Raw genomic sequence first — 57,671 nt, 5'->3', positions numbered from 1 at the left:
TAATAGCGCATGTTTCTAAAGAGGTCTTAGGACCTCTTTTTTCTTACTTAAAAAATATGTTGAATTTATCTCCTACCCTCAAAACCAAAACACCACAACTTGCCCTTATTGCAATTACGATGATTTGGGGTGCCAGTTTCATAACAGTCAAATATGGACTGAACTTCAGCACACCAGTGCTTTTCGTTGCCTTTCGATTTGCAGCAGCTGCGCTGGCTGTTGGTCTGATCTCACTTCAATATTGTAAATATTTTAGTGCCAAAGATATTTGGGCAGGATTTTGCATTGGAACAGTGATTGCAATTGGCTATGGAACGCAAACCATTGGCTTACAGACCATCACCAGTAGCGAGTCTGCCTTTTTGACAGCACTTTATGTGCCGTTGGTTCCCATCTTATTGTGGTTGCTCTTTAAAAAAAGGCCACATGTCATGACATGGATAGGGGCAGGACTCGCCTTTGTAGGTTTAGTTTTCTTAACAGGCAATGGGTTTGGTGCTATTCGGCTTGAATTTGGTCAGATCATTACCTTGATAGGATCAATTGCGATTGCGCTTGAAATTATTCTCATTAGTTACTTTGCACCTCGAGTCAATTTACGCCGAGTGACGATATTACAACTCATTTTTGCATCGTTAATTTGTTTTCTAATGGCACCATTGGTGGGTGAAACACAACTCCCTGAGTTTAACTGGATCTTCGTTGCGATTATTGGAGGATTAGGACTTGCAAGTGCAATCATTCAGTTAGTCATGAACTGGGCTCAACGCGTGGTTGATCCTTCACAGGCTGCCATTATTTATTCTGGCGAACCTGTTTGGGCGGCTTTGATTGGGAGATTAGCAGGTGAGCGTTTAGCTATGCTCTCAATTTTAGGTGGCGTGTTGGTTGTGCTCGGTGTAATTACCAGTGAGTGGAGACCAAAATTTAAGAAGAAAGAATAAGCTTATTGGGGCTCTTTTAGCTTTAACATCATACATGGTTGAAAATACTGTGCTTCAGGCATAGGCGCATAAAAGGGATGCAAGAGTTCCTTCCATTTTAAATACGCCTCTGACTGCCTAAAACCTTCCGTATGATCTTCAAGTTTGTTCCAGTAAATCAGTAAAATATAAGCATGTTCATTATTCGTATTTTTAATCAGCTGAACCGCATTTAGCCCCTTCATTGGTGAAATAATGTCTTTAGCTAATTTAAAAGCATTTTCGAATGCCTCACTCTGGTTCATTTTGATATTTAAATGAACATGCTCAATAATCATGACACCACCCCATTCATGAGTTTTAATTATTGATACATTGGCTCGTTATCATTGACCTTAATAATTCCTTTGATCGCACGATAAACAATCCAAACCCATGACAAACCAATCACTGCGATACAGAATGTTGTTGCACCCAGTGCTACACCAGCAAAGGCATTAGGATTGTCACCCGTGAAGAATAAGAACAAAAACGGCAGGAACGCGATGATATTCCAAATTAAATACCACCAAAAAGTACGAATTTGCCAAGTAAAATGACTTTCAAAAATTGAGCCCTGTACCTTTGATCGTTTCCAATAGTTAATAATTAGCGCAATAACCGCCAAAATACCTGCTGAAAAAATAGCGATGATATACAGGATATAAAGTAAAATCGTTAAGCTGCGGTTTGGATCTTGATCAGCTGTATAATTCATAAAGTCACCTTTTTAATTTTTTTGAGGCTTTATAATTTCAAACCATTAAATGGTGAAATTATCCATAAAATAATCAGTATATTAAACGCTATAGTACAGAAATAAATTTTTCGAAATGGTTGTTTTTGTGTTTTATGACGCAAGCGTTGCTGAGCAAGCCAAGCACTCGGCCATCCTCCTAATAGAGAAACCACATGTAATGTATTTTCTGGTACACGTTGACTCCCCTGTTGAGCCGCCGCTTTATCGTGTGCATATAAGCCATAGGTGATCAGGTTCATCAATAAAATGACCAACACCACCATCATACTCAATAGCCCCAATAGGACTAATGTAGCAAGCGTCAAGATATAAGCAATAATCGCTACTTGCATCGGTTGCATTTTTTGTTGAGTAACTGGTGAATGACGCGGCTTCGTTTTTACTTTTTTTGCCTGAGTCGCTTTTAAGTATGTTACTTGTTTCGCTTTAAATCGACCTTGACCATCCAATTGAACGATATACTCCAAAGCACAACCTGGAATCGGTCTTGGGCCTGGTTTGGCAAAATCTTTAATGTGAAGGAAAACGCGATCTTTGGATGAATCATTGGGTTGAATAAATCCATAGCCTTTTTCATCAAACCATTCAACTAGACGACCTTGATCACGCATATTTCCCCCAGATTTTTTAAATTTTTTAAGCTGTTACAAATTTTAATCGTTCAACCAGCATATTGCGCATTTCTAAAGGATTTTTTTGCAAAATATCTTCGCCAACACGCCCCATTTCTTTGTTCTTTTGAGCCACTAGCAAACGCATCATCCAGAAACGCCCAGCTGCCATCGCTAAATAGAGTTCTAGACATGATTTTTCATCACTGGTCATTTCACGTACACTTTGATAAGCCTCCAAGAATGCTAAGGCCTTTTCCTCATTCAAATGAACACTTGGATATTCCGTACAGAAATCATTCATCGTAATGGCGATATCAAACAAAAGTTCATCTTTATTCAACTCATAAAAATCGAGTATCCCTTTTAAAGTAGCCCCTTCAAATAAAGTGTTATCTCTAAATAGGTCAGAATGGATAAAACCTCGTGGACGATCAGGGTACATTGCGGTAAGAGCGTCATATAAACCTAACAAACTATTTAATAATACTTGATCGGCTGGATTTAACGTAGGTCGAAGCTGCTGAGCCACACTTAACCAATAATCATGATTACGATACTCTGCGCGCTCTAAGGGAAAGTTATCGAGAGCCACATGTATTTGAGCCTGTGCAATAGCAATGGACTGAACCTGTTCAAGTGATGAAGGCATAGGATGCTTGCCACGCATTCTAGGCGCAATTTGTGCAGGTTTATTTTTTAAGATCTGAATCGAACGTCCTGAATGTTTCAAAGGTACAGGCACAGGCAGACCTGCATGACCCAGATGCTCAAGTACAGGGACGAGTTCACCTGCGCCTTGCTTATCCATATCTTCAAAAATTGTTAAAACAAATTCGGTTTGATCTGCACAAACTAGAAAATAGTTCGTATTTTGAATACCTCCTTGAATCGGAATCAGGTCAATCACCTCTAATCCATAAGGCGTAGCAAAATCCTGAACTTCCTTTAAAGTCAAAGTGGTATAAACCGACATAAAAAAACCTGCGAAAAAACTTACATTATTTTGATAGAATACCTGCTCCGACTACCAAGGTGTAGCACCAAAGTCTGTAAGTTTCATAATCGGCTGTTATTTTTGGAAAAAATTATGCTTGCTAAACGTATTATTCCTTGCCTCGACGTAGATAACGGTCGAGTTGTAAAAGGTGTTCAATTCCTTGATATTCGTGATGCAGGCGACCCAGTTGAAGTAGCACGTCGTTATAACGAACAAGGTGCAGATGAGATTACTTTTCTCGATATCACTGCAACATCTAATGGGCGTGACACCACTTACCGTACGGTTGAGCGTATGGCTGAAACTGTATTTGTACCACTGACCGTAGGTGGCGGTGTTCGTAAAGTTGAAGATATTCGTTTATTGCTTAACGCTGGTGCAGACAAAGTCAGTATTAACTCAGCTGCTGTCTTTAATCCTGAATTCGTTCAAGAAGCCTCTCAACGTTTTGGTGCACAATGTATTGTAGTTGCGATTGATGCAAAAAAAACGGGTGAAAATAAGTGGGAGATTTTCACACATGGTGGTCGCAAACCAACGGGTATCGATGCGATTGAATGGTCTGTGAAAATGGCAGAATACGGCGCAGGCGAATTGCTCATTACGTCAATGGATGCAGATGGTACAAAAGCTGGTTATGACTTAGCATTGATGCGTCAGATTAATGATCGTGTAACGATTCCAACGATTGCTTCAGGTGGTGTGGGTAATCTTCAACATCTAGCAGACGGAATTTTACAAGGGGGTGCTGATGCAGTGCTTGCAGCCTCTATCTTCCACTTTGGTCAACACACTATCCCGGAAGCAAAACAATATTTAGCTGAACAAGGCATTGAAATGCGTCTTTAATCATGCCCCATAAAAAAGAGGCAAATGCCTCTTTTTTTGCAAAAAAAAGAGCCCGAAGGCCCTAAAAACCAAGAAAAAACAGCGCTTGGTTCGTTATGCAAAGCGATAAACTGGAGAGTTCTACCATCAGATTTTCATTCTCCGATTTATTCATCTCATATCATAAATGACAGATCTGCACGAAATCTTGACAAAAGCTACATATTTTATTGACCAAACATGACAAATCAGACGTCAATTCAGCCAATTCCATATCTAATCTGACTTACTCCACTATAGCCAAAGCTTTTTTTGAAATATCGGAGCGCGCTGCTTTCTGCTCAACCCACTTTGCGGGGAAATATTGTTCAACGATATGATTGACTCGTTTTGAAATAAAAGACGGTAACTGCACCCCTAAAGGGTTATCTTCCTTCAAATCTGGCGTTGAAATGACGCGTGTCCCTAAAATGTAATCAAACCAAGGCTTAGTGACACACCAATTTGCATCTTGATTGGCGTTCATATGGTGGTCATAGTGCCAAGGAATTTTCTTTTTTGCCCAATGAGGTTCGAGGTGAGCTCTGCGATGCGTGTAGTAGTAGTTACAAGCACTATAAAGCACGGATAAACTCATGCCTTTCGAGATTGGATAAAATGCTGTTCCAAATACAGCAGCAACAATCCCCAATGATACGATTTCATTTTTTGTTCGCCAATTTGATATTCCCTCTACATAACCCTCATCATGGAAATCTTGTGTTCTAACTTCACGGTGATGTGCCCAATGAGATTCCATATTTTTAGGCACAGGACTAAACCTCGCTTTACCCGGACGGTGTACACCATGTAGAACATATTTATGCGCGACCCATTCAAATCCATTGGCAATGATTAAGCCTGCAACAAAACCTTTAATCATGTTCAAAATCCCTGTTTCTTTTCTTTCAATATATCTAACTCAAGCTCTCAACCATTGACGCAAGATAAAATTTTCATTGACAAATCACGACATATTTTTCAATGTCGTATGGTAGAAAAAGCGCTTGTATGGCACTGTAAAAACAGGCTTAATAACTCATCGTGATTTCAATTGATAAAACAAGAAAAGTATTAATCACATGCAGCAGATAAAGGACTATTCAGGCTCGGTTCATGGTGGACTTGGACATCTCTTACATAATTATTGTGAAGAGAACGGTCTCCCTATTTCTGCAAAATTGGCAAGTATTCAGCAAGCCGAACGCTTTGACTTTAGCATTTGGCGTGAAATATTAAATGAAATTTATGAAGTACACCCACAACCTGCGTTAGGGTTAGAAATTGCTCAATGGGTCAAACCACAACATTTAGGCATTATCGCGTATATCGCTTTATCATGCGATAACCTAGCAGAAGCACTCACCCGTTATCATGAATATCATCGTTTAATTTATGATGGTACACCTCTCGCCGTCGATCTGGAGCAAGGCGTATTTAGCGTACGTTGGGAAGATTTGCCGATGCATTTGTCGACACAAATCACGGATGAAATTGCGATGGCATTATTGGTTGAATTTCTAAAACGTTATGCGGGTATTGAGCATTTACATATTCAAGAAATTCACTTTCGCTTTCCAGCACCAAAAAATGTTGCGATTTATGAGCGTTTTTTTCAGAGCAAAGTAAAATTCTCTCAGCCTCATGTCAAGCTTACTTTTCCAAGCCAGCTCCTACAAGCACCGATTAAACAAGCTGATCAAACTTTACAAAAACTCCTGATGCAGCAAGCTCAAGATTTGTTAAGTCGACTCCCCAATAACACACAAATCGATGAGCGGTTACAGCAAGCCATTCTGATTGGAATCCAAAGACACAATTATCAAATTCAAACTGTCGCAGAACAAGTGGGAATGTCAGTCAGACAACTTCAGCGCCATTTACAAAATCAAGGTGATACCTATCAGCAGCGCGTTCAAGAAGTCCGCAAACTTCTAGCGATTCAATATTTACAAGATCCTTATCTCAGCTTACATGAGATTTCGTTATTGCTCAGTTATTCAGAACAAAGTGCATTCCAACGCGCATTTCGTCAGTGGATGAAGATGACGCCCCAGCAGTGGCGTATTCAACATCATATTCGCAGTTCATGATTGTCAATCTAAGCCATCATTCTAAAGATGATTAATGAATCACAAGAATGGATTTTCTATTTCATTCTCAGCCGTCGTTTCTATTTTTTCTGCTAAATTTTTTTGATCTTCTAAATAGATGACCATTGCATCTAAATATTGTTTTAACGCTTTCGCAGCGGCTAAACCGGCTTGATCTTTGGTGATTTGTAAGTTGCCATAAATACTCACACGATCAAGATCATTTTCAAGCGTCAGATCATGTATCGAATGTGACTCAGTCCCATTTTCAAAAGGCTTAAACATGGCAAATCTCTTTATGTTTATAAATATCAATCCCTGAAGATAAATGAATCTTCAGGGCAAATTCGAGCTTTTTTATTTAAGGATTTGTAATAAATATTGCAACAACGCTTGAACCAACTCTTTCACGATTGCATCTTGTGCTTGTTCATCGATCTTAGCCTCTTGATTCGTTACGGTTGTATTGACAGGTACGCTTTGACTACTAAACTCTTTTTGCAGCGCTTTGAGTTGATCTGTTGAGATATCAACTGCACATTGGCTTTCGGCATCCCAGTGCGAATACTCTATCGCTTGTTGAGCTTTGACCTGATTGGCTTTTAATGGCAATTTATAAGTATTACGCTTTTGCTCAGATGTAAGTTGAGGAAACAGATTCATGCCAAGCACTTCTTCTAACTGGCATACACTGACCACTTGCATCTGTAGTGAATTATTATTTGGAGCGTAATATGCGCCAATAGCACCTGTTTTAGGTATATATACGGCTTTAAACACCGCTGTTGGAACAATAACACCGCGTCCAATGGTTTTCAGTTTTTTGCCACTATATACAGGCCCGGTAATCACATACACATCATGTTTCTGCTTCGTAACGATTGCACGTGTCGCTTCCTCAATTTCTCGCCAGATTTGTTGATTATTCTGCGGAGCTTGAGGAACCATATTGGCTAAAGAAAAACTGTCGTACTGTGCAGCTTTATTTGGCATATCAGCATTTGGAGCCATATGACCACGGTCATATCCCGACCCACGATAATCTGATAATAATGCTCGATGCTTTTCTGCTACACGAGTCTCCTCATGGAAACTGTCTTCTCTTTTTATTTTTTGGCTCAGCCGATCTGGATTCAGATATTCAGCTACCCATAATGGTGTTTTTGAGACACCAGAATACATAGTGGTGAATCCATTAAAGCATAATGGGTAGCGATCTTTATTTAAGCTCTCTTTGATTAAATAAGGTGGCTCTTGGCGATAAAATTGATTTAGACAAGCTGTATTATTAACCGAACCTGAAAATGGCAGATATGAAGACAACTTTTCTTGACCGAAAGCAATTGCAAAGCTTCCTGCTGCAACAATACCTAATACAGCTTTTACCACAATATTATTCAAACTCAGATTACCTATTCATTCCGTGTTCAACTTCTGGCCCAATGCGTGGGCTTTATTCAAAACCGGCCACAGCTTAACAAGCTATGAATTTGAAGTACATCAAGTGAATTTTCAAGTGAATAAAGGATCTTCGCATTCCGTTCAAATATCACTCAAAATAAGTAACAAATTGTTGTTTTTATAGAATAGTTTTTTAATACTCTTTAAGGTTTTACGTGTATTTGATTGAATTACATCAATTACTTGTGAGATGGTATAAAAGTTATTTAGTAAATTAAAAGAATTGAAAGTGAGGACACTATGAAATTAGCACATACTTCTTTGACAGCATTAGTAATGGGTTTATCTTTGGCAAGTGCAAGTGCATTTGCTGAGCCACCAGTTCAAGCTGGCGAAACTTTGGAAAGCCTTTCTAAAGCTAAAGTCGTAACAACAGTGAATGGTCAGCCTGGTACTTTACAAGAAGTATTAGCTAATGGTCAGATGAAAGTTATTTCTGAAGGTGCTACAACACAAGCGCCTGCTGATGCGAAAGCGCCTATTGGAAACTTACCACCTGCTGAAGCAGAAGAAACTGCTCCTCAAGCACAAACTGCAGTTCCAGCTCAACCTGAAGTAAATGCAACTGAAGAAGCGCCTGTAGAAGCACCAGCGGCTGAGTAAGGTATTAGGCTTAATAAAAAACCGCCTTTGAGGCGGTTTTTTATATCCAAAATTTTAGCAAACGCTTACTCAGATTTCGATCTGGCTTCCCATTTCGACCACGCGATTTGGTGGAATTAAATAGAAATCACTCACAGGACTGGTATTCCGCTGCATTGATATAAATAATTTTTCACGCCATGGCGCCATTCCTTCTCCCACGGTATGAATCAGACGATCACGTGAAATAAAGAAACTAATTTGCATCATATCAAATTCAAAATTTAACTGCTCATATGCCGCTTTCAGCGCGACTGGAATGTTGGGTTGGTCTTTAAACCCATAATATACAAAAATCCTAAAGAATCGATTATCCATCTTTTCTACACGAATTCTCTCAATATCAGGTACATAAGGTACATCTTTAGTAATGACCGTAATCATCATATTACGTTCGTGTAGAACCTTATTATGCTTAATATTGTGCAACATCGCATGTGGAACGATATTAGGTGTTCCTGTGAGGAAAATTGCATCCCCAGGAACGATCAGAGTTTCATCACTCATCTTGACACTTTGAATAAAGAGATCAATAGGTAACGCATCAGACTCAAGCTTATTAAGTACGATTTGACGGCCATCTTTCCACGTCATTAAAACGGTAAATACAATTCCACCAATCAAGATTGGCACCCATCCACCACCAACAATTTTTAAAGAAGTCGAAGCAACAAAAATGAGGTCGATGATCAATAAAGGCACAGCAAAAAGGGCTACTTTCCAAACAGGCCAGCGCCAAACGCCATAAGCTAAAATCGAAATTAAAATCGTACCGCACAGCATTGTCATGGTCACTGCTACACCGTAGGCACTGGCAAGATTCGCGCTATTTTCAAATAATAAAATGAGAATAATGACTGAAATAAATAATACCCAGTTGATGAACGGGACATAGATTTGTCCTTGTTCAACATCAGATGTATGTTGCACGGTTAAACGCGGTAAATAGCGCAATTGAATCGCTTGATTGACCATTGAGAATACGCCCGTAATCACCGCTTGAGACGCAATCACGGCAGCAGCGGTTGCAAGACCAATCATTGGAAATAAAGCCCAATCAGGGACTAACAGATAAAATGGGTTCTCAATTGCATTTGGATCTCGTAAAAGTAAAGCACCTTGACCCGCATAGTTAAAAACTAGACTTGGCAATACAATCACAAACCAAGCAAGCTTAATAGGCATACGACCAAAATGCCCCATATCTGCATATAGTGCTTCACCCCCCGTCATCGTTAAAATGACGGCACCCATCGTGAGGAATGCAACAAAAGGTTGGTTGATGATAAAGCCAAACGCCCAATGCGGACTGATCATTGCCAACACGAACGGTGTTTGCATAACACTCCATAAGCCTAATAGTCCAATTGATGCAAACCACAATAATGTGATTGGTCCAAAGAACTTACCCATGGTCGCCGTGCCGTGGCGCTGAATTAAAAACAGTGCTGTTAAAATACCGATGGCCAATGGTAATAACCATTGATTAAACATCGGAGTCGCAATACTTAAACCTTCAATCGCGGATAAAATAGAAATTGCTGGGGTAATAATGCCATCACCAAAAAACAGTGATGCACCGATAAAGCCCAAGGCAATGAGATAAATTTTGCGCTGATCTGCAATACGAGTTGAACGTAGATTTAAGGCAAGAAGCGACATAATACCGCCTTCACCATTGTTATCTGCCTTCATAATGACTGAGACATATTTAAAGCTGATGGTGAGCATCATGCACCAGAAAATGAGCGACAAAATGCCCAGAACGGTTGCCTCAGTAATTGCAATATGAGCCGTAAGGAAGCATTGACGCAATGCATACAGAGGACTGGTTCCAATGTCACCAAACACCACCCCTAATGCTGCCAATGTTACCGCAGGAAGTGCGGCTTTTTTTGCAGTGCTTTGCATATTTTAGTCTTCATGCATTCGACAGAATTTTTCGGCAATCATATCACTGGCTAAAAACTTTTTCTTTAAATCAATTGTTTCAACTTGGCATCTGCTTTTTTTTTAGTTATCATCGCACGCCTTGGTGAAGTGTCCGAGTGGCTGAAGGAGCACGCCTGGAAAGTGTGTATACGTTAATAGCGTATCGAGGGTTCGAATCCCTCTTTCACCGCCAGAATTTAAAAAACCGAATCTCATGATTCGGTTTTTTTTCGCCTAAAACTTCGCTTTTGGCACGTATCTCGCTTCATTTTACTGTCATCAACATCATGTTAAGTTAATGAAAACAATACTTAAGGAGCTGAACAACCTAACAACGTTATTCAAATAGATGATTTTTGCACACCTATAAAATAGAGAACCTGCTATTCCGGAGATAATATGAATAACAGCGCCAACTATGTAAAACAAATTAAAAACGCAAAACGTGGTGGCTACACACCCACTATCGCTAAAGATGTGAATAAACACAAAATTCAAAAAGCGCTAAGATTAATTGAGCAATGGAGAAAATTAGCACAAGAGTTAAAACCTCAAATGCAATTTGATATGGCTTATACTCTTGAAGAGTGTGCACAAGACCTTGATCGTATTCTAAAAAACAAATAGCTGATCCTATAAAATTCTCTCAAGATGCCTGTACACGCTACGACGGGCATCACTATAAAATGAGGAGAAAAGAAGATCAAAAATAAAGCAAAAACAATTCATCCTGCTCAATTTTAATTAATCGATTAATTTTTGACTTGCGTTTTAGTGAAAAAACGCTATTATTCTCTCCACGTTGCCGGCATAGCTCAGTTGGTAGAGCAACTGACTTGTAATCAGTAGGTCCACAGTTCGAATCCGTGTGCCGGCACCATTTTATACTTAGCCTCGCTTTTTAGTGAGGCTTTGTTGTTTTTGATGATTTATTTTTTACTTGCACTCACTTGTACATATCGTACGATTCCCTCTTGATAAAGTTTCGCACACAACTTTGCTGTCATCTTAATTTTTGCCAAATCTAAAACGTGATACGAATGAGCTTGGATGTTCTTTTTAAAAATATCACTCTGAATATACGTTGCAAATCCTGCAAATACCTCGCGACTCAAATCTTGAATATGTATATCTCTAAAACCCGTTTGCACTAAGATTGATTGTGTTTCATCGAATGAGTGCAAATGGTTCAGTTGAACGTCAGCTGCTTTTAATAATAATTTAACTTTCAATTGCGCTAGAGGACTCAAAGTATAGAACTTTGAATTCAAAGCAAGATAATGAAATGCTAAGCGTCCTTTTGAATTCAAAATACCATCTACAGAACGAAGAAATAAATTCAAATTACTGTGATAAGCAGCATCGATGCAAATTGCCGCATCAAATTTAAATTCAAATGATCTAGATTCTAAATTTAAAAATGTTCCCTGCGAGATCCGATTGACATGAGGTAAAAACTTACGCGTATGATTTACATAATATTGTTGTAATTCAATTCCTTCCAAGTATTCGATTTGAAATTTTTCTTTCCATAAAATTAAGCTAGCACCTTGCCCACAACCTAAATCAATTAATTTATCTTTTGAATTTAAATCGATAGATTGAGCAAGGGTTATTGCGAGTAACTCGCAGGCTTGTGGATAATTCAGCTGGTCAGTTTGCCATAGACCTAAATTACTCCAAGCACAATTACGGTGATCCCCCAATAAAACTGCATTGATCGCGTATTTATGTTGAGGTGCTTTCATCCATGCTTGGAGCTTCTTCATTCAATCCCTTAATATCCTAACTCTGGTGCAACCTGTACCTTAGGCTTTAAACCTAAAAATGGTAACGGCGCATCAAGTAATTTTGCTATATCCATTGCTGAAGTCACCGCTGACTCCAAAATTGGTAATCCATCACATGACCAAGAGCCACAATAAAATACTTTACGACCTTGTTGTTGGTGACGAGCACTCAACTCATGCGTTAGTGGTAGAGTATGACGGTCTACAACAGCTCTAGTGAGTTTCACTTTATGTATTACTTTTTTAGGATCAATCTCAATTACTGGATTCCAAGTTTGAAAAACAGGAGATTTACCCACTAATGTTGGCTCAATCGAATTCAGCCAAACAGTGAAATGCTGTTTAGTAAATTTACGATCCATCATATAACTCAATACGCACCAATCTTTACGCTTCACAGGCATTACCACTGAATCAGTATGAATGACCAATTCACCATCAACAAACTTAAATTGTTTGAGAAGTGCAATATCATCCGCAAACTGTTCAGCATCTAAAAACTCATGAACTTTTGTTGTTGGTGTCGCGACAATCACGCGATCAAATAAGTCAGATTCACCTGCTTCATTTTCCACATAGACTAAATCACCCTGCTCTTGTACACGAGTAATAGGCTGCCCACTTCTTAAATCGATATCTTCCAGCAATTTATCAACGAAAGCTGGCGTCCCACCTTGAATTCGAAGAAGTGCATCTCCATCCGTCAGTTGGCGTAAGAAAATCAACAATGGTTTCGCTGGCCATTCACCAATGGTTTTGGCATCACATGTACAAATGGTAAATAGGACAGGCATGACTGCCCCATTCCAAAATACTTCTTCTATTTGGTTATATTTAACGAACTCATCTAAAGTGATATCTTGATTTTTAGATTTAAAAAACTGCTTCAATGCAGATCTAAGTTGTAACATCCCTTTCACTAAACGGATGCCATATTGCTTTAATCCTTTTCGATTGTTAATGATTGGAAAGTTGCCTATGCGTGAACGTGATGTTGTCAGCCAAGTTTCGATTTTATCTTCAAATAACCAGCTACATGACATATATGTACGTACTGGAAAAGTGTTGAGACCCAAATGTGTGGCAAGACTCAATGTATTTTTCCAGAGCATTGGATTCATGACACGTAATGGCGAATCAATAATCCCACCTTCATACTCAAGACTATAACTATCCATACCACGCCCTGGAAGCGCCTCGAAAACTGTGATCTGGTGACCAGCATCCTTGAGAATTCTCGCAGTTGCCAACCCTGCCATACCACTTCCAATCACTGCAATTTTCAAAATTATGATCCAAGCATTAAAAATTTTTTTAATTATGCGATAGAACACTTCGAAACTTGCTATTAAAAACTTCCAGATTTTATTTGTTTTTGATTAATTTTTAATCAAATAAATTTACGTAAAATTCTTGCTACACTATTTGTCATACGCTAAATATTTAATACACTTGTATTTTTTAAGAAATCAAAAAATATGTTTAAAAACAAAATAGATATTTTCACCAATAATTTAATTTTTTAGTTTACAGCTTAAAAAAAATGCATTATCATTGTTTTGAAAATGAGAACTACATCACATTAATAAGAAGCACAAATAAAATGTGATCTAGAAAATAAATATAAATTACAGCGTATAAGGACCTCTGTTGTGTGGGATAGAGGTCCTTTATTTTTTTAAAATGATGATCACAAAAAAAGCGGAAATGATATTTCCGCTTTTGTCGTTCCAATTAACGTGCAATTTCACCAAATTTACCATTATTGAAATCATGAAAAGCTTGAATGATTTCTTCTTTGGTGTTCATGACGAATGGTCCATGCCCTTGAATTGGCTCATTTAGTGGCTCACCTGTAAGCACTAAAAATTGTGTATCTTTATATGCTTGCAATTGAATTGCTGCCTCACCATCACGAGCAAACATCACAATTGAACTGTCTAGAACTTTTTGAGTCCCATTAATTACGAGTTCACCATTCAACACTACAACCAATACATTGTGATCTACAGGAACATGTATGAATGTTTCATACTCAGCTTTAAGCTGACCATCCCACACATTTATTGGAGTAAATGTTTCAGCAGGACCATAATGACCACCAAACTCACCCGCAATTACACGGATGTGACCAGCATCATCATCCATGGTAATTGTTGGAATATCATGAGATGTGATCGCTTGATAACGTGGTTGAGTCATTTTATCTTTGGCTGGTAGATTGACCCAAAGCTGTGCCATTTCAAGAATTCCACCTTTTTGAGCAAATTCAGGAGAATGAAACTCTTCGTGAACCAATCCAGCCCCAGCAGTCATCCATTGCACATCTCCTGCCTCGATAACACCACCACCACCACTGGAATCCTTATGTGCCAAACCACCTTGGTAGGCGATAGTCACTGTTTCAAATCCGCGATGAGGATGTGAACCAACACCTAACTGACGTGTCGTTGGCTCAAAGTGATGTGGTGCACCATAATCTAATAACAAAAAAGGACTAAGTGCTTGACCTAACCGATCATAAGAAAATAAGTTACGCACTGGCAGACCATCACCAACCCAATGTGTATGTTGGTTACGATAAACCCCAATTACTCTTTTCATCTTTTACTCCTATATTCGATAGGATGAACATGCGCTCATTTTAGACTTTGCACAGAAAATAAAAAGAGCTTTACTGCCACACAGATTCCTATTTTTATGATTATAATAATCTAAATTAATTCATATATGTGACTATTCACTGAAATTTGAAATTCATGATTACAATATTCCTATTAATAAGACTAATTATCCTAAAAATGGTCACAAATTTATCTCATTTTCAGTCTAATATAACTGGTGACTGAATACGAGTTCATTGATACGTATTCACACTTACTAACATCATAGAGGCTAATAATAATGGGCAAACCTTACGTTCGTTTAGATAAAGATAATGCAGTAGTGCTTTTAGTCGATCACCAAACAGGTCTTCTTTCTCTTGTACGTGATATCGATCCTGATAAGTTTAAAAACAATGTTTTAGCACTCGCAGCAGCAGCAAAATACTTTAACTTGCCGACAATTTTAACAACAAGTTTTGAAGATGGTCCTAATGGTCCACTCGTTCCAGAATTAGTTGAAATGTTCCCTGATGCTCCATATATCGCGCGTCCAGGTCAAATCAATGCTTGGGATAACGAAGATTTTGTAAATGCTGTTAAAGCGACAGGTAAAAAACAACTGATCATCGCTGGTGTTGTGACTGAAGTATGTGTTGCATTCCCTACACTTTCAGCTCTTGCTGAAGACTTTGATGTATTCGTGATTACTGATGCATCTGGTACATTCAACCAAATTACGCGCGATGCTGCATGGAACCGCATGTCTCAAGCAGGTGCTCAACTTATGACATGGTTTGGTGCTGCAGGTGAGTTACATCGTGACTGGCGTAATGATATCGAAGGTTTAGGTGCTTTATTCGGTGAGCATATTCCTGACTATAAAAACTTAATGGTTAGCTATGTAAAGAACACCACTAAAAAATAATATTTAATAAAAGCGACCTTTGGGTCGCTTTTTTTTACCATATTCAAAACCCAAGATGATTTCTTGAACGGCTTAGTTTAACCTATGCTTAAACTTTATCGGATCAGGCGTCGAGGTGAAAATTGCATTCATTTGATGACTATTACTATTTTTATTTGGTCGTTAAATACGGCGGTTTCAGTGCTGCTAGTGACGCGTCAAATATAACTAAATCAAAGCTTAGTCGACGTATTTTAGAACTCGAAGCAAAATTTAATGTCACACTCATTCAACGTTCTACTCGCCATTTCAAAGTAACGCCTTTAGGTCAAGAATTTTTTCAAGAATGTGAAAAAGTAATCAACCAAGTTGATTGCGCTCATAATGTTTTACTTAAACAGAAAAGTGAACCTCAGGGTCTAGTTAAAATTAGTTGCCCACCCGTAATGATGCGTTATCAAATTCGCTCTTTACTCAATGATTTTTTGAAGCGCTATCCAAAAGTTCAAGTCGAGATGGAATTAACCAGCCGACGCGTAGATGTATTGCACGATGATATTGACTTGGCGATCAGAACTAATTTTTCTGCCAATGAAGACTCCACCATCGTGGTTCGTGATGTCATCAAAACCACGCATTGTTTAGTGGCAACCCCTGAGCTTTTACAGGGTCGCGTTTTAGAATATCCAACTGAAATCAATGATTTTCCAACAATTGTTTTAGGAACTCAAAAAACACACTATCAATGGAATTTGCACCGAATTGAAGGGCATGATCTCATTGAAATTCCATTACAACCACGTATTAAAAGTAATGATTTGGCTGGTGTGTATTATTCAGTGATGGATGGATTAGGTATTGCAGATCTACCTTATCTTACAGTGCAAAAGGATTTGGCAGCAGGACGGCTTATACACATCTTACCTGACTGGTGCTCAAATATAGGGACTGTGCAACTCGTTTATGCATCACGTAAAGGACAACGACTCGTGATGGAAAAACTCATCGACCACTTGGTTGAAGGTTTACGACAAGCAGCACAAAATCAAGAAGGTTATGCCTCTTAATAAAAAACCAGCACATCGTGCTGGTTCTTTACTTTTCAACTTAATTTAGATCTTACCTACAAGATCGATTGATGGTGCAAGTGTAGCATCACCTTCTTTCCATTTCGCAGGACATACTTCGCCTGGGTGGGCATGAACATATTGAGCCGCTTTCACTTTGCGAAGAAGTTCTTGAGCATCACGACCAATACCACCTGCATTAATCTCTACAATTTGAATTTTTCCTTCAGGATCAATTACAAATGTACCACGATCTGCCAAACCTTCAGATTCAATCAATACATCAAAGTTTTTAGACAATGTCCACGTTGGGTCACCAATAAGTGGATACTGAATTTTACCAATCACATCTGAAGTATCATGCCAAGCTTTATGTGTGAAATGAGTATCTGTAGATACACCATAAATTTCTACACCTAACTTTTGGAATTCAGCATAGTTATCAGCAAGATCGCCTAATTCTGTTGGACATACAAATGTAAAATCTGCAGGATAGAAAAAGACAACAGACCATTTACCTTTAAAATCTTGCTCAGAAACTTCAATGAACTCACCATTTTGATAAGCAGTTGCATTGAATGGTTTGACTTCAGTATTGATTAAACTCATGTGTTTTCCTCTATTTCTTTGTGAGAGTGTTGCTTCGTTGAAATAGAGAATACAAAAGATGACTGGATTGGTAAAACCGAAAGTATTTATAAAAACAATCGAATTTCCAGATTTAAAAGTTAATATATTTCTTTAAGAGAATAAATTAAATATAAAACACTGATTTTTTTTTAAAACTTATTTAATTGGTTTCAAATTTTTGAAAATAATACTTTTCTTTTTTCATCCCAAAGAGAAAGATCATTCACTCTGTATGACCATAAACGATTCGAGTAATATCCATTGGGTTTAACCTCACACTATGAAAGCTCACTGTTCGAGGCTTACGATTCACCATCTTTCCCAAGATCATTAATCAAACGCTGATCTATTTCTATAATCATTATAAGAAACGATTGAAAATCTTGCTGCTCTAGCTCATTAAACTTCCTCTTCTGCACTCACCTGATGATAAGATCGATTAAAATAGACAAGACTTTCCTCTTGCGAGCTTTGTTGAATGGCTACAACTCGGCAAATAAAAATACTGTGTGTGCCCACTCGTTGAATTTGCTCAATCTCACAATCAAAACTGACTAAAGCGTCCTTTAAAACCGGGCAACCTGTTTTCAATTTACCCCATTGGGCTAATCCAAAACGTTGTTCTGCACTCAATTGACTCGATGCAAAAGCATTTGAAAGAGACTCATGTTGAGAACTGAGCACATTGACAGATAAAACTTTGTTCTCAATAAAATACTGATGAGATCGGGATGATTGATTCATACACACCAAAAGCGTAGCAGGTGAATCAGTAACGCTACATACAGCAGAAGCCGTGAAACCATGCTGTCCTGTTTCACCAGCTGTTGTAATAATATTGACTGCAGTGGTTAATAAAGACATTGCGTTTCTGTAGTCTGAAGCTTCAACCATTTTTCTCTTCTCAAATATAAATTGCTAAACTCGTGCGAACCTAGGATATAGGTGATTGCACAGATGATCCATCTTGAATGTAGAAAATAAACTCAGCTAAAGCACTAACTTCTTAGTTTAAGATCGCTGAACCCATACTTAAGGCTTCAAGTTTGTCACGTCCCACGTGACGAGACAGTGGTATCATTCCACAGTTGGTTGAAGGGTATAGCTTATCAGCATCGACAAATTGCAAAACTTTACGCAAAGTGTTCACCATTTCGTCAAGTGTTTCAATTTGATTGGTTGCCACATCGATTACACCGATCATGACTTTCTTTCACGAATCAGTTCAATAAGATCCATGGATATATGTGAGTTTTGCACTCTAAAGAAATGATGCCCCAACTTAGATTTTTGTAGTATCGGGAGTGACGTTTCAAAAGGAAACCGTTCATTACTCAAAGTTTGTTTCCCATTTTTATTATCTTTCATAGAATTACTTTTACAAATATGTATGGCGGTTTCACATTTCAAATTTTCAAGCGCTAGCTCAAGAATAGCAATTCTCTAGACAAATCAAAATTAGCTTTGTATCAAATTACTCAAGGCCATAAATAGAAACCAATCAAGTAGCGATCTAACGTCGCTCGAATTACGAGTCTAAAAGCTCTATGATGAACTGTGCTCAGATTATTCACGGTATATTTACTTAAGACCAATCAAAATAATTCGATCAATAAACCTATCATGACTACCTAAAAAAAAAGAGCCTAGATAGTGAATCTAGGCTTCTCTTATTTTTATGCTGGGATACTTGCTACTATATCCTCTCGAGACCAGAGTCTGTGATTTTGTATCGCTTTCTTAAATTTATCTTGATGATCTTTAAAGGTTTTACTACTAAAAATAGCATCATCTTGTTCGATACCAAAGTATTCGAGAAGGTTTTCTTTATCTCCAAGCAAATAAATTGGTTTAAGATGTTTAAACGTTTCAAGAACATAGTGTTTTGCAACTCCATCAGCCTTAAATGCTTCTAGATTATCGCCATCAATAACAACAATTGCGTCATATGTAACTGACGGCTCACCATTTTGTCGACCATCTACTGCTATTTCTTTTCCATCTTTAGATTTAACTGGAGCTGCACTTGGAGCTAAAACTTCTGCAACCGCATTTTCACTTTCAGCCCATGCTTTCACGGCATCTACAGAAGTTGCATTTGCACCATTATGCACAAGTACTGCAATTTTACGTTGTTTAATATCTGATGCTGGGAAAGCCTCAATGCTAAGTTTTTCTGAAATTTTAACTTTACTCTGTTTTTTAATCGCTGGCTTATCAGACAGTTTTAAACCTAACTCATTTGCAACGTATGTCGCGAGATCCTTATCGATATTTACTAGAATTCGATCAACCACGCGTTGACGAATTTCTTCATCTTGAACTTTAGAGAGTTCAAATGCATAAGCATCTTTAATATGCTGTTGTTCATGCTTCTTCAAACTCATATAGTGAAGTGTCGCTTGTGAGAAATGATCTGCAAAGCTTTCAGGTCGAATACGTAATTTACTTGCTTCCACATGTTCAGGATAAGAACTAAATCCCCCTTCTTGCTGCCCAATTTCTCGTGGCCAATTATCATCCACTGAATTTGGTTCATAATTTGCTTTTCCCTTGTAAACTTCATGGTTAGCAAATCCACCACGTCTATTGGTATGAAAAGGGCATACAGGTTTATTAATTGGAATTTGGTTAAAGTTAGCTGTACCTAAACGATGTAGATGGGTGTCTGTATAGCTAAATAATCTTCCTTGAAGTAAAGGATCATTACTAAAATCTATACCAGATACAATATTCGCTGGGCTAAAAGCAACTTGCTCCGTTTCGGCAAAGAAATCATCTGTATTACGGTTCAATATAAATTTGCCTAATGGAGTTACAGGTACTAATTCCTCTGGTACAAGCTTAGTTGGATCTAAAACATCAAAATCCCATTCAGAAGCTTCTTCTTCCGTGAAAATTTGAGCTCCTAGCTCCCATTCAGGATAATTTCCATTTTCGATTGCATCCCATAGATCTCGTCGATGGAAATCAGGATCTTTGCCATTCAGTTTTAATGCTTCGTCCCATACGACTTGAGCAACCCCTTGCTTTGGAGTCCAATGAAATTTGACTAAATGAGCTTTGCCTTGCGCATTGATAAGTCTGAATGTATGTACACCGAAACCTTGGATAGAACGCAAATTACGAGGAATAGCACGATCTGACATCACCCAAGTTGTCATATGTGCTGTTTCGGTATTTAAAGAAATGAAATCCCAGAAGGTATCATGTGCTGATTGTCCAGTCGGGACTTCATTCGGATCTTCTGGCTTGACAGCATGGACAAAATCAGGAAATTTAATAGCATCTTGTATAAAGAAAACAGGAATATTGTTTCCTACTAAGTCATAATTTCCTTCTTGCGTATAAAACTTAATAGAAAAACCTCGAACATCACGAACAACATCTGCTGAGCCTCGTCCACCTTGAACTGTAGATATCCGCGCAAAAATAGGGGTAGGATTGCTGGTATCAGTCAGAAATTTGGCTTTAGTCCATTTTTCATTGCCTTTATAAGGTTCAAAATATCCATGAGCACCAAATCCTCGAGCATGGACAACACGTTCTGGTATACGCTCACGATCAAAGTGAATTAGTTTGTCGCGCAATAGAAAATCTTCTAACAGTGTAGGACCACGCTCCCCTACTTTAAGACTATTCTGATTATCAACTACAGGAACCCCTAGTGAAGTCGTAAGTGTTTTACCTTTAGGGTCGACATAGCTATCCTGTTCAAACTGTTGAATTTTTGCATTGATACTGATCTTCTTCTTACTCATGTTATTTTCCTTATACATAGTTGTTAAGATAATAAGTTGTGCTTTATAAATTGAACTTACACAGGTCACTATTTGTACAGTAATTTATCTTAGTATGTTAAAAAGATATTCTCATTATAGTTTTACTTAAAAATAACAATGTTAAAAAATGAGTTATCCAACTTTTATTCACATAATTTTCGGATATTTTTTATAAAATCATCATTGGTATGTATGGGGTAAATCTTAATCGTGATCTATATAATTCTGTTACTAGTATTATGATTCTATTTCCATAAAAGTCTAATTTTTCGCATTAGACTTTTATGAAAAATATTTTTAAATCATAATCTTATATAGATTATTAAATCCCAAGAAAAAAGATCGGCCATCTAAGTTTATTTCAAATACTTCACCTGATTCGACTTCAACTTGTTTAGAAACTTCTACAAGAATTTGCCCTCTCATCGTATTTTGAACTTTATGAAATGGGATAATGTTAATTCGAATGGTTTCACCATTCACTGCTTTTGCTGTAGTCCAGCCATTAGAGATATTCATTTTCACTTACTCATTCATGAGCTCATGTAAAATTAAAAATAATATTAAATATTTAAATCGAGAGTATGGATTCTGATATCGAAGAGGCTCAAGCCTATAATTCAAATTACAATTTTACATTAGCATGTATTTAATTATAAAAAGCCCACAATGAGATTGTGGACTTCCAAGATCGGCATGGTGCGAGTTCATGCTCTGCGTTAACTGTTTAGACATCATAGATATTAAAATCTATAAATTGAGAATACGCAATTCTAAGTTCTATCTAAACACTTCCGTTTCGCTTACGGATTCGATCAACAACGATTATACCATAAAAAATACTTTATGGTTTAATTTTAATATTTAAATGAGCTGGTAAATTTTACCAGTATTTAAACTATGAAAATTTAAATCAAAACTAGGTCTTATATTTTCATTATCAACAGTGATAAATTTAATATTTATTTGAGATAAGTTCGAAGCATGCTGCGAAGTATTAAATGTACCTATCACTGCATATTTAACTTCAAACTGATCTTTCACCTCAATTAATGAGGTGTTCATGAAATAGCTACAATATCACTTGCTTGTAAGCCACGCTGACCTTGTTGTACAACAAATTGAACTCGCTGTCCTTCGACTAGATTCTTGAAACCATTTGCTCGAATTTCACTAAAATGAGCAAATACATCTTGACCATTATCTACAGCGATAAATCCGAAACCCTTAGTTTCGTTGAACCACTTAACTGTACCAGTTGTTAAATTAGACATCATTTATTTCCTATATTATGTAATGAATAATTAGAAAATAATTTTGAAGATAGACTTTTAATAGAATGAAAGATGTAATTAATATCAGATCAAAATAAAATTAGTAAACAATAAAATTATAATTCTAGAAAACCAATATAACACATATTTAATTGATTTATTGATTTAATTTTCTTTAATAAAAAAACCTAACTACAGATCGACCGCAATTAGGTTGTAAACTTTTAAATTAGTTTTTAATTGGTAGCGGGAGCTGGATTTGAACCAACGACCTTCGGGTTATGAGCCCGACGAGCTACCAGACTGCTCCATCCCGCATCAACAAGTGCATTTGTACGCTAATTTGAGATATATAGCAATCTAAATAATTTATTTTTATCAAAAACTATAAAATCATTATCGTTACTAGATAAATTATTCAGATAATTCTGTTTTAAATTTTTGATGTAAAGACCTATACAAATTGAGTTTAAATTTTTCATTATTTAGTAATAATGTCGACTCTTCAGCCCAAGTAGCCTTTCCCACATCTAAACCAGAATGATTCAATGCCCAATCAGATATATACCCATAGATAAAAGAGTTATCAGCAAAGACCCATTTTACGATCTTATTTTGTTCATTCAGAAACACCTTATATGTAGGTAATGAACCAAAAAAACTAAATTTAGTGTATATATATTTGTAATGTTCGTTCATAGAATTATTTAAAAAAAAAAGATGAACCATAATAGCAGTTTTATGTGTTTTAACTCATAAAAAAAACATCGCTTGTAAAATCAATTCGAGGTTGATTTTAAAATACGGATTCACTTTTTTCATAAAAAAATTAATGATCACATGAAGGTCTTCTCGATCACTTTTTCAAGAATAATTTTAGAATTAATGTTGGCTATACCTTTAATTTTGTTTAACTTATTAATAATAAACTGGGAAAACCCATTTAAATCTTTGGTGGCCACAAAGAGAACGTAATTCGAATCCCCTGTAATGATAAAAGCATTGATCACTTCATCAAAATTACGAATCTGGCTCAGAAAATGCTGATGATCTGATTCGGTCAGCTGATTGAGTTTAATTTCGACAATCGCCTCAACCTGAATACCCAATTTTTCATAATTAATTTTTGCTTGGTATTTTTCGATGACTCCATTGTTTTCTAAAATTTTGACACGTCGATGGCATGCTGAAGCAGAAAGATTCACTAAATCTGCCAATTCCTGATGACTTAGTCGTGCATTTTGTTGTAATAGTCTTAAAATTTTATGATCAATGAGGTCTAAATTCATTCCTAAATATCATCCTGATTTTTTATATTTAATTCGAATACTATCCAGTTTTCATGCAATTTCAAGCATAATTATCGGATAAATACTAAAAATTACCGTGATAAAATCGAATGAAATAACACGGACCGAGTTAGGATAAAAATGATTACCTTAGATCAATGCAAAGCATGGGATGCTGAAGACGAACTGAAACATTTAAAAAATGAATTTGCTTTACCTGAGAATACTATCTATCTAGATGGAAATTCCCTTGGTGCACGCCCTAAATCTGCTTTAACACGTGCTCAAGAAGTGGTGAGCCAAGAGTGGGGGGAAGATCTCATCAATAGCTGGAACAAAGCGGATTGGTGGGGATTATCGACTCGGTTAGGTGATAAGGTGGCTCAGCTCATTGGGGCAAATCCAGGCGAAACGGTGATCTCTGATTCAACCACACTCAACTTATTTAAAGCACTCTCTGCTGCTGTCAAAATCCAAGCTGAAATCGCTCCTGAACGTAAAGTGATTATTGCGGAAAAGGACGTCTTCCCGACTGACCTCTATATTATTGAAGGTTATATTGACCTTGTTCAAAAAGGCTACCAACTGGTTTTAATCGAACATCCTGATGAATTAGAAACCACTCTGAAAGCCCATCAAACGGCAGTTGTGGTGTTGTCACATATCAATTACCGCTCAGGATATTTCTATGACATGGAACAGGTCAACCAAACGATTCATCAATATAACGCTTTGGTCATCTGGGATTTATGTCACTCTGCAGGTGCTGTGCCAATCGATTTAAACAAGACCCAAAGTGATTTTGCCGTAAGTTGCACATATAAATACCTTAATGGTGGACCAGGTTCTCCTGCTCTCATCTGGGTAAATGCAAAACACCAAAATAAATTTTGGCAACCTCTTTCAGGATGGTGGGGTCATCAACGTCCTTTCGATATGGCTGATCACTACGAGCCAGCTCAAGGCATTCGTCGTTTTTTATGTGGCACACAAAGTATTTTGTCCATGAGTTTGATCGAATGTGGTTTAGATGTGTTCTTAAAAACTGACATGCAAAAGATCCGAGAAAAATCTCTAAATTTAACGGATCTCTTTATTCAATTGGTTGAACAGGAATGTGCTGAATTTGGTTTTGAGTTAATTACACCAATCGATCATTTACAGCGCGGTAGTCATGTGAGTTATTGCCATGAACACGGTTATGCCATTGTCCAAGCGCTTGTTGCACGTGGTGTGATTGGAGATTACCGAGAGCCAGCCGTGCTCAGATTTGGGGTCACACCTTTGTACCTAAGCCATGAAGACATATGGCATGCTGTTCAACATCTTAAACAAGTGATGCTGAATGAAGAATGGAAAAATGAAAAATATTCGGTGCGAGGTCAAGTAACTTAATTCAGTTACTCACTTTATATCACCATGGCCAGGAGGGCTTATGAGTAACTTCGATAAAATTCAAACACGCGAAGCAGGATTACATAAAAAATTAACCGCTAAACAAATGGGCATGATTGCAATAGGCGGTGCCATTGGCACTGGTCTATTCATGGGTAGTAAATTTGCCATTAGTTTTGCAGGACCTGCTGTCATTCTAAGCTATGCGATCGGCGGATTAATTGCTTTTGCACTAATGGCTTGCTTGGCAGAAATGACTGTACAACACCCCACTTCAGGCTCGTTTGGTGCTTACGCTGAACATTATATAAATCCACTTTCTGGTTTCTTAGTTCGTTATAGCTACTGGGCATGTATCGTGTTGGCTGTAGGCACAGAAATTACCGCCGTGGCTGACTATATGAAACTTTGGTTTCCTCATGTCGGTTCAGGTATTTGGATCGTGTTTTTTTCAACCGTACTTCTCGCAGTAAATGCTTATAGTGTCAAAGCATTTGGCTTAGTTGAATATTGGTTTTCGACGATCAAAGTGTTTGCCATCATTGTGTTTATTCTGTTGGCAATAGGTATTTTGACGCAAGATCCAAATCCTCATCAAGCGCTAACTCACAATCTCACTGCACATGATGGCTTTATGCCAAATGGATTTAAAGGTGTTTGGATTGGTGTCATTATTTCTATTTTTAGTTATCTCAGTATCGAAATGATCGCGGTTGCTGCAGGTGAAGCCAATGATCCTGAAAAAGCAGTTAAATACGCTTTCAAAAGCACTGCGATTCGCTTATTTCTATTTTATTTACTATCGCTGAGTTTAATTGTCACTCTCGTTCCATGGACTCAATTGATAGCACCAGGTGCAACCAGTCCTTTCGTGTCTGTTATGCAAATTGTCGGCATTCCTTTTGCTGATCATATTTTAAACTTCATTGTGATTGTGGCAGCACTGTCCGCAATGAACAGCATGTTATATATCTCAACGCGTATGTTATTCAGTTTGTCACGTTCAGGAGATGCACCGAAACTGTTTGGTAAAATTCGTAAAAATGGGGTGCCCATCAATGCCTTGCTACTTTCGGCAACAGGTATTGCCGTGGCGAGTATTGTATATAGCATTAATCCCGAATCAGCATTTCCAATCATGATTGCACTGTCCATGTTTGGAGCTTTATTTACTTGGGGGGCGATCTTTGCCACACACTACTTCTTCAGAAAGAACTTGGCAAAAAATAATATCCACCTCAAATACAGCATTCCTGGTAGTCGTTATATTTCCTTTATTGGTTTGTTTGCCATTCTTGCAATCACGCTTACCACATGGTTTACACAAGAATTTAAATCAACTCTCCAGTTTGGCGTGCCTTTTATCGTGATGTTAATCATTTTCTATCAAATGAAGAAATCATCCTTAAAGCATCAATTAACTGAAAATGAACAAGCCTAGTAAAGGAGCTGCAAATCATGCTCTATGACAACTCGCAAACTGTGACGGATGAAAATCAGATCTTGTCTGATTTTCAAAAAATGAGCCAAGCGACTTATATGCAACACCATCATATTGCCGATTTACAGTACGACTTTCAGCGAAGATCTACACTGGATTTTTTCCCCACACCTGTTGCCACCAATACTACTGTTATTTTTATACATGGTGGTTATTGGCAATGGTGTGAAAAAAGGGATTTTGCCTTTGTTGCTGAATTTGTTTTAAAGCAAAATGCTCAATGTGTGTTGGTTGAATATGATTTAGCGCCTCAAAGTAGTTTAAATCTGATTAATCTACAAATTCGCAAAGCGCTCGATTATATCCACAAACAAACTTGGATCAGCTCCAATGTCATTGTGGTTGGGCATTCTGCCGGTGCCCATTTGGCTGCTTTAAATTTAGATCACCCCCTGATTGGGTCAGCGGTATTACTCAGTGGTATCTATGACCTAAAACCGATTCAAGAAACGCATTTAAACAAGGCGCTAAATTTATCTGAGCTAGACATTAAAAACTTAAGTCCAGTTGAACATTCTACACACTTTGCGAAGCCCTGTACGATTGCGTATGGACTCGATGAGTTACCAGAACTGAAATGGCAGAGCCAAAAATATTATCAAATTCGACAGCAACTAGAGCCTGAATTCACGCATCTCTTGAGTTTTGTAGACACTAACCACTACTCCATTTTGGAACGATATTTTCAATCGACAAAGACCACCTAATTTCTACTCAGCTTTAATCAGCAGAATCACCAGCTTAATTTATATTTAGTCACACGGATGTTACTATGTCAAAACCATGCTTTTACAAGCTATTGCTTTCCTGCACCTTTATTTTTTCAAATCTTACATTTGCCGAGATAACACTCATTGATGAACAGCAAATTGTGAGTGAATCCGATCGTTTAAAACTCACCACGTCTGGTAGTATTCGCCTACAAGCCTTAAATTTCGATCATTACGATCAATCTAACGAAAATCAGAAATATCGCAGAGATGGCTATAGCTCAAATAGCCGTATTTATGCCAATGCTGATTATGCATGGAATGAACGTTTGCATTTAATTGCAGGCTATCAAAACTATATCAATCTTCCCAAGATGCTGGATTGGGACGGTCATTACCGTTCCTCTGATGAAAACATCACCACCGAACAGGCGTATATTGGTCTGCGAGATTCAGAATACGGTACCGTTAAATTTGGAAAAATCTATAGTATTTATTACGACATTGTAGGTGCCAAAACTGACCTATGGAATTACTCAACCTTGGCTCAGCCCCAAACGTGGAGCCCTGTCGCTTATACAGATGGTACGCAAGCAGCTCATAAAACTTTACGTTATGAGTTCAAAATGGATAAAGCAAACTTATATGCCAGCTATTTGTTCAAGGATAGTACGACGGTCGCAGATACGGATGTGCAATATCAACGTAAAAATGGTGCCGAATTGGCAGTTGATGTGCATTTAAATAAAAATTTAAGTTGGGCGACCTCATGGAAGTACAACGATGCTAGTCTGAATAATCAACAAGATAAACATGATTTAAAGCAAGAAATTTGGGCAAGTTCATTATTTTATTTTGATGGAAAATGGATGCTTAGCTTTGGCGCTGGTTGGTATAAAAATCTAGTTCCAAATTTTGATGCTTACAGTGAATCGAGCGATTTTCAACTTCAATCATTGCTGAATACTGAGGCTTATGGCGTTGAATTTTATGCGGGACAGCACTTCAAGATTGAAGAATACGGTATCAAATTCATTCAGCCCTATATCATGGGAAATCAACTTGAATATACCAGTGGCTCAGAGTTTAAACGCCGTGATCTCGGTGTTGGTATAGCAGCTAGATTTAACCATGGTTTTGGATTTGATTATGAACGTTTATATACACATGATACGTTCCAAACCCCAGATATGCATTTATTCCGTTTACGTTATGAATGGTAAATTCTAATTTTAGGTTAACTATCCTTCAAAGCCTTGTTATTTAAAAAGGCTTTGAAGGATCACTCATGGATTCGCATCAAATCTCAATAAGTTGTAGCGTTATACAAAGTCTTTTATAAATTTTATTTAATGCATAACATTTCAATTAGCTTAATATTTTTAGGAAGTTGCATTGACATGGGTTCAAAATAAATCGTACCGAATGAGTTATTATCATCTGCGGCTTTACCTTGCGGCGTAAAACGCTGGCTTTTGACATAGGCTCTGGCTTTATTTTGACAATCAATTTGATGAACGGCTTGTATGTAGCCCTTGGGTTTGATGTTTAATGAGGGTACGCCATGCTCATAAACATATTTATAATAAATTTCAAAAATATGCGAGGCTTGATCGAGTGATTTAATGGTCGTTTTATCAATATAAGACCAGCCCCCATCATCCCGATCAAACATGGTCCATTGTGGTGATTGTGCTAAGCTCATGCTGCTACACAGCACACAAGTTAAAAATATAATCCCGTGTTTCATTCAACTATCCCTAATTCAACTATGAACAAACGTTTTACTATATCACCATAAAAACAAAAAACCCTTTGTTATACAAAGGGTTTTTAACTATTTAATTCATTGTTAAATAATAAAAAACATTAAAATTTAACAAAAACTACTCTCAGGTATGTGTCAAAATGGAAATCCATATATATAAAAATATAAACAATATAATTCAAATATTTATAATATATTTAAATATTTTTGTAAAGTTAATTATCATTTAATGAATCTTGATTCCATCTTCTTAGCTCCTTCTAACTTTTATCTTTACAAAAGTAACTTAAGTGAAAATATCTAAAATTATCTAAATTTATCTTTTTTATATCCAAAAATGTGTTCTGTATAACCCCTATTATTTTGATTACTAGATAACCACTTTGAAAGGAGAAAATAGAATGTCTAGAACACCGAATGATGATCGTTCAGATAGCATGAATCCAAATAATGATGCCTATTGGGATTCTCTAGATAACCATTCAGATCAATTAAATCCAAACAATGATCGCTACCAAGGATAAAGCATTATGCAAATAGGAGATTTCGATCTCCTATTTGTTTTAGGGACAGCTATGTATTACTCAAAAGATAAGGACATCAATGCATATGTAAAGCGACTGCTGAAACATAAGAGCTTTCGTATCATTAGCGGTAAAAAACACGATCAACTGTGTATATTCGAACAGCGGAAGTTAGCTATACCTTCCACTCCGAGTAAACAGAGAAGCTATATTGAATTTAAAAAAACTATTAAGCGCATTCTAAGAGAACTAGGAATAGTAAATTATGAAGCAATACTGTGATGATCCATTCTTAGATAAGCTATTACATAAAACTAAGAGACATAAAAAAGGGAGTTAATACTCTCTTTTTTAAATTATTAATAGACGAAAGGGCAGCAAAACTTTCGTTGGCTACCCTTTCTTACCCACCCCTACCCCTTAATTCATAGACTTAGTTTTCGGGACTTTCGTTTCCTATTCTGTTACCAGAATCTAAATCTATGCCAAAATGGATTTTACCATCGCGTTACAGGAGCGAACTGGCTGACCTGTAAGGCTCGGGCGGTAAAATCAAGTGAATCAATTACGATTCGTTGTAAGGCTTTAGGCGCCTACAGCCTTGAGGTTTACTTTAAATTACCAAGTTGCAGGAAGTACTTCAACCTCTTTTACTTGATAACCATTCATGACTAGCGAATTTAATAATAGATAATCAATCGTAAAATAATTTACTAAGTATTCTTCATTTACTAAAGATTCATCACGATAATTACGTACAAATTGAATCAACTCATTCATATCTAAAACCTCTGTAATTTCAGATAAAAAATTTGCATTCACATCATGATGGGCTGGATGATTCTTATTAGGTGTAAAAGTAATTAATCGCTGAATTACACATCTAAACTTGTTATCACCTTGGTCATGAATAGAGAGAATAGCTTGTGCATCTTTTCGCTTTATTCTGCCTTGATAGTCTCGTTGAGGATTTATAAATTTTTCACGTAAGATTACCTTACCCTCAACTAGAACAAACTTGATGGGAAAAGGGTTTTCAATACCATTTTCTTCTTCGAGTTTCATCTCTTGCTCTGACTTACCAACTTGATAAAGTTGAGATGTAACTTTTCTAAGTTGATGACCATATAAATCAAGAAGAGGTTTTACTTGATCTTCATAAGCCAATTTGCCTCCATTCTTCCAATCACTTACTTGTGATTGACTACTCAACCGACACATCTTTTGTATGCCAATTTGGGTATGCCCATTATTCAAAGCAATCTTGATTAACTGCTTTGTTAATTTGAACTTTTTACGAGGAGCTTTAGGTTTTTGCTGTAATTGTTCACTCATTGTGACAACCGAATCTAATTTAATCAATAAGTTAAATATAAGCGAAAAGTGATCTTAAACAAGTGATAGAACTAAGATAATTCTAGATAAATTCAGATACTTCCAATCAAAAAAACACTCTCTATTTAACGCAGTGAACAGCATAGGCTTTGTAGAAGTAATTGATTACCAGTTGGATCAACTCACTTTCATACATCATTCATTAAAATCTCAATTCTTTCATTAATATAAGCTATATTTAAAAAGTTCCCTACAGCATACTGACCAAGAAAATTAAAGAATACTTTGAATAAATATTCTGAAAACCATATTGAGTCAATTACTTCAACAATCAATTTAGCTAGACGATCTTCTCTAAATTCTCCATCAATGCTTTGCATACATTTATTGAGGCAGGCAAAAATTAGGTTGTTTAATGAATTTACATTTATCAAATTATTTTTACTTAAATATTTGACAAGTGTTAGTTTTAAAATACTTGATAAAACAATCAAGGCTTGTTCACGATTATTAAAACTTAATGGCGTTTCATTTAATAAATTCTTTAACAGAACCCAGTCATCTGAATCAGTTGATCTTGCAAGCTCAATCAAGTCACTGTAACTATAAACCGTAAAAAGCCCAAAGTTCGACCATTGAACTATAGAAGTTTTGCGACCATCAAAATCTAAATAATTTCCTAGAAAACTTAAAAAATCATGTAGCTTTACAACTTTCACATCATTTTGCTTAACAAATAATGTTCTTAATGTCGAATCTAAACATAACCAAGGAATATCATTTGCAATTGAAAGTCTTAAAGTAGATAAAACTGAAGGGCTCAAAATATCTCTTATTTCATTGGCAAAATCAGGCAAATCAATAATATTTGGAGAAATTACTCTAGAATGACTAAGTAGATAGTTTAGTTGATCAATAAAAGATGCGTAACTAGTTGAAATAGTATTCGCATCTGTTTTTATTAAGGATCCTTCTGAAAAAGCTATAGATAAAAATTGCTCATCAGTAACCTTATTTATCCATGAAGAAATAACATCAAAAGTTTCCTTGGTAAGAAAAACTTTAATTCCTGCTTTGATTAGTGCTTTATGGTTATCATTGAAACATAAATAAGTGAACGAATAGGCATCTAATACAAGTGCATCACAAGCTACTGTATTACCAATAGGATTAGATAAACAGAAATTGGCTTTCTTATTCTGCAATATTTTTAAAACAGTCTCAAACTCATCATTATTTTTAAATAAGCTACCTTTTATATACATTGATAGATCAGGATTAGAAATCAACTCTTCTGTAGTATCATCTACAGAAAAGCGTTTTAAAATTTCTTTCATATCCTCTACAACAAAGCTATCCCTAACCTTAAATGGATAAAAAGTAAAATCTGAAGAATTATGTCTATTATCATTCGTTATTTGTAATGCTATCTGGAAAATAGTTACATAAATTGGTTGTTTCTCAATTAATTTTATCTTTTGATAATTTACAATACGTTCCTCATCAATATCCATTTCAAGCAAAGAAATACCTAAATTACAATTGGCATTAACAAAATGTGAGCAATCAAAAAAGTCATCGGAAACAATCAGTTTTTGCTTTCGTTCACCTTCATCTTCATAAATTACACCCGCATGAATATTTTCATATACTAAATCACTTACAAGCTCTTTTTTATTAGTAATTAGGGAAAAATGTATATTACACAAATAAGGAGCAACAAAATTAGGCTCCATCAAAAACAATTTCGTTATTAACTTTTCTGCATAAACAGAATCGATTTCTGTGTAAACCAAATATATAAATCTAAAAATATTTTTAGCTCTTGGTGTTAAAATTTTTTTAGGAATATCATCTAGTATTTTTCTTGTTTGATCAACACTTTCATGTTTTAAGCTTAAAAGTAAATAATCCAACCAAATATTTAAACTGTCCTTATAATAACCAACAATTGCAATATAATCATTTTTTGAATTTTCATAATCACCTATAACACCATAATATCTTGCTCTTAATATTAAAAAATCAGAACTAATACTATCAGAATCAATATTTTGTATATGAGACTTTAAAGTGTCATATTTTTCTAAATTCATTAGAGAATAAAGATAATACAAATAAACTCTGGATTGAGAAGAATTTTTAGAAACAACTTTTTCCAATAATCTATTCGTATTTAAAAATTGCTGTTTTTTAAATACGAATAAATTCTCACAAAGAGTAATTATATAGAATGGGTGTATGCTTCTAAATTTCCTTTCTTTATAATCTAAAAACTTAGAAAATTCTTCTTCAAACTCATTAACATTTTTTTTATCTTTAAAAACAAAGGATTTTAAAACCAAAGTTAATAAATCTTTATCAAATTTATTCTCATCTTCAACTTCCCCACATTGAGAAATCCATTTTATTAAGACCTTAAAATTAGTTTTATTTAAAGCTACTGCATTTAGACAAAGAATAGCCTCTTCCAACTTTAAGGGTTTTAAATCATTTATTTTACTCAATACATCCTGATTAATTTCTACATTTTTTTCTGAGTAATTTTCTAGAGCATCAGCAACTTCACTACTTATTGGCCTAATAACATTAATGAATTTTAAAGCCACATCCAAAATTTTACAGATTGAAAAATTTGATTTAATAACAAGGTTAATTAATAGTCTCAGTGCATTCTGACTAATCTCACTCTCATCTTTAATTAATTCAAGAAATGAAAAAGCAATTGAAAAAAATTCTTCAACAATGTTCTCTTCTAAATATTCTAATGGTCTATCCAGCTTATCCAATAGCTTGTCATATAAAATTACCAACTTAAGAATTTTTAAATTTTTATCATCATCTTTAATTTTTTCTAATACTATTAGAGCCTCCTCTTTCTTTTCTACTCTAGCTAATCCTCTAGCCAAAAATAATAGTCCTAGTTCATCCAAAACTAGTGTTTTTTTAGAAAATGTTTCTTTTAACTCGTCTTCATCAGCGAAATAACGAAGCTTGATGTTCTCTAAATAAACAGACCGATCTTCTGAAAAATTATTATATATCTCTAATGCTTCACTTTCAGAAGTTAAATAAGTCATTTCTACCAAAATTGATTTATAAAGATCTAAGAAATCTGGCGAACCTAAACGTATTGCCCTTTTTATAGTATTTAAATCACCTTCAATACTTAGACTTCTTTTGGAGTTTAGGTAGATAGTCAATACTTCCAAAAGTTCGACAACACCTGCTGATTTTGAAGGTATATGAATATTTGATTCTAGCTTGCTTCCCGCCTTATCAAATGATCCTATATTAATTAAATAATATAAGTTATAAGCAACTTTGACAAAATCAACCGCCTGCATGGACTGATTGATAATCTTATCACCTAATATATTATCACCCGATCCATTATGTGTTTGTGTGATAGATTCTGTCATAGTAGCCCCTAGATTCTAACTATTTGTCTGATTTATAAGTTACATGTTTATCACCTGCAACATTGTCACCTGATCCTGAATGAATCTGGGTAACCTGCGTTAAAGACTGATCAATTTTTATTGCCTTTAATAAAGACATTAAGTCCTGATTTTGCTCAATTCTTCTTGCTATTCCTATCTCATTAAGCTCATCAATATTATCGATTTGGTTAATTTCATCTACTACCTTTTGTGCAGTAGTATCATCAATCAACCAACCTTTTACTTTCGTCTTAAAATTGTCTAACGTTAGTTTTGAAGCTGTTTTAACAATGTCATATACAACTCCTGACAGAATCGTAGCTGTCAAAAATGCTTCCATATTTCTTTTCCTTTTTTATTAAGCTTATGAGTTATCTTTAATATGGTTTTTTATTTTTTTTTCAAGCTATTAAGGAAGTAAATTTTTAGGTGTAACATCTAAAGCTTTTGCCAACTCATAAATTTTCTCTAAAGTAATATTTACTTCTCCTCTTTCAATACGTCCCATATAACTACGATCTATGTTACATAGTAACGCAAGCCTTTCTTGAGATAGCTTTTTTAGTTTTCTCTGTTCTCGAACCTTCAAACCAAAAGAAACTGTAAGTTCTGACATATTTTGAATCAACTGCTCAAAAAACAGAACTATCACTATTTGAGGACTATATATCCACGGTTTATAATCCTCTTTTATTGTAAATTTGAAGCGTATTTCACCATGCAACTTATTAAAATGCCTTTATTCGAGGTACTTCTCCCTGTCATCGAATCAAATTCAATTAATGACTGGACTGCTAATGATTTTTGGAAGCAAATGAAATTGTCTAAAAAAGAACGTCATCGCTTTAATCGTCAACGTATGTACCGGATATTACGCAAACTTGTTGAATTAGGTTTTTTAGAGAAAGAGTTAAACCAGCACAATCCTAGATTTTCTCGTTTTAAAGAAACATCTAAAACCAATGAAATCAGATTCTTAAATAAAGAAGAATCTGATGTTTCTAAGATCAAATTAGAAGAATCAAAAGTCAGTTCTGAAATTATGTTTTTAGAAAAACAAATTGATAAATACAGAAAACTAGAACTAAGTTTTCCGAATATCGTAAACAAAATATGTGATGCGAAAAAGGTATGCTCATCCCAACTTCTTGAGTTAAAAGCGTATCGCTCTGCTCTTCAGAGCGTTATCGCATCTTAGATAAATATCAAATTCGTCCCGAGAAGGGGATTTCTTTATCAAATTCTTTCAGAGTCTTTTCAGTAGTTGTATGACTTGGTAAGGCTGTTTCAGGATGAACAGGCTTATCAACATCACTCACTTGAATACCTTTTTGACGAATATGATAGGCAATTTGCTGCCATCTCTTTTTCCATTTCAATTCCTTCTCTTGGAAAAAACTAATTTGTATTTTTAATGATTCTATTTCTGTTTTTAACTCATCAACAGTTTTATCTAAGACTTCTTTTGAAGTGACCTCACCGTTGGATAAAGACTGTTTAGCAACATCATAAGCAGCTTTTATTTGAGGCTTAGCTTGCATGGACTGACGAGAGAATTTGAATCTATCCTCTAAAATAGCCCAAGTTAATTTAGATCCAAAATGACCCAACGCCCATTTGTTTAACTCACGAATAATTCTTTGCTCATCAACTTCTGTCATACGCTGAAACTTACTAGACATTTGAAAGTTCCTCTAAATAAGCTTTTGGGTCAAATTCAATTACACCATTATCTTCTAACTGCTTTGACAAAACATTAATTTTTTTATTGTTGTGCAACTCCCAATCTAGACTTTTCTTCACCCGATTGGATTGCTTTTGTTGTTGGACTGCTTCTTGAGCTTGTACAGTAATAGCAAGAATACGCTTTTGCTCCTCTAGACGACGCTTATCATCTTTAACCCATACATAATCCTTACAGTCAGCAGAACACTGTAAATGGCGCTCACAGGGCAATTGTGAGAAGTTATGAATACATAATCCAGTCCCAACATCGTGTACCGCTTGAACCCTAGCCGCTAATACAGCATCTTGGATATTGATTGGAAGATTAAAAATCTGCTCAGCTAACCTGCCTCCAGCTTCACCATTCTTTAACTGTTCCCTAATCATGAGAGCTTTCTTTTGAGGACTTGTATGCTGATAAGCCTTTGTATCCTTAGGATCTGATCGTCCAAACCATTCTGTTTGTAATAAATCTGACAGCCCACCCTCATCAAGCATCGTATTCAATGTATGTCTAAAATCATGTGTAGTAAATTCAGGGAAATCTTTCACTCCAACATATTTGAAAACCAATTCATCTATATATCTTAAGAAAGTAGTCAACATAGAATGTGTACATTCTACAGGCAACCAATAAGCTTCTCTTTTACCGCCTGACATTGTGTAATAACGCAGAAACATTAGATCATGTAAAAAATACTGTTTTCCAAACTGATCAATGTGAAATGGTGATAATTTTTTGGGGTTAAAATTATATTCACAGTATTTTTTTAGCCCTTGATGAGTCGTATAACAAAGAGGAGATTGTGGTTTCTGACCAGCTATTGTTAGCTTATTATAATCAGGAAAAACCATTCCTTCTTTACTTAGTCTATTATTTGAATCTAAAATATTAGGATTGATTCCTAATTGTATTAAATCTGCTTTATATAGCTTTTCTGGACATTTAAATAAAAACCGTAGATCTACTGTCTGAGTTCTATTCATCTCAAAAGCACTTTCTCTGCATTCTTTTGTAAGAGCCTTGATCTCTAAAATGACATCTTTTAAAATTGGTAATGTATGTGAGGGTAAATATAATTTCCTACTAGGAGTGAAAGTATTTCCTTTAGATGATTTTCTTGGAAAATATTCTAAATATTCCACTCCATCTTTATCATTTTGAATTTTCTGATCAATCAATAAAGAAAGTTCTGAAAATCTACGTCCAGTACAAGCGAAAAAAGTTAATAATAAAATATAGAAACGATATTTATGATTTTTTGGTACATTTTGGTACAGCTGACCAAGTACTTGAAAAACCAATGGTGCTAACACTCTGTCTTTTGTAATCAAAACATCTGGATTATCTAACCGTTCAGTACCAACAGTATTCGCAGAGTCAGGTCTCTTTTGTTTTGAATATTTATAATTTAAAATGTTCTTACATAAACCATTTGCATCTAGATGCCCTGCAAATTCCGCAACTAATTTATGGAAATTATAAGCAGATGACTCTAAATAATCTTTAGAAATTTGGTCACATGCACGCTCTAAATCTTCTCTAGTGATATTATAAATAGATGCGTTACGCTGATTAACAAAATAGGCAATATAACCAATAACGCATATAAATCCTCTCTGATTAGATAAGTTTTGTTGTTTAGAATGCAACCTTAATAAAAATAAAGCTTTTGCTAATAAACTCCACTCACTTCCAAGGGATTCACCTCCTAATTTTGGTGAATAACTGAAGTTCATAGTGACCGAGAAGCTATTTCTTCCACTTTGTTGTAATAAACGTCCTCCAGTTATTTGCCAAACCTCTTCCTCCCACTCAATAAGCTCAAACCCTTCTAGCTTTAATAACTTTGCCTTAGCAATGAGGCTATTAAAGTTCGCCTGTCTATCAGCATGTAAGCTTGTTATGAAAGGTATGATTTTTGATTTTCTTAAAACTTTTTCATTTCTCATACGTAATCCTTATTACAAGATTCTGCCACTTGCGCTACCGCAAGAATGACTTCATCCATTTGAATTCCTAAACGAGAATTTTCATATTTTTCTAAACGCTCATTCCTACTATTAATTAAACTTTCAAGAACGTATTCATGGTCTGCATGTTTATATGGTTGAAATTTTGGACATAAATAACATGAAAAAGGAGGGTCTAAATGACAAATTGAAGCTTCACCGCATACACCAATATCTTTTATCTCATCTTCAATTTGATTACCTGTAAATACCAAGTGCTTTTCAAGATTATCACCATTAATAGCATCCTTTGAAGAATCAATAATTTGTCCAGAAAAATAACTAAGATATTGAGCGAATCCCTTAGCAATAGCTTTATCTAGCTGAATGACAATTTTTCCAGCAAGCTCGAAATATACTTGCACATGCTGTGTATCTGTATGGTCCAAAATCCTAGCAAGAGCAGCTTTACTAATTCCTTCTGCTGCTAAACCAGTTGCAAGGGTATACCGAAGCCTTCTGGCAGAAACATACATTAACTCTTTAGTTAGTGGAGAAATAATATTGTGTCTAATTACAAAGCCTTTGATTAATGAAGTAATCATTGCTGAAGAAAAATTATACGCATTCTCAAAGTCGCCAGAGAATAACGCCGCCTTATTTCCTTCTGTATTGATAAAAATTGGCTTAGGATTTGGAATTCTTTTTTTCTCGTGATAAAGAATCACGTTTGCTTCATCATTAGCTTTAATTAAATCATGAATATAATCAGCGAAAGTAGAATCAATAAATTCTTCTATAAAGTCATCTCTAGGACTTACTAATCTTTTTTTAATCCGTGGTATTCTTAACACATATACTGGATCATCTGAACCTTCAGTTAAATTCACAAAATCCGAATGCCTTAAAAACGTTAAATTAGCAGGATTTCGACCATAAGCAATAGAAAGTGCTACAGCAGCTTTTTCTTGTAAATGTCTAAAATTTTTACTCTGATCTGCCTTCAAAGCTTTTATTAATAGCGGAAGTTCCAGACTATGATTTAAAGGTCCAGAATAAGGATCTTCCATCCGCACAGCTTCTCCTTTAGGATTACCAGGAATAGATATAGTTTCTAAAATTTGTGCATATACTGTTGAAAAACCTAGCTCTGGATAATGTTCAGCTCCATATAAATACCACTGTATTGGTCTATATAGAGTCCAAAGCTTCTGTTCTTTACGACCCAAATTAATCGCATTTTCAACTATTGAAATTAGAGTCTCTTCAATATCTTGAGCAATATTTATAGCCTCTACATTATTTCGGAAAAACTTTACCCAAATATCCTGAAAATGCTGCAAACCTGCATGAGTAGATACTTTTTCAATCTTTTCTATGATGAAAGCTTTTAATACCCATTTAAAATTTTCATTTGGAATTTTTGAAAAATCTAATTTAGAACTAGAAGTATCAATAGCATATGGCAAGTTCCATAAATCACTTGCTGTATTTACCTTTTTTCCTTCACGACTAATAATAAAATCAGGAATCTCCCTCCAACCATTTTCATTAGCAAATAAATTCTGTTGCACAGTTTTAGATTCCGAAAATTTCACGTTGATATTGTCCTAAATACTTATTAGCTTCTAATTCAGTTTCTTTGAATGTATAGACATCTTGTGAAGACAATGAACTATCTCCCCTCAAATATGCTAATGCTTTTTTTCTATTGTCTTCTTCAACACCCGCTTCTCTTAACAACCGCTCCATTGAAGAGGAAAACGTATGCCTCAATGCCTTGGGACTTAAAGTAGATGGTAGTGACTGATAATGCTTTTTTCTAAGAATCTGAAAATATTGAGTTATAGAGGGAAGAGAAAGGGGGGTACCTGATTCATTGAGAATTAGATAATCCCATTCAATATTAGTTTGATTTTGTTGATCTAGCATTTCTCGCCACTTAGTAATATAAAGATCAATTTCTATTGCTAAATTACGATCAATAATATCTAAAACTCTCCCATTTCTCTTAATTTGAGGCCTTGGTCTTCTCATATCATTAACATCAGGTGCTCTACGCTTTACTGTAATCGAAGAAATACCACCAATTTGTACATCTTCCACTCTTAAACTCAATAATTCTCCAGGTCGAAGACCAAAACTAATCATCAACATAACGATGATATAGTTTCTGTGCTCAATTGGATTATCACTACCAAGTTTAGGTTTAGTCAGTCTAAGAAGTTCAGACTTTTCTTGATTAGTTAACCCTTTATTTAGACTTTTATTTGAAGGTGGCGAGTTTATAAAACAGCGATCAAGTAAGGAGATAAGCCTTGTCTTGTATGTGATGTAGTATTGATAATTATTTGATGTGAAAGGTAGAGTCCCTATATACATTTCAATATACCAATTTAAAAACTGCTTAATCGTGATGAGTCTTTGATTAAACGTATCTGGCTTAACTGCAATCTTGATTGTTTTATGTCTTTTTTCATGATCTTTTCTTAAAAACTCTACAAGACTTCCTGTAATTTCAGCTTCAGTAAAAGGTTTCTTTTGGATTAGCCTTTCATATAAGTCAATCTTATGAATCTGAAACCATTGATATAGTAATTTTATTTCTCTTAAGTTCCTGATCAACGTATTAGGGCTTGCGTGCCTTTTGGAAAGAATAAACTCATTTGGTAAAGGTATTGGCATACCATCATCATCTAAGAGTATAGGTAACAACTCTCCAGAGTCATGCACAATTATCTCTACATCCATCTCATAAAATTCCAAACCTAATACATTATTTCTAACACAATAATTTAACAAAATAAATTATATATGCACTTTTAATTTAACATTTTCCACAGTTTAAAAAAAGCTCCTCTTATTTACAAAATAAAAGAAGCTATTTTTCTGTTTAAGTAATTAATTTAAAATAAATTTAAACCAACATAACCTCAAACAACTTAACAAATTACTTAGATATATGATCTAGAACGGTAAATCATCATCTAAATCAGATGGTGCTGTCGCCATTGGCTTCGGCGCTGGTTGATTTTGTGGCTTTTGGAAGCCTTGGTTAACGTTGTTATTACCATAACTAGCTTGGTTACCATAACCGCTACCTTGATTATTATTGTTATAACCACCTTGGTTGCCATAACCACCGCCTTGGTTGTTATTAAAACGTGGTTGATTATAACCTTCACCACCATTTTCACTTTGCTGACGATTATTAGAATCTAACATCTGCATTTGTTCGCCACGGATTTCTGTCGTGTAACGCTCTTGACCATTTTGGTCTGTCCACTGACGGGTACGTAAAGAGCCTTCAATATAAACTTTTGAACCTTTACGTAAATATTGCTGTGCAATTTCACCTAAACGATTATGTAAGACGATACGGTGCCATTCTGTTTGTTCTTTGCGTTCACCTGAGTTTTTATCTGTCCAAGATTCACTTGTTGCAATTGAAAACTGCGTTAATGAACCACCATTGGGAAATGTTTTTGTCTCAGGATCTTTACCTAAAGTACCAACTAAAATAACTTTATTCACGCCGCGCATGTGCTCTAATCTTCCTATTCGATTCTATGTTTTACTTTATAAGAGTTATGATTAAATGGCTACCTCTTTACCCAACAAGTGCGTTAAATGTTGTCGCGCAGTGTCATCTAACTGCTGCTTATCAACTTTGACATAGACCACTTGTTGATCAGTCATCACCACGACCTCTTCAATACCACGAATTGCCAGTAACTGAGAAGTCCATTCATCTGTTTCTTGGACTTTGGGCAAACTCAAAATCAGTGATGATAAATAACGTGGCTGCTTTAATCCAAAACTAATCAACAGCCAAAGAATGGCAATTCCTGTCAGTACCCCCCAGCCTAGAGCAGTGTTATTTAACATCAGCAATTGCCCACCCAGTATACCACCAAAAAAAGCACCTAAGAATTGACCACTGGCATTCACACCCATTGCTGTCGCTTTGGATTGGATAGGTGCTGCCTTCGATAACCAAGATGGCAGTAGTGCTTCCATCACATTAAAGGCAATAAAGAAAAGACCTAAACCAAGCAACAAAATGTATTTCGATTCAAATCCAAAAATCATCACGATCAAACCGGCGATGATCCCAGCAATCGCAGTCAGAAAAATACCTCGCATTTTTCGATATTTTTCAGCAAGAATGATACTAGGAAAAGCAAAAAATAAACTGATTACCAATAAGGGAAGATAGATCAAACCATGCTCAGCTAAAGGAATATCTGCAAAGTCAATCAATTGAGAAGGCACATAGATGAACATCGCCGTCAGCAATAAATGCAAAGCAAACACAGAAACATGTAAGCGATTTAAATCGCCCATTTTCAAAACTTGTTTTAGCTGAGTGAGATAACCTTGCTGAAAATTTTTATGATGACGTGTTGTTTTGGGAACAAGAAATAGCATTGCAATGGCAAGTAATCCCATGAGTGTGGTCACCCAGAATAAGCCTGAAATACCCACCACGCTGGTCAACCATGGCCCTAAACTAAATGCAATAACGAAAGAGAGACCAATACTCATCCCCATCATTGCCATCGCCTTCATACGATTTTCTTCACGCGTAACATCTGCCAATAACGCCATGACGACAGCAGAGACAGCTCCACCCCCAGCTATTGCACGCCCTATAATCACACCATAGATTGTGTCTGACATTGCGGCGATTGCACCACCCAAGGCAAACAGCAATAAACCCAATACGATCAGCGGCTTTCGGCTATAACGGTCTGCAATCAAACTAAAAGGAATTTGTAGTATTGCCTGAGTCAAACCATACACACCTACGGCCAAACCAATCAAAGCAGGTGTTGCATATTCATAAGCCTGTCCCGCAACAGAAAAGACCGGGACAATCATAAACAGACCTAACATTCGCAATGCAAAAATGCTGCTCAATGCAAATGTGGAACGGCGTTCTAAGGCATTCATCATAAAATTTAGGTTATCGCGTGATTTCTATGTCTACTTTGATTATAGAATATTCGGCTGATGAACAGGCATGAATTTTATTTGAAATAAAGATCAACACCATCTGTTTTCCCTAGAACAAAGGCCTTAAGCAAAAAAAGCACAGCTTGTGCTGTGCTTTTTTCGATGTGTTCATCTAGCCTTGTAGCGCTTGACGTTTCTTATATTGAATAGATGCAATCACTGCCCAAACAATAAATGCTACACCAATCAGACCTGTTACCACTTCAGGAACATGTACGCCCGTACCACTCGCAATCATAATGAAAGCTAATGCACCAATTGCATAGTGCGCACCATGTTCTAAATAGATGTAAGCATCTAATGTGCCTTTCTCAACGAGATAGATGGTAATCGAACGAACAAAGATAGCACCAATCGCAAGACCTAACATAATCACCACAACATCTGAGGTAATCGCAAAAGCACCAATCACACCATCAAAACTAAATGATGCATCCAATACTTCTAAATACAAGAACCCGCCGATACCTGCTTTGACTACGCCTGTTGGCACACCATTACTATCGTGACCAATTGCATTACCATTTTCATCAATTTCAGGCTCACCACCCAGCAAATGGCTCAGTACTTGTACCCCAATATAAATGACGATGCCCCAAATACCCGCCATAGTCACGACTAAGCGTTTAGCTTCATCAACATTAGCAGCCATGATCAGTAAAGCCACTAAAGCAACAAATACAGATAGTGCAGGTACAGATGCCAATTTCGCTAAACGACGCTCAATCCATTTGAACCAATGCGTGTCTTTACCATCATCCAAGAAAAAGTTAAGGAATACCATCAATAAGAATGCACCACCAAATGCTGCAATTTCAGGATGATGATTCATCAGTCGTGCCGAATATTCTTTAGGGTCATTTAATGCCAAATTGACAACTTCCATCATGCCCATATCCGCTGTGACCGCGACGATCACAATTGGGAAGATTAAACGCATACCAAATACTGCAATGAGAATACCCACAGTCAGGAAAAGCATTTTCCAAAAGTGATCCCAATGACGAAGCACTGAAGCATTGACGACAGCATTATCAAAAGAAAGTGAAACCTCCATCACAGCTAAAATTGCAGTGATGGTCAGTACGGTGAGCATGGTCTTGAGGCCAGCTTCTGGACCATGGGTATAACCCCAATAGGCAGACAGCGCAAGACACACGATCGTGAATACGATAGAGAAACCAAAATGTTTCCACATAATCTAGCGACCTTATAAAAAATGAGGTGAATCAATAAAAATTTTACAAAACATAAACTTAGGATTTTTATATGACGAATATTAAGTGAAGTCTGTGCTTAGTGATTTGTAAAAATTCTATAAATTGAATGTCTGATCTCTAGCGCTAAAAGACACTCAATTAAACTGTGCTAATTATGACGAGTTTTCAAAATTTATCCAAAGTTCTTCGTATGATTTTTTTGTTGAAGATGATGTATCGCTCAAGCTAGTTTTGTAACGACAAATTGATATGATCTTAGCTGATACCTAGAGATGATTTTATTCAGGATGGATTTATGCGTTTTTCAGAAGCCGTTTGGCAACGAAACTACGATTTATATCAAAAAACATTAGCACTCCCTTTTAACCAAGAACTGGCGCTTGGAACACTCGATCGAGAAGCTTTCTGCCATTACGTCATTCAGGATGCGCATTACCTGGTTGCCTATGGTCGAGCATTGGCTATTTGTGGTGCTAAAGCATATGACTCCGATGCCATTATTCAATTTACGCAAGGTGCTAATGAAGCAATTGTGGTTGAGCGTGAACTGCACAATGGTTTTATGCACGAATTTGGCATCACTAAAGCTGATTTTGAAAATACACCTTTGACTGCTGCTTGCCATCATTACACCTCATTTCTGACAGCTACTGCATGGTCAGAGAGTTATCCTGTCGTTTTAGCTTCATTACTGCCGTGCTATTGGATTTATGCGGAAGTGGGCAAAGACATTCTTAAACGTAATATTGCAAATAATCCTTATCAAGCGTGGATTGACACTTATGCTGGCGAGCATTTCAACGAAGAAGTACGCAAAGTCATTGAAATTATTGACCGTGTTGCGGCAGAAAGCGATCAACATACCATTGAAAAAATGCATCAAGCTTACACACGGGGAGCTGAACTCGAATATTTATTCTGGGATAGTGCCTATCATCAACGTCAATGGTTAAGCCTAGATCACTCATGATGCTATCACCTGCATAACCAAATTAAAGGTCGGTGATCTAAACTGCATTGCCGACTTTCAGGCTCATTTCGATTTAAAAGGATTTAAGACTGGATTTTAAAGCAAACTTCAAGCACAATTATTATTGATAATAATTCTCATTATCATAAATAAAATTTACTTGAGGTTTTCTATGCAACATTCACTGGGAACAGAAGCAATCCGTGCATATTTCACTTTACAATGCTGTTGGTTAAATAATGAAGAAGTTTATTTAGAAAAAGGCTGTACACACTGTGGATCTGCTGCCACATATCTCATTTATTTTACCAATCATCATATTCAAAATTTAATGCTCGACTTCATTGCTCAATACTCTTGTTCAAGCTCTATACGTTTTGATTTTCTAGATTTACAACATTTCGAAGCGGAATATAACGATTTTCTTCAACACTTAGAAAAAGAAGTGAATTTTTACGCACGTCAACATCATGCTATTGAAAGACATATATGTTTTGAACAGGTGGACTCTATTTTCGAACGTCACTATTCACGTGCTTGCTGATCAATATTCACCCGAAATTCACTTATACTTAACATCCTATGGCTCATCATGACATCAAATTTGCGAATTGATTCTGTCTTGTTCATCTATTTAAAATCAGATTGCAGGAGCTCTCAAAGCACTTTACATTGGACTTTTGCTGTTCAATGAAATTTTACCGACATAATTTGTCGTGTTTTATTCTTCATTTGTGCTTGAACAAAATTAAATCGCTATCATATATCACCTTCACTCAGCATATTTTCGAGATGTTTTATGAGCCAAAGTCATATCCGTATTCGAGGCGCACGCACCCATAACTTAAAAAATGTGAACCTTGATATTCCACGCGATAAATTCGTGGTGATTACGGGACTTTCAGGTTCAGGTAAATCTTCACTGGCTTTCGACACCTTATATGCAGAAGGTCAACGTCGCTATGTGGAATCTTTATCTGCCTATGCACGCCAATTCCTGTCACAAATGGAAAAACCTGAAGTCGATTCGATTGAAGGTTTAAGCCCAGCTATTGCCATCGAGCAGAAATCAACCAGTCATAACCCACGTTCAACGGTCGGTACGATTACTGAAATTTATGACTATTTACGTTTGTTGTATGCTCGAGTGGGTACACCCTACTGCCCTGAGCATGACTTGCCGATGGTGGCACAAACCGTCTCGGAAATGGTTGATGCGGTTAAAGCACTTGAAGAAGGTACTGCTTTATTGTTACTTGCTCCTGTTGTACGTGAGCGCAAAGGTGAATACACCAATTTATTTGAGCAATTACAAAGCCAAGGTTTCGTCCGTGCACGTGTAGACGGTGAAATTATGGAAATTGATCCACCGCCTGAACTGGATAAGAAGAAAAAACACACCATTGAAGTCGTGGTCGATCGTTTTAAAGTCCGCGATGACCTAGGCAACCGTATTGCAGAAAGTTTTGAAACCGCACTGCGTTTAGGTGGCGATATTGCGATTTTGTCATGGATGAAAGGCGAACAATCTGATCGTGTGTTTTCAGCAAAACACTCATGTCCTGAATGTGACCGTGCCGTTGCCGAATTAGAACCTCGTCTGTTTTCTTTTAACAACCCATTTGGTGCTTGCCCAGTCTGTGATGGTTTAGGGACACGCAGCCATTTTAGTTCTGACAAACTCATTCCAAACCCTGAAGTCAGCATTAGCCAAGGGGCAATTCGTGGTTGGGATCGTCAGCGTCCATACTATTACAGCATGATTGAAAAAGTCGCTGCACATTTCGACTTTTCTCTTGATACGCCGTGGAATGAACTTGATGCGGAAACCAAAAAGAAATTCCTTTACGGTACAGGCAAAGAAAAAATTGATTTAAGCTATATCGATGAACGTGGTCGCCGTCATAACCGTGTGATGGCTTTCGAAGGGGTTTTACCACATTTAGAACGTCGTTACCGTGAAACTGAATCAAACTATGTACGTGATGATTTAGCTCAGTATTTATCGAATGCTGCATGTGACGCTTGTGGCGGTTCACGTCTCAATGAAATTTCACGTCATGTGCGTGTCAAAGACAAAACCATTGCCGAAATCACCAAAATGTCGATTGGCGATGCCGAAAGCTACTATCAAGATCTCAATCTTGAAGGCGCCAAAGGTGAAATTGCCGATAAGATTTTTAAAGAAATTCGTGAGCGTTTGCACTTCCTCGTTTCTGTAGGCTTGAATTATTTAAGCCTTTCCCGTTCTGCCGAAACCTTATCAGGCGGTGAAGCACAGCGTATTCGTTTGGCATCACAGATTGGTGCAGGTCTTATGGGCGTGATGTACGTGCTGGATGAGCCATCGATTGGTTTGCATCAACGTGATAATGACCGTTTGCTTGAGACTTTGGTTCGTTTACGTGATCTCGGTAACACTGTCTTAGTGGTAGAGCATGATGAAGATGCCATTCGCGCAGCCGATCATATTATTGATATTGGTCCTGGTGCAGGTGTGCATGGTGGTCATGTCATTGCCGAGGGGACTTATGATGAATTGGCAGCCAATGAGGATTCTCTGACCGGCAAATACCTTTCAGGTAAGTTAAAAATTGAGGTGCCGAAAACGCGTGTACAACCACCTAAACCTGATGAGCAAATTAAGCTGATGGGTGCATGTGGTCACAACTTAAAGAATGTTGATCTCACCATTCCTTTAGGTGTTATGACCTGTGTGACGGGTGTATCGGGTTCAGGTAAATCGACTTTAATCAACCGTACCTTGTTACCGCTCGCTGCAACACAATTGAATGGTGCAACGACACTGACTGCGGAAAAATTTGACTCGATTGATGGTTTACAATTCCTCGATAAAGTCGTAGATATTGACCAAAGCCCAATTGGACGTACACCGCGCTCAAACCCTGCAACTTATACAGGTTTATTCACGCCTATTCGTGAATTGTTTGCACAAACCCCAGAAGCCAAAGCACGTGGGTATGCCGCAGGTCGTTTCTCGTTTAACGTGAAAGGTGGTCGCTGTGAAGCCTGTGAAGGCGACGGCATGATTAAAGTGGCGATGCATTTCTTACCGGATATGTATGTGCCATGCGATGCCTGCCACGGCAAGCGTTATAACCGTGAAACATTGGAAGTCGGCTATAAAGGTAAAAACATTTCTGACGTGTTAGAGATGACCGTTGAAGATGCAATGCATTTCTTTGATGCGATTCCTGTCATTCATCGTCGTTTAGAAACTTTACATCAAGTTGGTTTGGGCTATATTCGTTTAGGTCAGTCGGCAACCACGCTTTCAGGTGGTGAAGCACAGCGTGTGAAACTTGCACGTGAGTTGGCGAAGCGTGATACAGGTAAAACACTGTATGTGCTTGATGAGCCAACCACAGGTTTACATTTCCACGATATTGCGAAACTTTTGGATATTCTTCATGAGCTACGCAATAAAGGTAATACCATTGTGGTGATTGAGCATAATTTAGATGTCATTAAAACTGCCGACTGGATTGTGGACTTAGGTCCTGAAGGTGGTGCCGGTGGCGGTATGATTATTGCTGAAGGTACACCTGAAGAGGTGGCAAATAATAAGGTTTCGCATACAGCGAGATTCTTAAAGCCAATGTTGAAATAATCTCCCCTAACGCCTCTTTAACAAAGAGGGGGAGGATTTTTAAATAATAAATTTTTATGCTAAAACGGTGATTAATTCACCGTTTTTTTTATTAGGGGAAACAATGCTGTTTTCAGAAAGATATGGTTATAAAAGTGTTCGAGAAACTATTCAAAAAGAGAGTATTGATGAAAGTTTAAGAAATAAATTATGGTCTTTACTTTATGAGCATATTTTTTCTCAAGATTTATCTTATGACAATATTGCTAAACATTTTTCCCCTTTAAGAGTAGAACTATGCAAAAACTTCTTTAAAATTCCGATTGATGAAATACTTCCACCTATACAATTTAATGCTTTCATAAAGAAACACTTATTTGCAGGTGAATGGTTTAAATTTTATGATTTAATAGAATTCATCATAAAAAATCAAAATAATTCTATCTATGTTGATTACAAAACTGTTTTTGATATCAGAAAATTTATAAAAGAAATTAACGTAGTTCTAGAATCCGAGCAGTCAGTATATAGATTAGTTGCCAATCAAATTACCGAAATCACATCAGAAGAAGAAATCCAATCTATCGAAGAAGCCTTAGAAAATTCAAATCCATTTTCAGGTGTTCAACAACATTTAAATCAAGCTCTAACACTTATGTCCGACCGCCAAAATCCTGACTACAGAAACTCGATTAAAGAATCGATTAGTGCGGTCGAATCTATTTGCAAGACTGTTACAAAAGACGATAAAGCCACTTTAGGAAAAGCACTTAAAATTATTGAAGATCAGTTCGGTTTACACCCTGCACTTAAAGGAAGTTTAAGCCAACTTTATGGCTATACATCCGATAGCGATGGTATTCGCCATGCAATATTAGAAGAATCTAATCTAAGTTATATCGATGCAAAATTTATGCTCGTTGCGTGCACCAATTTCATTAACTATTTGATTGAGAAAACCAAAGATCAAAACTGAAATTTAATGACATGACAAGCGACCTGGATGTCGCCCGTTTGATTAAGATATAAGGATGCATCCTCAATCAAACAAAAGCATTTTGCCTACTTTTTTCTTTCAAAAGTAGGAAACTACTACGCAAATTTAATAAAAAATCTAACTGACAATTGAGGACGTGATTACAGCCAATATTCACATAATCTTAGCTTGAAACCGTATTGCGTCCCTGCGCTTTCGCTCTAAATAATGCTTGGTCTGCCTTAGCAAATAATGCTTTCCAAGAATCAGCACCTACCGCAACCCCCACACTGATCGAAACCGTAAATGATTGACCTTGCTCATCTGTAAATTGTAAATCACCAATACCCTTACGCATCTTTTCTGCAGCACGTAACCCATGTTCAAGGTCTAAATTTTCAATCAACACCAAAAATTCATCACCACCAAAGCGTACAACCAAATCCGTAGAACGAACATTATGACTTAAACAATTTGCCACCTGCTGAATGACTTGATCCCCTGCCACATGACCATATTGATCATTAACCTGTTTAAAATAATCAATATCTACAATCATCAAACACGTTTGCGTAAACTTATTGGGCTGAGCTTCCATAAGTTTGGTATAGGCTTCTAAAGCAAAACGATTTGAAACACCTGTTAATTTATCAGTATTGGCAATATTCTTTAATTCAAATTCAAACTCATCACGTTGATGCAACATTTTCTGAAGTTTTTGCATCGCTTCATGTAATGAATGTACTTGCTTCTGCTGATCTTCTATAAAATGACTATCGACCAAAGCATTGGCATACGACAATTCAACTAATTTATCTCTCACCATAATAAGCGGCGAAATAACTTTACGTTGAACATAAATCATCGTAAATAAAGCAGCCAATAGTGAAATTAAAGAGACAATCAATGTGAGTATAAAGTTGAGTTGATTCGCGTCTTTTTCTGACTTTGCGATTTCAACGCTCTTATTGAGCAAATAGTCTTGTAAATCGATAACTGTTAAGAATTTACCAGATACAGCTACACTTAATTCAGTCCCTGATAAAAAATAAGGTTGTCCCTTTCGGCTTTCATCAATTAATCGCATGATGATAGGTAAACCTTGATCAATAAACTGAGTTTTCACTTCTTTGTGTAAGCGAGCGAATTCAGCTGTACGATGGCGTTCGGGTTGGATGGTATTCACTAAATCCCACAAATAGCGAACTTGTTTTTGCGTTTGTAATGCGCGTGCAATATTGTCACTTGGTAACGGCTGCTGAAATGTCACATGTGCAGTTACATTTGAAGCAACACGTCCAGCCTGATCTCGCAAATCAGCCAACACCAAAATCATGGTGTAATAATGCCCCATCGAACTATCTTTACTTTTAGACTGCATTACCAGTTTCTTCAGTAAATCATGACTGCTATCCCACGCATTAAACATTGTAAGAATAGCTTGATCTAAAGCTTCAGGCGTACGCTCTGCAAATGGCAACGAAATATAGTGATCGACTTGTTTACGACCTTCCGCTAATTTTGGATTTAGGTATTGAGCGACGTACTCTTCTAACCCATCATATCCAGACTGATCTAATCGATGAATCGAGACCTTAATTTGTTCATCTACTCCCGCGCGATACTCAATAAGCGCTTGTTTATTTTTTTCAAACTCTTCTTGTGAACTCGACATTGCCATGTTCGCAGGGCCACGCTCGCGTGAAATACGATTCGCTAGAGCAGCAACGGCACGAAGATTTTCTATTTCAATCAATGCTGTTTGTGATTTCTGATATTCGCGATAATGGCTAATGACCAATGGGATTGAAATACAGAGGATAGATAAGACGATAATCATCACGAACACAAATAGGCGGCGACCAATTTGCTCGGAATGTGATTTTAACATCCAAACTACCTCTAAAATAAAAGACCGTATAAAGCGGTGAGATTTATAAAATTTCTTTGAACTTAGTTATATTTTACAATATAACCATGCTTAAAAAGCACTTAAAGCACAAGTTTTTATTTAAGAAACAATGTGATAAATATCACACTATTGTAATGCCGTAAATTTTTTTTGTTCAATATTTAAATTATTTTTCCACCAATATACAAGTGACATATTTGGCAGTATTTACTTTTTTGAATTAAAATCAGATGATTATTTTGATCACTTAATCAGCATCGAAAAAATAGATCATGCGCATAATTTTTAATCATTATACAAACCTCATCCTTTAAACCATAATGCTTACATTGCAAAGACACTGATTCATATCAGATTTGCTTAATGAATTTTGTTCTACCCTCGGATGTTTCTCCCACATACAGAACATCCTTTTTCAGCCCAGCCATCCCAATCGGCTGGGTTTTTTTTATCTTTTATATGACTTTTAACGTAAATAATGAAATAAACCAAGTCGATCTAAAATATCTAAAGTGATTTCCTTCCGTTGCTGAATTTTATCACCATTTTTCATTTCTAAATTTAATACAAAGGCAGTGACTTGACCGCTGGCTTGTTCTACAAAACCCACATACCAGCCCACCTGAGGCTCAATATCCATTCCCCAACCACTTTTGGCATATAGCTTATTCGCACCACGTGATTCGACATACATCATGTCTCTTACATCTTGTTGTACATCTCTACGAAACGGCAATGACAACTGTGCCAATCTATAAACAAATTTAACTTGTTGATCAGGTGTAATCTCTAGAGGACCTTTTAACCAAAATTGATCTATCTGATCCCCGACTTTTGCATTTCCATACTGAATTCGAATTAATTCCTGCTGCATCAATGTTAGTCCAATACGGTGTGCTAAGGCTTGATACACAGGTACAACAGATTCTTGTAAGGCCTCACCAAGCGTAAAATCACGTTGCCAACTATCAAATGAACGCTTATTTCCATCCCATTTAAACACTTCATACCGAGTTGATTTATGATGTTCTAATCCAATCAAAGCATTCAATATTTTAAAAGTGGATGCAGGGATAAAATTTTCTTTTGCTCTTGTTCGATCAGAACCGTAAGTTTTAACGTGTTTGCCATCATAGGTGATAAATACACCTTGAATATTTTGCTGATTAAATAGGGTCTCAATATGATGCTGATTCTTTGATTCACTGCTATTCAGCATTGAATCATCTTTTAAATCGTATGCTTTTGTTCTCGGATTAATATGATCTAAGGCCTGGCAGGCAGATAGAAAAACAGACGTTAAAACAAGTGCAACAACGTAGATTCCTTTCAATTCAATGTTCCAATTTGACCAATGCATTTAATTCAATTTTGACAGATTATTTCTAATTTTTTTGTCTATTTTTAACACTTTTTTTAAAAATATTATTTACATGTGCAATATGCTGGTGCATAATGCCCCACATTAGGGCGAGATAGAAATATACCTCAGCAGAATTTCTGTATTTCCCCCAAGTTTTGGCGAAAAAACCTAGTTTTCATAGAAAACTAGGTTTTTTTTTGCTCAGTATTGATAAAGAATACACCTGATTATGCACTATAATAGTGCAAATAAATATAAGTTAAAAAAAACCCAGCCTTGGGGAAAGCTGGGCATATAAGAGAAATAACCACTATAATATTTAGTAAATCTAAAAGGCAAAACTCAATTTATTTAAATATAAAAAAAAACTTAGTTAAGGAGCATGTAATTATGTGAAAATTAACTTAAATTGCAAACATCGTAACCCTTTGAAATTCCGAATCAACCTAACACTTTACTACCAAGTAGGTGAAAAAAGTCACATTATTTATTTTCAAATGATTTAAAATTAAACGAAAATCTTAAATTTCATGTAAATTAACATTTTCTTTATACGTTTTATCCGATTCTAATAATCTTTTTTTTGTATAATTTCGATGCAATTTTTTAAGCTTAATCGACGTTGAAAATCTCCTTATCACATTGTTATTTTTGAATAAAATGTTCAAAAATTCATGTTCTTAATCTTCTTGTATCAAGACATAACACACAAAATAAATTTAGACCAGCAGACTATTACCTTAAAGATCATTGACTTAATACATTGTTACAATACAATATTTACTGCATATTCATTCGACATTTATTTGGTAACTATTATGAAAAAAATTAGTTTAGCCACTGCTTTATTAGTAGCAATGACTGGGGCACACGCATATCAAGTTGAAGTACAAGGCGCTGCTGAATACTTTGATGACTCATTGAACAATGATAACTATACTGGTTCTGTTCAAGGTACTTACTACTTCAAGAATGTAGACTCAACTAAAGGTCCTTTAGCTGAAGCGGCTTTCTTAAATCAAGCATCTAATGTTTCTGTTGCTTATAACTTCGGTGAATATTCTGCTGATATTAAAGCTGCTAATCAGAAAGTTGAAGCTCAGCAACATAACTATGGTGCAAAAGCTGAAGCTTATATCCCAACTAAACTTATTCCTTTATATGCAAGCGCGTCATATAGCCACTCAAAAACTGATGCTAAAAATGAATTCACTGCAACCAATCCATCTAACCACCCACAAGTTGCTAAATTAGCAGATGGTAACGGCGATCGTTATGCATTAGAACTTGGTGCAATGTTACTTCCAAACTTCTTGGTTGCTGTAGGTTATACAAGCGTTGCTGATCAATACTCTTTTGATGTCTTTAAAGCAATCAACAACGGTAGCGTATTCTCAGCACTTGAAACAGGTACTATTGCTGAAGATCAAGATGCGATCACAGCACGTACTAAATATGTAGGCGGTATCACTGATACAAATATGTCTATTGGCTTTGAAGCTGGTTTAGTATACGGTGAAGATACACTTTACCAATTAAAATCTGACCTTTACTTCAATCCACAGTTAAGCGCAGGCGTATCTTATACTGAATCAAGCTTTAATGACACTCCAAGCTCAGCTATCGGTGCTAACGTAAACTACTTCATCACTCCAGCTGTAGCTGTTGGTGCAAGTTATGTAAATGCTAACGCTGAAAATGGTTCTAGCCGTGATACTGAAACTGTTGGCTTAAATGCTAAATTCCGTTTCTAATAAGTTATTAGATACAGAATCAAAAAAGGACGCATAATGCGTCCTTTTTTTATCAGTCACTAGTTACTCAGGGCTACGAATTACACTTAAAAAATGTAAATGTCTTTCGTATTGATCAATAACATCTTGAATTAAGTCTTCTTGTGTCCAGTCCATTACATCATAGGCCTGTCCACCCTCTCTTAAAAACACTTCCGCCTGATAATAATCCTGCTCAGTCACCATTGTATCTGGCATAAAGCTCGGTGGCGTTGTTCTTTGTGACATCACTTGATATACAAAATTCAACTCGTCATGATGATCTACCCTCAACTCTACCCCTTCAGCCAATCGATTTACACTAACCTTAAACTGTCTTCTCTTGAACTCTTTCTGCACTTGCTCTAATGCTTGAGATACTTGAGATTCAATAAATACATCAACCTCTTCCTTAGAATGAGGATAGTGCATAATCAATCCTAAGCGTTTTTGCCAACTCCGTGGTTGATGAATTGCTCGAGGTGTAATTCTCGCCTCTTGCAGAGCATTCATTTTAATTAAATCTACTTTTAAGGCTTTGAGTAATCCCCAACAAATAAAAAGCATAATGACGGAGAATGGCAACGCACTCATGATGGTCGCAGATTGTAAAGCACCAAGCCCACCGACCAATAATAATACAATTGCCAATACCGCCATAAGCACAGTCCAAAAGAGTCGTTGCCATGTCGGTGAACCTTCACCTTTAGCCGTCAAATAGTCTGTAACTAATGCACCTGAATCCGCTGAAGTGACAAAGAATAAAATAACCAGCGATGTTGCTACTACACTCATGATTGAAGCGAGTGGTAAGCTATTTAAAAATTCGAATAATGCAACGGAAGAATCCTTCTGTACTGCTAGCATCAGTGCTTCATTGCCTTCTTGCATAATACTGAAGAGCGCAGCATTCCCCATAAAGCCCATCCAAATGAGTGTAAATCCAGTAGGAATCAACATAACCCCAACAATAAACTCTCGAATGGTTCTTCCATGTGACACACGTGCGATAAACATCCCGACAAATGGTGACCACGAGATCCACCATGCCCAATACATAATCGTCCAACCACCAATCCAACCATTCGGTTGATAAGCATATAAATTAAATGTCATGGTAAAGAGATTAGAAACATACTGACCCATGTTCTGAATTGTGGTTTGCAAAAGATAAATGGTAGAACTCGCGAAGAATACAAAGAGCAATAAACTTAATGCCAATACCAAATTCAACTCAGACAACCGTTTAATTCCTTTTTCTAAACCTAGAAAAACGGACAGTGATGCCAATGTACTGACGATAATAATCAGTATCACTTGTGTACTTGCTGATTGAGGAACATCAAATAAATAATTCAAGCCTGAGTTAATTTGCGTTACACCAAAACCCAATGTTGTCGCCACACCAAATACTGTTCCAATCGTGGCAAATGTGTCTACGGCATCCCCCATTGGACCATGAATTTTTTTTCCAATGATCGGATAAAGCGCGGAACGTACTTTTAAAGGCAATTGATGTCGATAAGCAAAATAGGCCAAGGACAATCCAATCAATGCATAGATTCCCCATGCATGAAGTCCCCAGTGGAAGAAAGTCACTCGCATCGCTTGCTGCGCTGCCATAACCGTTTCTCCATCACCGACTGGCGGAGAGACATAATGCATTACAGGTTCTGCTACCCCAAAAAACATCAGGCCAATCCCCATACCTGCGGTAAAGAGCATGGCAAACCAAGAGCCATTACTGTAACTCGGTTGGCTATGATCTGGACCGAGCCTGATTTTGCCGTAGTCAGAAATTGCGATATAAGCCAGCACGATCAGAAATATGGCAACTGCTAAAACATAGAACCAACTAAAAGAATCCGTAATCCATTGGTTCAGTTGCTGAGTAACTAATTCAAAACCATTAGGAGATAACACCACAGTGGCCAAAAATACAAAAATGATGAGTACCGTGCTGATAAAAACACGTGGATTTACATTTGAATACCATGGAGGATGCTGAGAAGACATAATTCCCCTATATATTTATTTTTCGGTGAAACGCTTCAAACTGGATAAAACGCTATATGAATTGAGATCATTTATCCTCAACCTCATATAAAGCCGGGTTAGTTTCATCAAAAACAGAATAGAAAATCGACTCAATATCGAGGGTTGGAGATTATTTTTTGATCTAAGTACTTATTATTCATGATTTTGCAGATGAATGCCGTTAGCAAGATGTAACGTTCTGTTTTAATCATCCTGATGCTTTGGCAAATGAGCAATGTATTGCAGTGCAACTAAGCGCGAAACAATCAAAGCCAGATACATGACTCCACTAAACATTTGAATCATGGCAATCAGTCTCGCCAGCGGACTCAAGGGCATAATATCTGAAAGACCTGTTGCCGACTGAATACTAAAACTGAGAAACAACAAATCTAACCAACTATGTTGAACAGATTGTTCAGGCGTTATGCTAAAACTCAGTGGGTCATATAGCTGGCAGATGCTATATAAAAATGCGAAGCTCCATGCAATTAAAGTAAAAACAGCTGCTGCCGCAAATAATTCATCTTTGGTCAAATAGCGGTCTTCGAACATATATCGAACCAAACCATAAGCCGCTGTCGTATACGCGATAACTTCAAATACATGCGCTGTAATTTGAATATAGGCTTGATGATATCCAATCAGAATCAAGAAAGAAAAAATGAGAGCTCCTAATACCCCAAATAAACCTACAGCACTAAAAATTGGGGTCATTTTGATGACTTTAGCAATAATAAGAAGGACTAAAGCGCCGAGAATCCAAGT

General features: G+C 36.5%; 52 protein-coding genes, 3 tRNA genes and 1 pseudogene (2 of these 56 cut by a window edge). 21 read left to right on the top strand and 35 right to left on the bottom strand.

The window, feature by feature from the left end:
- Both hisA and AC1M9L_RS08575 read left to right on the top strand, forming a co-directional pair.
- A protein-coding gene (gene hisA / locus AC1M9L_RS08580; protein WP_035267561.1) for a 1-(5-phosphoribosyl)-5-[(5-phosphoribosylamino)methylideneamino]imidazole-4-carboxamide isomerase crosses the window boundary here: on the top strand, nt 1-3 show its 3' portion. It extends 729 nt beyond the left edge of the window; the window shows 3 of its 732 coding nt (coding positions 730-732); its start codon lies beyond the left edge, outside the window; its stop codon occupies nt 1-3.
- A gap of 53 nt (nt 4-56) precedes the next feature.
- Nucleotides 57-944 (top strand): DMT family transporter, encoded by an 888-nt coding sequence (locus AC1M9L_RS08575; protein WP_481591884.1) that lies wholly within the window; start codon nt 57-59, stop codon nt 942-944.
- Nucleotides 945-946: 2 nt separating this feature from the next.
- Here AC1M9L_RS08575 and AC1M9L_RS08570 read toward each other — a convergent pair whose 3' ends face one another.
- From AC1M9L_RS08570 to AC1M9L_RS08555, 4 genes are read right to left on the bottom strand one after another with little or no spacing between them, the layout of a single operon-like run.
- Nucleotides 947-1,261, bottom strand: a complete 315-nt coding sequence (locus AC1M9L_RS08570) for an antibiotic biosynthesis monooxygenase family protein (RefSeq protein ID WP_035267565.1) — start codon at nt 1,259-1,261, stop codon at nt 947-949.
- A gap of 26 nt (nt 1,262-1,287) precedes the next feature.
- On the bottom strand, nt 1,288-1,680 hold the full coding sequence (locus AC1M9L_RS08565) for a DUF4870 family protein (protein WP_035267567.1): 393 nt from the start codon (nt 1,678-1,680) through the stop codon (nt 1,288-1,290).
- 29 nt (nt 1,681-1,709) lie between these two features.
- Nucleotides 1,710-2,333 carry a DUF1294 domain-containing protein gene (locus AC1M9L_RS08560; protein ID WP_035267569.1) on the bottom strand — a complete coding sequence of 208 codons (624 nt, stop codon included), beginning with the start codon at nt 2,331-2,333 and terminating at the stop codon, nt 1,710-1,712.
- A 25-nt stretch (nt 2,334-2,358) separates the two neighbouring features.
- Nucleotides 2,359-3,309: a homoserine kinase gene (locus AC1M9L_RS08555; RefSeq protein WP_481591883.1), complete on the bottom strand. Its 951-nt coding sequence runs from the start codon at nt 3,307-3,309 to the stop codon at nt 2,359-2,361.
- 114 nt (nt 3,310-3,423) lie between these two features.
- Here AC1M9L_RS08555 and hisF point away from each other — a divergent pair, with 114 nt between their 5' ends.
- Nucleotides 3,424-4,182: an imidazole glycerol phosphate synthase subunit HisF gene (gene hisF, locus AC1M9L_RS08550; protein WP_035267573.1), complete on the top strand. Its 759-nt coding sequence runs from the start codon at nt 3,424-3,426 to the stop codon at nt 4,180-4,182.
- A gap of 265 nt (nt 4,183-4,447) precedes the next feature.
- On the opposite strand, the gene AC1M9L_RS08545 is transcribed toward hisF, so the two are convergent.
- The gene (locus AC1M9L_RS08545) at nt 4,448-5,083 is read right to left on the bottom strand and encodes a sterol desaturase family protein (protein WP_180028773.1); all 636 of its coding nucleotides are present in this window, start codon (nt 5,081-5,083) and stop codon (nt 4,448-4,450) included.
- Between the two features lie 199 nt (nt 5,084-5,282).
- On the opposite strand from AC1M9L_RS08545, the gene AC1M9L_RS08540 reads away from it, so the two are divergent.
- Nucleotides 5,283-6,293: an AraC family transcriptional regulator gene (locus AC1M9L_RS08540; RefSeq protein WP_481591882.1), complete on the top strand. Its 1,011-nt coding sequence runs from the start codon at nt 5,283-5,285 to the stop codon at nt 6,291-6,293.
- 39 nt (nt 6,294-6,332) lie between these two features.
- On the opposite strand, the gene AC1M9L_RS08535 is transcribed toward AC1M9L_RS08540, so the two are convergent.
- Together AC1M9L_RS08535 and AC1M9L_RS08530 are read right to left on the bottom strand one after the other, a co-directional pair.
- Nucleotides 6,333-6,578 (bottom strand): hypothetical protein, encoded by a 246-nt coding sequence (locus AC1M9L_RS08535; protein ID WP_179999072.1) that lies wholly within the window; start codon nt 6,576-6,578, stop codon nt 6,333-6,335.
- Nucleotides 6,579-6,650: 72 nt separating this feature from the next.
- Complete coding sequence (locus AC1M9L_RS08530; RefSeq protein ID WP_481591881.1) at nt 6,651-7,694, bottom strand: DNA/RNA non-specific endonuclease; 1,044 nt, start codon at nt 7,692-7,694, stop codon at nt 6,651-6,653.
- A 300-nt stretch (nt 7,695-7,994) separates the two neighbouring features.
- Between AC1M9L_RS08530 and AC1M9L_RS08525 the strand changes: the two genes are divergently transcribed.
- Nucleotides 7,995-8,357, top strand: coding sequence for a hypothetical protein (locus AC1M9L_RS08525; RefSeq protein WP_228133254.1), 363 nt, complete (start codon nt 7,995-7,997; stop codon nt 8,355-8,357).
- Nucleotides 8,358-8,426: 69 nt separating this feature from the next.
- Here the strand turns inward: AC1M9L_RS08525 and AC1M9L_RS08520 are convergent, their stop codons facing one another.
- Nucleotides 8,427-10,307, bottom strand: a complete 1,881-nt coding sequence (locus AC1M9L_RS08520; protein ID WP_481591880.1) for a potassium transporter Kup — start codon at nt 10,305-10,307, stop codon at nt 8,427-8,429.
- Between the two features lie 123 nt (nt 10,308-10,430).
- On the opposite strand from AC1M9L_RS08520, the gene AC1M9L_RS08515 reads away from it, so the two are divergent.
- The 3 genes from AC1M9L_RS08515 (at nt 10,431) to AC1M9L_RS08505 (ending at nt 11,208) form a co-directional block, all read left to right on the top strand.
- A tRNA-Ser gene (locus AC1M9L_RS08515) sits at nt 10,431-10,521 on the top strand.
- 206 nt (nt 10,522-10,727) lie between these two features.
- Nucleotides 10,728-10,955, top strand: coding sequence for a hypothetical protein (locus tag AC1M9L_RS08510; protein WP_035267585.1), 228 nt, complete (start codon nt 10,728-10,730; stop codon nt 10,953-10,955).
- A gap of 177 nt (nt 10,956-11,132) precedes the next feature.
- Nucleotides 11,133-11,208, top strand: a tRNA-Thr gene (locus AC1M9L_RS08505).
- Nucleotides 11,209-11,257: 49 nt separating this feature from the next.
- On the opposite strand, the gene AC1M9L_RS08500 is transcribed toward AC1M9L_RS08505, so the two are convergent.
- The 3 genes from AC1M9L_RS08500 to AC1M9L_RS08490 all read right to left on the bottom strand — a co-directional run bounded on the left by AC1M9L_RS08500 (nt 11,258) and on the right by AC1M9L_RS08490 (nt 14,722).
- On the bottom strand, nt 11,258-12,097 hold the full coding sequence (locus AC1M9L_RS08500; RefSeq protein ID WP_481591879.1) for a class I SAM-dependent methyltransferase: 840 nt from the start codon (nt 12,095-12,097) through the stop codon (nt 11,258-11,260).
- A gap of 8 nt (nt 12,098-12,105) precedes the next feature.
- Nucleotides 12,106-13,404: an FAD-dependent oxidoreductase gene (locus tag AC1M9L_RS08495; RefSeq protein ID WP_481591878.1), complete on the bottom strand. Its 1,299-nt coding sequence runs from the start codon at nt 13,402-13,404 to the stop codon at nt 12,106-12,108.
- Nucleotides 13,405-13,852: 448 nt separating this feature from the next.
- Nucleotides 13,853-14,722 (bottom strand): pirin family protein, encoded by an 870-nt coding sequence (locus tag AC1M9L_RS08490; RefSeq protein WP_035267590.1) that lies wholly within the window; start codon nt 14,720-14,722, stop codon nt 13,853-13,855.
- A 300-nt stretch (nt 14,723-15,022) separates the two neighbouring features.
- On the opposite strand from AC1M9L_RS08490, the gene ycaC reads away from it, so the two are divergent.
- Together ycaC and AC1M9L_RS08480 are read left to right on the top strand one after the other, a co-directional pair.
- Nucleotides 15,023-15,649: an isochorismate family cysteine hydrolase YcaC gene (ycaC, locus tag AC1M9L_RS08485; RefSeq protein ID WP_035267592.1), complete on the top strand. Its 627-nt coding sequence runs from the start codon at nt 15,023-15,025 to the stop codon at nt 15,647-15,649.
- Between the two features lie 122 nt (nt 15,650-15,771).
- Nucleotides 15,772-16,695, top strand: coding sequence for a LysR substrate-binding domain-containing protein (locus tag AC1M9L_RS08480; protein ID WP_035267593.1), 924 nt, complete (start codon nt 15,772-15,774; stop codon nt 16,693-16,695).
- Nucleotides 16,696-16,740: 45 nt separating this feature from the next.
- Here the strand turns inward: AC1M9L_RS08480 and ahpC are convergent, their stop codons facing one another.
- The 8 genes and pseudogenes from ahpC to gigD form a co-directional block, all read right to left on the bottom strand.
- The gene (ahpC, locus tag AC1M9L_RS08475) at nt 16,741-17,304 is read right to left on the bottom strand and encodes an alkyl hydroperoxide reductase subunit C (protein WP_035267594.1); all 564 of its coding nucleotides are present in this window, start codon (nt 17,302-17,304) and stop codon (nt 16,741-16,743) included.
- A 420-nt stretch (nt 17,305-17,724) separates the two neighbouring features.
- Complete coding sequence (locus tag AC1M9L_RS08470; RefSeq protein ID WP_035267597.1) at nt 17,725-18,219, bottom strand: flavin reductase family protein; 495 nt, start codon at nt 18,217-18,219, stop codon at nt 17,725-17,727.
- Between the two features lie 112 nt (nt 18,220-18,331).
- A pseudogene (locus AC1M9L_RS08465) lies at nt 18,332-18,765 on the bottom strand (uroporphyrinogen decarboxylase/cobalamine-independent methonine synthase family protein); the annotation flags it as partial.
- Nucleotides 18,766-19,001: 236 nt separating this feature from the next.
- Entirely contained in the window at nt 19,002-21,086 is a 2,085-nt protein-coding gene (locus AC1M9L_RS08460; RefSeq protein WP_481591877.1) for a catalase, read from the bottom strand.
- A 318-nt stretch (nt 21,087-21,404) separates the two neighbouring features.
- Complete coding sequence (locus AC1M9L_RS08455) at nt 21,405-21,626, bottom strand: hypothetical protein (RefSeq protein ID WP_035267598.1); 222 nt, start codon at nt 21,624-21,626, stop codon at nt 21,405-21,407.
- 542 nt (nt 21,627-22,168) lie between these two features.
- Nucleotides 22,169-22,381 (bottom strand): cold-shock protein, encoded by a 213-nt coding sequence (locus AC1M9L_RS08450; RefSeq protein ID WP_035267602.1) that lies wholly within the window; start codon nt 22,379-22,381, stop codon nt 22,169-22,171.
- A 241-nt stretch (nt 22,382-22,622) separates the two neighbouring features.
- A tRNA-Met gene (locus AC1M9L_RS08445) sits at nt 22,623-22,699 on the bottom strand.
- Between the two features lie 518 nt (nt 22,700-23,217).
- Nucleotides 23,218-23,670, bottom strand: coding sequence for an Lrp/AsnC family transcriptional regulator GigD (gene gigD / locus AC1M9L_RS08440; protein ID WP_092766480.1), 453 nt, complete (start codon nt 23,668-23,670; stop codon nt 23,218-23,220).
- A gap of 141 nt (nt 23,671-23,811) precedes the next feature.
- On the opposite strand from gigD, the gene kynU reads away from it, so the two are divergent.
- From kynU to AC1M9L_RS08420, 4 genes are all read left to right on the top strand, one after another.
- Nucleotides 23,812-25,065, top strand: coding sequence for a kynureninase (kynU, locus tag AC1M9L_RS08435; RefSeq protein ID WP_481591876.1), 1,254 nt, complete (start codon nt 23,812-23,814; stop codon nt 25,063-25,065).
- A 40-nt stretch (nt 25,066-25,105) separates the two neighbouring features.
- Nucleotides 25,106-26,506: an amino acid permease gene (locus AC1M9L_RS08430; RefSeq protein ID WP_180028467.1), complete on the top strand. Its 1,401-nt coding sequence runs from the start codon at nt 25,106-25,108 to the stop codon at nt 26,504-26,506.
- Between the two features lie 17 nt (nt 26,507-26,523).
- Complete coding sequence (locus tag AC1M9L_RS08425; RefSeq protein ID WP_481591875.1) at nt 26,524-27,273, top strand: alpha/beta hydrolase; 750 nt, start codon at nt 26,524-26,526, stop codon at nt 27,271-27,273.
- A gap of 65 nt (nt 27,274-27,338) precedes the next feature.
- A complete protein-coding gene (locus AC1M9L_RS08420) occupies nt 27,339-28,499 on the top strand; it encodes a porin (RefSeq protein WP_481591874.1) in 1,161 nt (386 codons plus the stop codon).
- A 122-nt stretch (nt 28,500-28,621) separates the two neighbouring features.
- On the opposite strand, the gene AC1M9L_RS08415 is transcribed toward AC1M9L_RS08420, so the two are convergent.
- Nucleotides 28,622-28,981, bottom strand: a complete 360-nt coding sequence (locus AC1M9L_RS08415) for a hypothetical protein (RefSeq protein WP_481591873.1) — start codon at nt 28,979-28,981, stop codon at nt 28,622-28,624.
- Between the two features lie 464 nt (nt 28,982-29,445).
- Between AC1M9L_RS08415 and AC1M9L_RS08410 the strand changes: the two genes are divergently transcribed.
- Complete coding sequence (locus AC1M9L_RS08410; protein WP_257232889.1) at nt 29,446-29,568, top strand: hypothetical protein; 123 nt, start codon at nt 29,446-29,448, stop codon at nt 29,566-29,568.
- A gap of 618 nt (nt 29,569-30,186) precedes the next feature.
- Here the strand turns inward: AC1M9L_RS08410 and AC1M9L_RS08405 are convergent.
- The 4 genes from AC1M9L_RS08405 to AC1M9L_RS08390 form a co-directional block, all read right to left on the bottom strand.
- Entirely contained in the window at nt 30,187-30,903 is a 717-nt protein-coding gene (locus AC1M9L_RS08405) for an XRE family transcriptional regulator (protein WP_481591872.1), read from the bottom strand.
- A 188-nt stretch (nt 30,904-31,091) separates the two neighbouring features.
- Nucleotides 31,092-34,325 carry a GapS6b family protein gene (gene gapS6b, locus AC1M9L_RS08400; RefSeq protein ID WP_481591871.1) on the bottom strand — a complete coding sequence of 1,078 codons (3,234 nt, stop codon included), beginning with the start codon at nt 34,323-34,325 and terminating at the stop codon, nt 31,092-31,094.
- A gap of 19 nt (nt 34,326-34,344) precedes the next feature.
- Nucleotides 34,345-34,686 carry a GapS6a family protein gene (gene gapS6a / locus AC1M9L_RS08395; RefSeq protein ID WP_481591870.1) on the bottom strand — a complete coding sequence of 114 codons (342 nt, stop codon included), beginning with the start codon at nt 34,684-34,686 and terminating at the stop codon, nt 34,345-34,347.
- A gap of 69 nt (nt 34,687-34,755) precedes the next feature.
- Nucleotides 34,756-34,962: a helix-turn-helix domain-containing protein gene (locus AC1M9L_RS08390; protein WP_481591869.1), complete on the bottom strand. Its 207-nt coding sequence runs from the start codon at nt 34,960-34,962 to the stop codon at nt 34,756-34,758.
- 102 nt (nt 34,963-35,064) lie between these two features.
- Here AC1M9L_RS08390 and AC1M9L_RS08385 point away from each other — a divergent pair, with 102 nt between their 5' ends.
- Nucleotides 35,065-35,544 carry a hypothetical protein gene (locus AC1M9L_RS08385; RefSeq protein WP_481591868.1) on the top strand — a complete coding sequence of 160 codons (480 nt, stop codon included), beginning with the start codon at nt 35,065-35,067 and terminating at the stop codon, nt 35,542-35,544.
- A gap of 7 nt (nt 35,545-35,551) precedes the next feature.
- Here AC1M9L_RS08385 and AC1M9L_RS08380 read toward each other — a convergent pair whose 3' ends face one another.
- The 7 genes from AC1M9L_RS08380 to AC1M9L_RS08350 all read right to left on the bottom strand — a co-directional run bounded on the left by AC1M9L_RS08380 (nt 35,552) and on the right by AC1M9L_RS08350 (nt 44,241).
- Nucleotides 35,552-36,028 (bottom strand): hypothetical protein, encoded by a 477-nt coding sequence (locus tag AC1M9L_RS08380; RefSeq protein WP_039890713.1) that lies wholly within the window; start codon nt 36,026-36,028, stop codon nt 35,552-35,554.
- Complete coding sequence (locus tag AC1M9L_RS08375; protein WP_481591867.1) at nt 36,021-38,024, bottom strand: integrase; 2,004 nt, start codon at nt 38,022-38,024, stop codon at nt 36,021-36,023. Before AC1M9L_RS08375 ends, AC1M9L_RS08380 begins: the two co-directional genes overlap by 8 nt.
- On the bottom strand, nt 38,021-39,598 hold the full coding sequence (locus tag AC1M9L_RS08370; protein ID WP_481591866.1) for a site-specific integrase: 1,578 nt from the start codon (nt 39,596-39,598) through the stop codon (nt 38,021-38,023). Before AC1M9L_RS08370 ends, AC1M9L_RS08375 begins: the two co-directional genes overlap by 4 nt.
- Before the next feature lie 4 nt (nt 39,599-39,602).
- Complete coding sequence (locus AC1M9L_RS08365; protein WP_481591865.1) at nt 39,603-40,775, bottom strand: site-specific integrase; 1,173 nt, start codon at nt 40,773-40,775, stop codon at nt 39,603-39,605.
- Between the two features lie 216 nt (nt 40,776-40,991).
- Nucleotides 40,992-41,567, bottom strand: coding sequence for a single-stranded DNA-binding protein (gene ssb / locus AC1M9L_RS08360; RefSeq protein ID WP_481591864.1), 576 nt, complete (start codon nt 41,565-41,567; stop codon nt 40,992-40,994).
- Nucleotides 41,568-41,618: 51 nt separating this feature from the next.
- On the bottom strand, nt 41,619-42,983 hold the full coding sequence (locus AC1M9L_RS08355; RefSeq protein WP_481591863.1) for an MFS transporter: 1,365 nt from the start codon (nt 42,981-42,983) through the stop codon (nt 41,619-41,621).
- 172 nt (nt 42,984-43,155) lie between these two features.
- Complete coding sequence (locus AC1M9L_RS08350; protein WP_481591862.1) at nt 43,156-44,241, bottom strand: DUF475 domain-containing protein; 1,086 nt, start codon at nt 44,239-44,241, stop codon at nt 43,156-43,158.
- A 317-nt stretch (nt 44,242-44,558) separates the two neighbouring features.
- Here AC1M9L_RS08350 and tenA point away from each other — a divergent pair, with 317 nt between their 5' ends.
- From tenA to AC1M9L_RS08330, 4 genes are all read left to right on the top strand, one after another.
- On the top strand, nt 44,559-45,233 hold the full coding sequence (gene tenA / locus AC1M9L_RS08345) for a thiaminase II (protein WP_481591861.1): 675 nt from the start codon (nt 44,559-44,561) through the stop codon (nt 45,231-45,233).
- A gap of 172 nt (nt 45,234-45,405) precedes the next feature.
- On the top strand, nt 45,406-45,777 hold the full coding sequence (locus tag AC1M9L_RS08340) for a hypothetical protein (RefSeq protein ID WP_180028470.1): 372 nt from the start codon (nt 45,406-45,408) through the stop codon (nt 45,775-45,777).
- Between the two features lie 255 nt (nt 45,778-46,032).
- Nucleotides 46,033-48,864 (top strand): excinuclease ABC subunit UvrA, encoded by a 2,832-nt coding sequence (gene uvrA, locus AC1M9L_RS08335; protein WP_092766489.1) that lies wholly within the window; start codon nt 46,033-46,035, stop codon nt 48,862-48,864.
- Between the two features lie 103 nt (nt 48,865-48,967).
- Nucleotides 48,968-49,819 carry an AbiJ-NTD4 domain-containing protein gene (locus AC1M9L_RS08330; protein WP_481591860.1) on the top strand — a complete coding sequence of 284 codons (852 nt, stop codon included), beginning with the start codon at nt 48,968-48,970 and terminating at the stop codon, nt 49,817-49,819.
- A gap of 184 nt (nt 49,820-50,003) precedes the next feature.
- Here the strand turns inward: AC1M9L_RS08330 and AC1M9L_RS08325 are convergent, their stop codons facing one another.
- Both AC1M9L_RS08325 and blaOXA read right to left on the bottom strand, forming a co-directional pair.
- Nucleotides 50,004-51,710 (bottom strand): GGDEF domain-containing protein, encoded by a 1,707-nt coding sequence (locus tag AC1M9L_RS08325; protein WP_481591859.1) that lies wholly within the window; start codon nt 51,708-51,710, stop codon nt 50,004-50,006.
- Nucleotides 51,711-52,197: 487 nt separating this feature from the next.
- On the bottom strand, nt 52,198-53,091 hold the full coding sequence (gene blaOXA, locus AC1M9L_RS08320) for a class D beta-lactamase (protein WP_481591858.1): 894 nt from the start codon (nt 53,089-53,091) through the stop codon (nt 52,198-52,200).
- Nucleotides 53,092-53,912: 821 nt separating this feature from the next.
- On the opposite strand from blaOXA, the gene omp33-36 reads away from it, so the two are divergent.
- Nucleotides 53,913-54,848 (top strand): porin Omp33-36, encoded by a 936-nt coding sequence (gene omp33-36 / locus AC1M9L_RS08315; RefSeq protein WP_481591857.1) that lies wholly within the window; start codon nt 53,913-53,915, stop codon nt 54,846-54,848.
- 63 nt (nt 54,849-54,911) lie between these two features.
- Here the strand turns inward: omp33-36 and betT are convergent, their stop codons facing one another.
- Nucleotides 54,912-56,882 (bottom strand): choline BCCT transporter BetT, encoded by a 1,971-nt coding sequence (betT, locus tag AC1M9L_RS08310; protein WP_481591856.1) that lies wholly within the window; start codon nt 56,880-56,882, stop codon nt 54,912-54,914.
- Nucleotides 56,883-57,107: 225 nt separating this feature from the next.
- Nucleotides 57,108-57,671 carry the 3' portion of an ion channel gene (locus AC1M9L_RS08305; protein WP_481591855.1) on the bottom strand. The gene runs 126 nt beyond the window's last position, so 564 of the gene's 690 nt are visible here — the last part of the coding sequence; the start codon falls outside the window, past its right edge; it ends in the stop codon at nt 57,108-57,110.

Source organism: Acinetobacter sp. ANC_7511 (genome assembly GCF_056779975.1).
Note: the sequence above shows the minus strand (reverse complement) of the source record. Positions and strands in the feature narration are given on the sequence as shown.

Bases quoted from the DNA above. Each gene is read 5' to 3' on its own strand.
- AC1M9L_RS08535 (WP_179999072.1), bottom strand. From the start codon at position 6,578: ATGTTTAAGCCTTTTGAAAATGGGACTGAGTCACATTCGATACATGAT.
- AC1M9L_RS08450 (WP_035267602.1), bottom strand. From the start codon at position 22,381: ATGTCTAATTTAACAACTGGTACAGTTAAGTGGTTCAACGAAACTAAG.
- AC1M9L_RS08425 (WP_481591875.1), top strand. From the start codon at position 26,524: ATGCTCTATGACAACTCGCAAACTGTGACGGATGAAAATCAGATCTTG.
- AC1M9L_RS08390 (WP_481591869.1), bottom strand. From the start codon at position 34,962: ATGTCAGAACTTACAGTTTCTTTTGGTTTGAAGGTTCGAGAACAGAGA.
- AC1M9L_RS08555 (WP_481591883.1), bottom strand. From the start codon at position 3,309: ATGTCGGTTTATACCACTTTGACTTTAAAGGAAGTTCAGGATTTTGCT.
- AC1M9L_RS08510 (WP_035267585.1), top strand. From the start codon at position 10,728: ATGAATAACAGCGCCAACTATGTAAAACAAATTAAAAACGCAAAACGT.
- AC1M9L_RS08525 (WP_228133254.1), top strand. From the start codon at position 7,995: ATGAAATTAGCACATACTTCTTTGACAGCATTAGTAATGGGTTTATCT.
- hisF (WP_035267573.1), top strand. From the start codon at position 3,424: ATGCTTGCTAAACGTATTATTCCTTGCCTCGACGTAGATAACGGTCGA.
- ycaC (WP_035267592.1), top strand. From the start codon at position 15,023: ATGGGCAAACCTTACGTTCGTTTAGATAAAGATAATGCAGTAGTGCTT.
- betT (WP_481591856.1), bottom strand. From the start codon at position 56,882: ATGTCTTCTCAGCATCCTCCATGGTATTCAAATGTAAATCCACGTGTT.
- AC1M9L_RS08520 (WP_481591880.1), bottom strand. From the start codon at position 10,307: ATGCAAAGCACTGCAAAAAAAGCCGCACTTCCTGCGGTAACATTGGCA.
- AC1M9L_RS08500 (WP_481591879.1), bottom strand. From the start codon at position 12,097: ATGAAGAAGCTCCAAGCATGGATGAAAGCACCTCAACATAAATACGCG.
- ahpC (WP_035267594.1), bottom strand. From the start codon at position 17,304: ATGAGTTTAATCAATACTGAAGTCAAACCATTCAATGCAACTGCTTAT.
- AC1M9L_RS08385 (WP_481591868.1), top strand. From the start codon at position 35,065: ATGCAACTTATTAAAATGCCTTTATTCGAGGTACTTCTCCCTGTCATC.
- AC1M9L_RS08490 (WP_035267590.1), bottom strand. From the start codon at position 14,722: ATGAAAAGAGTAATTGGGGTTTATCGTAACCAACATACACATTGGGTT.
- AC1M9L_RS08350 (WP_481591862.1), bottom strand. From the start codon at position 44,241: ATGTGGAAACATTTTGGTTTCTCTATCGTATTCACGATCGTGTGTCTT.
- AC1M9L_RS08540 (WP_481591882.1), top strand. From the start codon at position 5,283: ATGCAGCAGATAAAGGACTATTCAGGCTCGGTTCATGGTGGACTTGGA.
- AC1M9L_RS08340 (WP_180028470.1), top strand. From the start codon at position 45,406: ATGCAACATTCACTGGGAACAGAAGCAATCCGTGCATATTTCACTTTA.
- AC1M9L_RS08565 (WP_035267567.1), bottom strand. From the start codon at position 1,680: ATGAATTATACAGCTGATCAAGATCCAAACCGCAGCTTAACGATTTTA.
- tenA (WP_481591861.1), top strand. From the start codon at position 44,559: ATGCGTTTTTCAGAAGCCGTTTGGCAACGAAACTACGATTTATATCAA.
- AC1M9L_RS08455 (WP_035267598.1), bottom strand. From the start codon at position 21,626: ATGAATATCTCTAATGGCTGGACTACAGCAAAAGCAGTGAATGGTGAA.
- uvrA (WP_092766489.1), top strand. From the start codon at position 46,033: ATGAGCCAAAGTCATATCCGTATTCGAGGCGCACGCACCCATAACTTA.
- AC1M9L_RS08365 (WP_481591865.1), bottom strand. From the start codon at position 40,775: ATGGATGTAGAGATAATTGTGCATGACTCTGGAGAGTTGTTACCTATA.
- blaOXA (WP_481591858.1), bottom strand. From the start codon at position 53,091: ATGCATTGGTCAAATTGGAACATTGAATTGAAAGGAATCTACGTTGTT.
- AC1M9L_RS08570 (WP_035267565.1), bottom strand. From the start codon at position 1,261: ATGATTATTGAGCATGTTCATTTAAATATCAAAATGAACCAGAGTGAG.
- AC1M9L_RS08545 (WP_180028773.1), bottom strand. From the start codon at position 5,083: ATGATTAAAGGTTTTGTTGCAGGCTTAATCATTGCCAATGGATTTGAA.
- gapS6a (WP_481591870.1), bottom strand. From the start codon at position 34,686: ATGGAAGCATTTTTGACAGCTACGATTCTGTCAGGAGTTGTATATGAC.
- gigD (WP_092766480.1), bottom strand. From the start codon at position 23,670: ATGAATTTAGACCTCATTGATCATAAAATTTTAAGACTATTACAACAA.
- AC1M9L_RS08430 (WP_180028467.1), top strand. From the start codon at position 25,106: ATGAGTAACTTCGATAAAATTCAAACACGCGAAGCAGGATTACATAAA.
- gapS6b (WP_481591871.1), bottom strand. From the start codon at position 34,325: ATGACAGAATCTATCACACAAACACATAATGGATCGGGTGATAATATA.
- AC1M9L_RS08575 (WP_481591884.1), top strand. From the start codon at position 57: ATGTTGAATTTATCTCCTACCCTCAAAACCAAAACACCACAACTTGCC.
- AC1M9L_RS08470 (WP_035267597.1), bottom strand. From the start codon at position 18,219: ATGGTTGAAGCTTCAGACTACAGAAACGCAATGTCTTTATTAACCACT.
- AC1M9L_RS08405 (WP_481591872.1), bottom strand. From the start codon at position 30,903: ATGAGTGAACAATTACAGCAAAAACCTAAAGCTCCTCGTAAAAAGTTC.
- AC1M9L_RS08330 (WP_481591860.1), top strand. From the start codon at position 48,968: ATGCTGTTTTCAGAAAGATATGGTTATAAAAGTGTTCGAGAAACTATT.
- AC1M9L_RS08410 (WP_257232889.1), top strand. From the start codon at position 29,446: ATGTCTAGAACACCGAATGATGATCGTTCAGATAGCATGAATCCAAAT.
- AC1M9L_RS08375 (WP_481591867.1), bottom strand. From the start codon at position 38,024: ATGAGAAATGAAAAAGTTTTAAGAAAATCAAAAATCATACCTTTCATA.
- AC1M9L_RS08325 (WP_481591859.1), bottom strand. From the start codon at position 51,710: ATGTTAAAATCACATTCCGAGCAAATTGGTCGCCGCCTATTTGTGTTC.
- AC1M9L_RS08415 (WP_481591873.1), bottom strand. From the start codon at position 28,981: ATGAGCTTAGCACAATCACCACAATGGACCATGTTTGATCGGGATGAT.
- AC1M9L_RS08355 (WP_481591863.1), bottom strand. From the start codon at position 42,983: ATGATGAATGCCTTAGAACGCCGTTCCACATTTGCATTGAGCAGCATT.
- kynU (WP_481591876.1), top strand. From the start codon at position 23,812: ATGATTACCTTAGATCAATGCAAAGCATGGGATGCTGAAGACGAACTG.
- AC1M9L_RS08380 (WP_039890713.1), bottom strand. From the start codon at position 36,028: ATGTCTAGTAAGTTTCAGCGTATGACAGAAGTTGATGAGCAAAGAATT.
- AC1M9L_RS08420 (WP_481591874.1), top strand. From the start codon at position 27,339: ATGTCAAAACCATGCTTTTACAAGCTATTGCTTTCCTGCACCTTTATT.
- AC1M9L_RS08460 (WP_481591877.1), bottom strand. From the start codon at position 21,086: ATGAGTAAGAAGAAGATCAGTATCAATGCAAAAATTCAACAGTTTGAA.
- omp33-36 (WP_481591857.1), top strand. From the start codon at position 53,913: ATGAAAAAAATTAGTTTAGCCACTGCTTTATTAGTAGCAATGACTGGG.
- ssb (WP_481591864.1), bottom strand. From the start codon at position 41,567: ATGCGCGGCGTGAATAAAGTTATTTTAGTTGGTACTTTAGGTAAAGAT.
- AC1M9L_RS08560 (WP_035267569.1), bottom strand. From the start codon at position 2,333: ATGCGTGATCAAGGTCGTCTAGTTGAATGGTTTGATGAAAAAGGCTAT.